Source organism: Pseudomonas japonica, assembly GCF_013522925.1.
GTDB lineage: Bacteria > Pseudomonadota > Gammaproteobacteria > Pseudomonadales > Pseudomonadaceae > Aquipseudomonas > Aquipseudomonas japonica_A.
In genome coordinates, this window is sequence record NZ_JAAMQU010000001.1 from 340,747 (window position 1) to 396,525 (window position 55,779).

Genomic DNA, 55,779 nt, shown 5'->3' on the forward strand with positions numbered 1-55,779 from the left:
TGATGCTGGAGCAGAACTATCGGTCTACCAGCCGGATCCTGCGCTGCGCCAACACCTTGATCGCCAATAACCCGCACGCTTTCGAAAAGCAGCTGTGGAGCGAGATGGGCCATGGCGACGAGATCCGGGTAATCCGCTGCAAAAACGAGGACGCCGAAGCCGAGCGGGTAGCGATGGAAATTCTCACGCTGCACCTGCGCACCGACCGCCCCTACCGGGACTTCGCCATCCTTTACCGTGGCAACTATCAGGCGAAGCTGATCGAGCTCAAGTTGCAGCACCATCAGGTGCCGTACCGGTTATCCGGCGGTACCAGTTTCTTCGCCCGCCAGGAAGTGAAGGACCTGATGTCCTATTTCCGCCTGCTGGTGAACCCGGATGACGACAACGCCTACCTGCGGGTAATCAACGTACCGCGGCGGGAGATCGGCTCCACTACGCTCGAAAAGCTGGGTAACTACGCCACGCAGCGGGGTACCTCAATGTACACCGCGAGCGCCGAGCTCGGCCTGGCTGAACATCTGGACACCCGTTACGTGGACCGCCTGCAACGCTTCAAGCGCTGGATGGACGGCGTGCGGCACCAGGTCGCCCAGGACGATCCGATCGCCGCGTTGCGCGCCATGGTGACTGATATCGACTACGACAACTGGATTCGCCAGAACAGCTCCAGCGACAAGGCGGCCGACTATCGTATCGGTAACGTGAATTTTCTGATCGAAGCGCTGAAAAACACCCTCGAAAAAGACGAGGACGGCGACATGACGATCGAGGATGCCATCGGCAAGCTGGTGCTGCGCGATATGCTCGAACGCCAGCAGGAAGAAGAAGACGGTGCCGACGGCGTGCAGATGATGACCCTGCACGCCTCCAAGGGGCTGGAGTTTCCCTATGTCTTTATCATGGGCATGGAAGAGGAAATCCTCCCGCACCGTTCCAGCATCGAAGCTGACACCATCGAAGAGGAACGCCGCCTGGCCTACGTGGGTATCACCCGCGCCCGGCAAACGCTGGCCTTCACCTTCGCAGCCAAACGCAAGCAATATGGAGAGGTTATCGACTGCTCACCCAGCCGCTTCCTCGACGAACTTCCCGCCGACGACCTGGCCTGGGAAGGTTTGCAAGACACCCCCGTGGAGGTAAAAGCCGCCCGGGGCAACCATGCATTGGCGGACATCCGCGCCATGCTCAAGCGCTGATCCAAGGAGCCCCCGTGGAAGCCCTGCATAACAAGATCCGTGAAGAAGGGATCGTTCTGTCCGACCAGGTACTGAAGGTGGACGCCTTCCTCAATCACCAGATCGACCCTGCCCTGATGCAAGCCATCGGCGAGGAATTCGCCCGCCGCTTCGGCGGCCTGGGTATCAACAAGATCGTCACCATCGAAGCCTCCGGCATTGCCCCGGCGGTAATGACCGGGTTGATCCTGGGGGTGCCGGTGATATTCGCCCGCAAGCATGCTTCGCTGACCCTTACCGAACACTTGCTTACCGCCCCGGTGTATTCCTTCACCAAGCAGACGGAAAGCACGGTTGCCATTTCGCCGCGGCACTTGGCCAAGGATGATCAGGTATTGATCATCGACGACTTCCTCGCCAACGGGCGAGCGTCCCAGGCGTTGATCTCGATCATTCACCAGGCCGGCGCCCATGTGGCCGGGCTGGGCATCGTGATCGAAAAGTCCTTCCAGACCGGCCGTGCCCAGCTGGAAGAGCAAGGTTACCGGGTAGAGTCGCTGGCGCGGGTTGCATCCCTGGCTGGCGGCAAGGTGACGTTCATACCTGAATGACGCATCGGCCGGGAGCGCGTTTTTCAGCGCCTCCCGGCACTGCCTTGTCACTCCAGGTCGCGGTTACTCCAGGTCGCGCGCAAGCGTGGCGGCCATGGGGGTTGGCATGGAGGTTGGCGAGGGCGGCCGAGTGGCCTGTAACCCCGCCAACAGCAGCCGCTGTTCCAACTGCTCACGCAGCCCTCCGGGTTCGTCCAGGCTCATGCGCGCCAGGTGTTCGGGATACAGCGAAGCGCTGGGCGCGTCCAGGGCAGCACGGCCCAGGTCCAGCAGTTCGGTGAGGTGGAATTTGCTTTTGAGCCAGTTCAGCGCCCGCAACAGGTCCTTTTCCGCTTCAGAGAAATCGCTGCCCAAGGGGTATTCCGGGAACAGGTGAGCATGCCGGGCGCGGATGTCCTCCAGCCGCTGCGGGGTGTTGTCCGTGAAGCGCGGGTCTATCCGGAAATCTCTAGGCAGTTTGCCCGCCAACTGTGCCTGGTCGAGAAGCGCCGGCTGAAAGCGCGAGTCAGCAATGTTCAGCAACGCCTCGATCACCTGAGCGTCACTTTTGCCGCGCAAATCCGCGATGCCGTACTCGGTGATCACGATATCGCGCAAGTGCCGCGGGATGGTGCAGTGGTTCTGCTCCCACACGATGTTCGAGCTCACCACGCCACCGCTTTCACGCCAGCTGCGCAGGAGCAGGATGGACCGCGCGCGTTCAAGTTCATGCCCTTGCACCACGAAGTCGAACTGCCCTCCCACACCGCTGAGCACACGGCCGTCTTGCAACTGGTCGGACGCAGCCGCACCGAACAGATTGACGCTCAATGCCGTGTTGATGAACCGGGCGTGTCGGCGCTGCTGACGCTTGAGGTCTTCATCGCCATACAGCTTGTTCACGTAGCTGATGGCAGTCATGGCAAAACGGGCCCGGGCCTGTAATGGCATTTCCCGAAGCCGGGCATAGAACGCCGAGGGGCCCAGGAAGAAGCCACCGTGCAGCACCGCGCCCTCTTCATCCAGTTCTGGGCCGGGGCCATTGGGGCCGCCCGTCACGCGCCGACGCAGTACGCCGGCATCGGCGAGCACCAGCAAGCCATTGACGAACATTTCGCTGCAGCCATAAAGCCCTTCGGCAAAGGGCGCCAGCCCGCCTTCCCTCTGGATCAGCTCATCCCATTGTTGCAGCTGGGCTTCCTGCACCAGCGAGCGATACCCCGTGTTATCCGCCTGGCGGGCAAGCAACGCTGCGGTGATCGCATCCCCTAGCGCGCCGATGCCTATCTGCAACGTACCGCCATCGCGTACCAACGTACTGGCATGCAAACCGATGAAGTGCTCGCGTACGCCAACCGGCTGATTGGGCGTGGAGAACAGCGGCGTTTGCTCGGGGGTATCGATCAGCAGGTCGAACTGTTCGCGCGGGAGCTCCGCCTCGCCGGGCATGTAGGGCAGTTGAGCATGTACCTGGCCCAGCATCAGGATGGTTTCACCGCCCCAGCGGCGGTGCTCCAGCATGGGCAGCAGGTCGAGCGTGATATCGGGATTGCAGCTGAGGCTGAGCAAGCCAGGCCGTTGTGGGTCTTCAGCCACCAGCTGGGCCACAAGGTTGATGCCTTGGGCGTTGATGTCTCTGGCCGCATGGCTGTAGTTGCTGCTTACATAGCCCTGCTGGGCCTGATGGCTACCCCCGAGCGCCCCGGACTGCATGAAAAACTGTTCGACCCGCACGTTTGCTGGCAAGGCGTCGGCCGCAAGGTCCGCTACAAAATCCAGCTCAGGATAATCGCCGTAAACCCGTTCGATGAAGGGTTCCAGAAAACGACGCTGCAACCCGTCGCCCAGTGGCGGACGGCTCAGGCACAGGGCGGTATAAATCGTGAGCTGCCGCTCAGGAAGGGTTTTGATCCGGGCGTACAGGGCGTTGGCAAACCGGTTCGGCTTGCCCAGCCCAAGGGGAAGGCCAAGCCGGATATGCGCGGGCAAGCGCTCCAACACTACCTCTACCGCGCGTTCCAGGCTTAGCACATCAGTCATCACAACCTCCGTTTCGGATGCTCTGTGACTATGACCGCGCCGCGGTTGAATGTTTCTGTAGGCGACAGCCCGCGAATGGGTTTCGCCCCTTTTCGCGAGCTCTGCCCGCCCACAGGGGAACTGCGAGGGCGTAGGAGATGGGCGAAGCTCGGGAATAAGGCCGCTCAGAACAGCTTTGGCTGGCTCAGAAATTCGCCGGCGTGGCCGCGCTGATCAGCCGAGCGGGAGCGTCGTAGGGGTTGCGGAAGCGGTGTGGGCGGGTGCTTTCAAAATAGTAACTGTCGCCCGCTTCCAGCACGAACGTTTCCAGGCCCACGACAAGCTCCAGGCGGCCTTCGATGAGGATGCCGGTTTCCTCGCCGTCATGCGTGAGCATTTCTTCGCCGGTATCCGCGCCCGGCGGATAGATTTCGGTGAGAAAGGCAATCGCGCGGCTGCTGTGGCCACGACCGACCAGCTTCATGGTGACTTCGCCGTCAGAGATATCGATCAGCTCGTTAGCCTTGTAGACGATCTGGGCCGTGCTTTCCGGGGCGAGCTCCTCGGAAAAGAACTCCACCATGGACATGGGTATCCCGCTCAGCACTTTACGCAGCGAACTGATCGACGGGCTTACGCTGTTTTTCTCGATCATCGAGATGGTGCTGTTGGTCACCCCCGCGCGTTTGGCTAGCTCACGTTGAGACAGGCCCTTGAGCTTGCGAATGGCTTGCAATCGTTCACCGACGTCCAATGACGGAACCCTCCTCGGGGCATCTGCTGGCAATAATGAACGGTATGATCGCAACAGCGTTCAGTATTTACAACACCCGCACCCGTCGAAGGGTTATTTGGCAGCCATCTGCGCCTTACTCGCTGTACACGAGCGGCACCCGCTTGAGGTTGCAGAACAGCTGGTACGGAATGGCTTGTGCCCAGCTGGCCACTTCACTGGCAAGTACCTGGCGCCCCCACAACTCAACCGGGCTGCCAAGGGTGGCTTCGGGTACGTCGGTGAGGTCCACGCACAGCATGTCCATGGATACCCGCCCCAGCAGGCGACTGCGTTTGCCGGCCACCATCACCGGCGTGCCAGTAGGTGCATGACGTGGGTAGCCATCGGCGTACCCCATGGCAACCACACCTACGCGCATCGGGCGGTCGGTCACGAAGCTCTGCCCGTAGCCGATCGGCTCGCCTTCGGGCAATTCGCGTACGCAGATCACCCGGGATTCAAGCGTCATCACCGGCTGCAGGCGGTCGGCGTTGGGGTGTGGCTGTTCGAAGGGTGTTGCGCCATACAGCATGATCCCTGGGCGCACCCAATCGCTGGGCACCTGTGGCCAGCCCAATACAGCGGGTGAATTGCGCAGGCTCACTTCGGCCGCCAGGCCTTCACTGGCCTGCTTGAACTGCTCTACTTGCTCGGCGCTGCGAGGGTTGTCCAACTCATCGGCGCTGGAGAAATGGCTCATCAACACCACTTTGGCGACCTTGCCGCTTGCCAGCAGGCGCTGATAGGCCCAGGCATAGTCGGCCGGAGGTACACCCACCCGATGCATCCCGGAATCCATCTTCAGCCACACCGTGATTGGCGTTGGCAACGCGGCCTGCTCTATCGCCTCCACCTGCCACAACGAGTGAGCCACGCACCAGAGAGAGTGCTCGGCGATCAACGGCAATTCAGCTGCTTCGAAAAAACCTTCCAACAACAGGATAGGCGCCTGGATACCTGCCTCGCGCAGCTGCAACGCCTCCTCGATACAGGCCACCGCGAAACCATCGGCCACCTCGGCGAGCGCTTGCGCGCAACGCACCGCGCCGTGCCCATACGCATCGGCCTTGATAACTGCCAAGGCGCGAGCGTCAGTGAGCTCGCGCGCAAGACGGTAGTTTTCACGCAGGGCTTGCAGGTCGATAAGGGCACGGGCGGGGCGCATGAAAGGGCTCTTCGAGGTTGAGGTTCAGGCAGAAAAAACCCGGCTGATCCGAAGACCCGCCGGGCGAGGAATCGTTACTTCAGGGCAGCAGTCACCGACAGCTCAACGAGAATTTCCGGCTCGCACAACTTGGCCTCCACCGTCGCCCTGGCTGGGGCGAAGCCTCTGGGGAGCCAGGTGTCCCACACGGCATTCATGCCTTCGAAATGAGCGTCGATGTCTTTCAGGTAAATAGTCACCGAGAGCAGCTGCTCCTTACTGGAGCCTGCCAGGTCGAGCAGGCGCTCGATATTTGCCAGGGTTTCCCGGGTTTGTTGCTCGATGCCGGCCGTCATGTCGTCGCCGACCTGGCCAGCCAGATACACCACCCCATTATGGGTAACGATCTGGCTCATGCGTTCATTGGTGAGCTGGCGCTGGATTACCATGCCTGGCGTTCTCCTGGTGACTGCCGTAGCGGGAAATGTCGAGGCCCTGGGCACTGATTTGCGGCTTCTTGCGCGCCATCAGGTCTGCGAGCAGGCGACCCGAGCCGCAGGCCATGGTCCAGCCAAGCGTACCGTGGCCGGTATTGAGGAACAGGTTGCGCATCGGCGTCGCCCCCACGATAGGCGTGCCATCCGGGGTGGTCGGGCGCAAGCCTGTCCAGAACGTGGCCTGCGCAAGGTCGCCGCCGCGAGGATAGAGATCATTGACGATCATCTCCAGCGTTTCGCGCCGGCGTGGGTTGAGCGACAGATCGAAGCCGGCAATCTCGGCCATGCCCCCTACCCGAATGCGATTATCGAAACGGGTGATCGCCACTTTGTAGGTTTCGTCGAGGATGGTCGACGTAGGTGCCATCGCCGCATCGGTAATCGGCACGGTGAGCGAGTAGCCCTTCAACGGATACACCGGTGCCTTGATCCCCAGAGGCTTCAGCAGCGCGGGCGAGTAGCTGCCCAGGGCAAGCACGTAGCGGTCGGCGGTTTCCAGCTTGCCGTCGATGATCACACCGTTCACGCGGTCCCCTGCGAAATCCAGCCGCTCGATGGTTTGCCCGAACCTGAACTCCACGCCCAGCGCCTTGGCCATTTCTGCCAGGCGCGTGGTGAACATCTGGCAATCGCCGGTTTGATCGTTAGGCAGGCGCAGCGCGCCTACGAGCAGGTCGCCGGTGGCCGCAAGCGCAGGCTCCACGCGGGCGATACCAGCGCGATCAAGCACTTCGTAAGGCACACCGGACTGTTTCAGAACCGCAATGTCCTTGGCCGCGTTATCGAGCTGCTCCTGGGTACGGAACACCTGCGTAGTGCCCAGTGTGCGGCCTTCGTAGGTAATGCCGGTTTCGGAACGCAACTCATCGAGGCAATCGCGGCTGTACTCTGACAGCCGTACCATCCGCTCCTTGTTGATGGCATAGCGGCTGGCTGTGCAGTTACGCAGCATTTGCGCCATCCACAGGTATTGGTCCAGGCTGCCGGTAGCCTTGATCGCCAACGGAGCATGGCGCTGAGCCAGCCATGTGAGCGCCTTGAGCGGAATACCCGGTGCGGCCCAGGGCGAAGCATAACCAGGAGACACCTGGCCCGCGTTGGCGAAACTGGTTTCCATTGCCACTGCGGGCTGGCGGTCGACTACCACAACCTCAAAGCCCTGCCGCGCGAGGTAATACGCGGTAGTGGTGCCGATCACCCCACTGCCCAATACCAGTACTCGCATGTTCAACCCCTTCTCGCGGCCGGCCGCGGTTCGAATGTGTTCTAGACGAAATTGACGGCAGTATATGGACTGGAAACCAGTGCTATTCACTGTATGTAGCGCTATATTTGGCGAGAATTCTCGGCAAGATTGGCTTTTCCGGAGGGGCATCGCCTATGCGCACCCATCATCAGACCAAGCGCGAGCTTGATAGGATTGACCGCAATATTCTCCGCCTGTTGCAGGCCGACGGGCGTCTGTCCTTCACCGAGCTGGGGGAAAAGGTAGGGCTGTCCACCACGCCCTGTACCGAACGGGTTCGCCGGCTGGAGCGCGAAGGCATCATCATGGGCTATTACGCTCGGCTCAATCCGCAACACCTCAAAGGTAGCCTGCTGGTGTTCGTGGAAATCAGCCTGGACTACAAATCCGGAGATACCTTCGAGGAGTTCAGGCGCGCGGTGCTCAAACTGCCACACGTACTGGAATGCCATCTGGTATCTGGGGATTTCGACTACCTCGTGAAGGCACGTATTTCCGAAATGGCCTCCTACCGCAAGCTGCTGGGGGACATTCTGTTGAAGCTCCCGCACGTGCGTGAATCCAAAAGTTACATCGTGATGGAAGAGGTCAAAGAAAGCCTCACGTTGCCAATACCGGACTGACCCGTGCACGAATACACCCACGGGTGTTAAATTTCGCTAACAGCCACACCTCCAGGATGCGCTTATGGATGCCACTGTCCGGCATGCCTCACACCTCGATCAACCGGCTTCCTATTACGAAGCGACCCGCCTTGTATTGCCGGAATATCCTTACCTGCAAGGTGAGTTAAAGGTCGATGTGTGCATCGTGGGCGGCGGCTTCAGTGGCCTCAATACAGCCATCGAACTGGCCGAAAGGGGCATGAGCGTGGCACTGCTCGAGGCGCGAACCATTGGCTGGGGAGCCTCAGGGCGAAACGGAGGGCAGTTGATCCGTGGAGTGGGCCACGACGTTGAGCAATTCGAGCCCCTGCTAGGGCATGCCGGCGTGCGCCAGCTCAAGCGGATGGGCCTGGAGGCGGTGGAGATCGTTCGGCAGCGCGTCGAAAAATACAACCTGGCATGCGACCTTACCTGGGGTTATTGCGATCTGGCCAACAAGCCTGCCCAGTTCGAAGCATTCGCGGCGGAAATCGCCGAGCTGCGCGGCTTGGGGTACCGCCACGCCATGGAATTGATCACGGCGCAGCAGTTGCCCGGCGTGGTGGGTTCCGCGCGCTATCATGGCGGCCTGGTCGATATGGGCTCTGGCCACCTGCACCCCTTGAATCTGGCGCTTGGGGAAGCTGCCGTAGCGCAACACCTGGGCGCTCATGTGTTCGAACGTTCGGCAGTGACCCGTATCGACTACGGCCCGGAAATTAGCGTGCACACCGCGCACGGCTCGGTGCGCGCCGAGACACTGGTGCTGGCTTGCAATGCTTACCTGGGTGACCTGAACCCTGAGCTAGGCGGCAAGGTGCTGCCAGCGGGCAGTTACATCATTGCCACCGAGCCGCTGCCTGAGGCACTGGCGCGTGAGCTACTGCCGCGCAATATGGCGGCATGCGATCAGCGAGTCACTGTGGATTATTTCCGCCTTTCCGCGGACCGCCGGCTGCTGTTCGGCGGGGCCTGCCATTATTCCGGGCGCGATCCACAGGACATTGCCGCCTACATGCGCCCCAAGATGTTGAAGGTTTTCCCGCAGCTGAGCGGCGTGCGCATCGATTACCAATGGGGCGGCATGATCGGGATCGGCGCCAACCGGTTGCCCCAGATCGGCCGCCTCGCCAGCCACCCCAATGTGTACTACGCCCAGGCCTATGCCGGGCATGGTTTGAACGCTACCCACCTGGCAGGGCGGCTGCTGGCAGAGGCCATCACCGGCAGGGTGGGGGGCGGGTTCGACCTGTTCGCCAAGGTGCCGCACATGACCTTCCCCGGCGGGAAACATCTGCGCTCGCCCCTGCTGGCCCTCGGCATGCTATGGCACCGGCTCAAGGAACTCGTCTGAGCCGGCGGCCTACTCTCGCCAGAAAGGCTTCAACCCCTCCTCCCTCTGCTGCTGGGCAGTCAGGCCCACATCCGCCAGTTCGCTGGCAGAGAGCGCCAGCAGTTGGCGGCGCGTGACCCACCGATGGCATATCAGCGCCCAGCGGCTCATTCCGGCAGGCCCGCTTTTACAGGTGCCCACGCTGCTTGCCGGCGGGTCGAGTTCCTGTTGTTTGAGATAAAGCCGTACATCTGTGAAGCCGTTCATGTCTGAAGCCTCCCGTGCATCCCGGACGAAAGAATGCCACTGGCGGCCAGCGCATTACAGATTCAAAAGTCACCCTTCTTTTCCATACAGATGGCGCCTTTCCTTTGCTGAATGCTATATTTTTGCCAAATCTGTACTGCATCAGCGCGCACGACTACCGCAGAGTATCCCATGACCCTCTACATGAACCTTGCCCGGCTGCTGGAAGACCGAATCGAACAAGGCCTGTATCGGCCCGGTGATCGGTTGCCCTCGGTCCGTGCGCTCAGTACAGAACACGGTGTGAGCTTAAGCACCGTACAGCAGGCCTATCGGCTGCTCGAAGACAATGGCCTGGCGGCGCCGCGCCCGAAATCGGGGTACTTCGTATCGAACAAGACGCTGCCCGCCTTGCCGGAAGTGGGCCGCCCGGCGCAGCGCCCCGTGGACATTTCCCAATGGGACCAGGTGGTGGAACTGGTACGCACCCCACCCCGCAAGGACATTGTGCAGCTAGGGCGCGGCATGCCTGACGTGACCAGCCCCACCCTCAAGCCACTGCTGCGCGGCCTGGCTCAGCTCAGCCGACGCCAGGACATGCCCGGGCTGTATTACGACACGGTGTATGGCACCGAAGCACTGCGCGAGCAAATCGCCCGCCTGCTGGTAGATTCGGGATGCCGCCTGACCGCAGCGGACCTGGTGGTGACTACCGGTTGCCATGAAGCACTGTCCAGCAGCGTGCGCGCCATCTGCCAGCCGGGGGATATCGTCGCGGTAGATTCGCCCAGCTTCTTCGGCGCCATGCAAACCCTCAAGGGGTTGGGCATGAAGGCGCTGGAAATCCCCACCGACCCTGTTACCGGGATCAGCCTGGAGGCGTTGGAACTGGCACTGGAACAGTGGCCGATCAAGGTCATTCAGCTCACGCCCAACTGTAACAACCCGTTCGGCTACATCATGCCGGAGGCGCGCAAGCGGCAGCTGTTGACACTGGCGCAGCGCTTCGACGTGGCCATTATCGAGGACGATGTGTATGGCGACCTTGCATATACCTATCCCCGCCCGCGCACCATCAAGTCGTTTGACGTGGATGGCCGTGTGTTGCTGTGCAGTTCGTTCTCCAAAACGATCGCACCCGGCCTGAGGGTTGGCTGGGTCGCGCCAGGGCGCTACCTTGAGCGAGTGCTGCACATGAAGTACATCGGCACCGGCAGCACGGCTACCCAGCCACAACTGGCGATTGCCGATTTCATCGAGGGCGGTCATTACGAGCCCCACCTGCGCCGCATGCGTGCGCAATACCAGCGCGGCCGTGACCAGATGACCGACTGGGTACGCCGTTACTTCCCCGCCGGTACTCGCGCCAGCCGGCCCCAGGGCGGCTTCATGCTGTGGATCGAATTGCCGGAAGGCTTCGACACGCTGCGGCTGAATCAAGCCCTGCTCGGGCAAGGGGTACAGATTGCGGTAGGCAGCATCTTCTCGGCCTCCGGCAAGTTTCGTAACTGCCTGCGCATGAACTTCGCTCCCCGCCCTACCCCAGCCCTCGAAGCTGCTGTAAGGCAGGTGGGTGAAACTGCAAGCGCCCTGTTGGCCAGGATGCAAGCGGTTCAAGCGTAACTTTCCAAACGCAACGGTTGTCACATGGGCTCTATCGATCGCAGCGAGACCGCTATGTCCCTCACTGCCCGTCTGCTGGCGGTTGTGCTCTTGAACCTGGTACTTGCGGGTTGCGCGGGCCAGGCGCCGCCGCCCGTGCCCAGTGAAAGGATCCCGGCGGAGCAATCTGCATTCGGCCGCTCTGTGCTTGAACAGGCCCACGGCCACCCTGGGCGATCCGGTTTTCGCCTGTTGCCTGACAGTGGCGAAGCGTTTCGCGCCCGCGCGGAGTTGATCCGCAACGCGCGAACCAGCCTGGACATTCAGTATTACATCGTGCACGACGGGCTGAGCACCCGTACATTGATGCGTGAGCTGCTGGACGCCGCCGATCGAGGGGTGCGGGTGCGTATCCTGCTCGATGACACGGCCAGCGATGATCTAGAGGGCCTGCTGGAAACGGTAGCCAGCCATCCTGACATCGAGGTGCGCCTGTTCAACCCCACTCACCTGGGGCGCGGCACCGGCGTTACTCGAGGGTTCGGCCGCCTGCTGGACCTGTCCCAGCAGCACCGGCGCATGCACAACAAGGTCTGGATCGCCGACGACAGCGCGGCCATCGTGGGCGGACGCAACCTGGGCGACGAATACTTCGACGCCAAGCCCAACCTGAATTTCACTGACATCGACCTGCTGGGGTTCGGCCCGGTAGCCCGAGACCTGGGTTACAGCTTCGACCAGTACTGGAACCATCGGCTCAGCCGGCCGCTTGGAGAGCTTTCCGACGTGCCTGCCGCGCGTCAGGTGCTACCGGGCTTTCGGGAACGGCTGGATGCGTCATTGCGCAAGGCGAGCGTAAAGCAAAAGGCCCTGTATGACCGCTTGATGAGCTACCGCGACGCTCCACGGCTCAGCACGTGGCGCCAGGAGCTGATCTGGGCCCCCAGCACCGTGATGTGGGACGCGCCAGCCAAGATCCTCTCCAGCGGCGAGCCCGACCCTCACCTGTTGCTCACCACCCAGTTGGCCCCTGAGTTATTGAATGTCCACCAGGAGCTATTGCTGATTTCAGCGTACTTCGTGCCTCGAGAACCCGGCTTGCTGTACCTCACCAACCGCGCGGACGAAGGGGTGGCTGTCTCGCTGCTCACCAATTCATTGGAAGCGACCGACGTGCCAGCGGTGCACGGCGGTTACGCGCCCTACCGCAAGGCACTGCTCGAGCATGGCGTCAGGCTTTTCGAGCTCCGGCGGCAACCGGGGGACGACGCAGGGTTCTCTTACCGGCTGCATGGCAGCTCAGCCTCCAGCTTGCACAGCAAGGCGATGGTGCTGGATAAGCGCAAGGTATTCATCGGTTCGTTCAACTTCGATCCGCGTTCGGTATTGTGGAATACCGAAGTGGGCGTATTGGTCGATAGCGAGGAACTTGCAGGGTACACCCGAGAGCTCGCATTGCAGGGCATGTCACCGGCCTTGAGCTACCAGGTAGAGCTCAATGACAACGAGCTTGAGTGGGTAACCGAGGACGACCATCGCGTGCATGTACTAAAACGCGAACCCGGCGACTGGTGGCGACGGCTCAACGCGTGGGTAAGCCAGCGCATCGGGCTGGAAAAGCTTCTTTGACATGACCGCGGCCAGCGCGGATTTTGTGGGAGTAGGCGCAAGCCTGCGAACTTGCCGGGCTACGCCTGGGCCCTACACCGCCTTTTCAGCCGCAAGCACGGGCTGACGACAGGCCAGCAATACCAGGCCGGCCGCACCGGTGGCCATCATCAAGGGCAGCGCATGGCCGGTAAGCCATTGGTTACCCGCACCAGCGATCAGGGGCCCGATCAGGCAGCCGACCCCCCATAACTGCGCCACATGGGCGTTGGCACGCACCAGTTCGTCGTGACGGAACTGCTCGCCGATGAACACCAGCGACAATGTAAACAAGCCCCCGGCGCTGGCACCGAACAGCACCCACAACCCCCACACCAGCGGGTGGTGTATGGCCAAGGGGATCAACGCACTACTGGCTGCGAGCAGGCCCGCGCAACCAAGGAACAGGCCGCGCCGGGGCAGGTAGTCAGCCAACGCGCCGATCGGCAATTGTAAAACCGCATCGCCCAGTACCACGGCGCTGACCATGTACAAGGCGATGCGGGCGTCATATCCCTGTTGCAGGCAGTACACCGGCAACAGGGACAGGATCAAGGCTTCAAAGCCGGCGAACAAGGCAATAGCGTAGGCAATTACCGGCATGCGTCGGCAAAATATCCACAGGTCCGCCAGGGTGACCGTCGCCGCCTCGGTGACCGGCGCGCCGCCACGGCCGAGCAACAAGAACGGGGACACCAGCAGCAGCGCTGTTGCCAGCCAGAAGCCATGATCCTGTTCGGTACCAATCGCGCCGAGAAGCAGCGGACCGGCCAATTGACTGAGGGCATAGCAGCAGCCATATAACGCGACCAGTCGGCCACGCCACTGCTCCACCACCAGCTGGTTGATCCAGCTTTCGCCCAAAACAAAAACGATGGTGAGCACACTGCCGATCACCAGGCGCAGCAGTATCCACAAGGGGTAGCTGGGCCAGAGCGCCAACAGCCCGATGGAAACAGCGCCCGCGCCCAGGCATAACTGCATGGCGCGAGCGGTGCCGAAGCGAGCAGCGAGGCGGCTGGATACCCGAGCCCCCAGCAGCACGCCCAGCGCCGGCATAGCGGACATGATCCCGATCGCAAAGTTGCCATAGCCCCAGCTCTCCAGCCGCAGCGACACCAGAGGCATGCTCATGCCCAACGCCAGGCCAACGCTCAGCACCGACGACAACACGGCAAAATACGTTCCCCACGGCATCGAGGCGCTCCTGCGAGAAAGGCGAGGCGCCCCCGGCCATTCCAGGCCAGGGGCTGGGCGGGATTACAACTTGATCCAGGTAGCTTTCAGTTCGGTGTACTTGTCGAAGGCGTGCAACGACTTGTCACGGCCGTTGCCCGACTGCTTGAACCCACCGAACGGTGCGGTCATGTCGCCGCCATCGTACTGGTTCACCCATACGCTACCGGCACGCAGGGCGCGAGCGGTGTTATGGGCCTTGGACAGGTCGGCTGTCCACACGCCTGCGGCCAGGCCGTAGGGGGTGTCGTTGGCGATAGCCACGGCTTCTTCGGCGGTATCGAAAGTGATCACCGACAGCACTGGCCCGAAGATTTCTTCCTTGGCGATACGCATGGCATTGCTCACGCCGTCGAAGATCGTGGGCTCCACGTAGGTGCCACCGGTTTCCTCGAGGATGCGTTTGCCGCCTGCGACCAGCGTTGCACCATCGCTATGGCCGGCATCAATGTACGACAGCACGGTGTTCATCTGCTGAGTATCGACCAGCGCGCCCACGGTGGTTTGTGGGTCCAGGGGGTTGCCTGGCTTCCAGCCCTTGAGCGCCTCTACCACCATCGGCAGGAAGCGATCCTTGATGGAGCGCTCTACCAACAGGCGCGAGCCGGCGGTGCACACTTCACCTTGGTTGAAGGCGATAGCACTGGCGGCCGATTCAGCGGCGGCTTGCAGATCCGGTGCGTCGGCGAAGACGATGTTCGGGCTTTTGCCGCCGGCTTCGAGCCAGATGCGCTTCATGTTGGACTCGCCTGCATACACCATCAGTTGCTTGGCGATACGGGTAGAGCCCGTGAACACCACGGTATCTACATCCATGTGCAAGGCCAAGGCCTTGCCGACGGTATGGCCATAGCCAGGCAGTACGTTCAGCACGCCAGCGGGGATACCCGCCTCGATGGCCAGTTGCGCGATACGGATGGCAGTGAGCGGGGATTTTTCCGAAGGCTTGAGCACCACCGAGTTACCGGTAGACAGCGCAGGGCCCAGCTTCCAGCACGCCATCATCAAGGGGAAGTTCCACGGAACGATCGCGCCCACTACGCCCACGGGCTCACGGGTTACCAGGCCCAGTTGGTCATGAGGGGTGGCGGCCACTTCGTCGTAGATCTTGTCAATGGCTTCGCCGCTCCAGCTCAGCGCATTGGCTGCGCCCGGAACGTCGATGTTCAACGAGTCGCCGATAGGCTTGCCCATATCGAGGGTTTCAAGCAGTGCCAGCTCTTCAGCGTTGGCCTTGAGCAGGCCGGCAAAACGAATCATCACCGACTTGCGCTTGGCCGGCGCCAGGCGGGACCAGGCACCGGATTCGAATACCTGGCGAGCATTGGCTACCGCCAGGTTGGCGTCTGCTTCATCGCAGCTGGCTACAAGGCCCAGCAGTCGACCGTCAACCGGGCTTACGCATTCGAACGTAGCGCCCGACACCGCGTTGGTGTATTGGCCATTGATAAAGGCGCGGCCTTCGACGTTCAGGGCATCGGCCCGCTGTTGCCAGTCAGCCAGGGTCAGGTTGGACATAACGAACTCCTCTTATAGATTTATAGGGCGGGGAGCTCGCGTCGAAACAGCGACCAGACCCAAGCTCGGCCAAAGGCGTTCACCCTAAACCACTGCCGCAAAGCTTTCAATATATTTGACAGCGCGCAGCAATCGGCAGTCTCATGTGCGTTTTATTGAACAACCAAGGAGATCGTCATGAGCGTCGAGCAAATCGTGGATTTCGCCATCGGGACGCCAGATCCCGTCCGCTACCGGCCAGCCGCGGAAAAAATCATTGCAGGCGAACCGGACCAGGCGGTCTTCAACCACTACAGCAGTCCATGTGAGCAATTCTCGGCGGGCGTATGGGAAGGAGCGGTTGGCCAGTGGACCGTCAGCTACAGCGAGCATGAGTACTGCGAAATCGTTCAAGGGGTGTCGGTGCTTCGCGATGAGGCCGGCAATGCCCGCACCGTGCGTGCCGGCGACCGGTTCGTGATCCCCGCAGGCTTCAAGGGCACCTGGGAAGTGCTGGAGCCCTGCCGGAAGATCTACGTGGTGTTTGAAGCACATAAGTAACGCAGCCCTGGGTCAGCTACTGGCGATGATCCCCGTGCCTCGACCGAGGCACCCATCAAAAGGAATTGACCCATGACCAATGAAGAAATCGTTCAGATGCTGCAAGGCCTTATCGGCACCACTTATGCCCCAAGCGTGAAGGCCCACATCAGCGATGTGACTGGCCGCGCCGTGGTGATCGGCCCTAACGAGCTGCATAGCAAAATCTTCGACCCGGAGCGCGTGCACATCCAGGCTGATACCAATGGCATCATCACCGGGTTCGCTTTCAACTGATCTGAAACCGCACCCTGGGCGAAAAAAAACCCGCTTCGAAGGAAGCGGGTTTTTTTCGTCAGCCTGGATCAATTACTTGATCTTGGCTTCCTTGTAGATCACGTGCTTGCGAACCACCGGATCAAATTTCTTGATCTCGATCTTGTCGGGGGTGGTACGTTTGTTCTTGTCGGTGGTGTAGAAGTGGCCAGTACCGGCGCTCGACACCAAACGGATCAATTCACGCATGATTTTCTCCCTTAGACCTTGATGCCATCGCGGCGAATATCGGCCAGAACGGCGTCAATGCCACGCTTGTCGATGATACGCATGCCTTTGGCGGATACGCGCAGACGCACGAAACGCTTTTCGGACTCGACCCAGAAGCGATGGTGCTGCAGGTTCGGCAGGAAACGACGACGGGTTTTGTTGTTTGCGTGGGAAATGTTGTTCCCGGTTACCGGACCCTTACCGGTAACTTGACAGACTCTCGACATGCCTCAGCCCTCTAAACCACATGCCCAACCCGGCATGGGTTGGCCGCTTTATCTCTCAGTCAAAATTGGCGCGAAGGCTCGAAACCCTTCAAACACCGTGTTTCGCAGGGGCAGACGGCACGGCCGCAAAGGCTCGGCTCGATGAGCTAAACGCTCTACCCCTAGAAAAGAGCGCTGCTTTATACCAGAAAGCGTAGCCCACAACAACAGGGGCAACCCCCGCCCGGCGCTTCTCGGCCGCGCAATGCGTGGGTTGCAATGGTTGCAGCGGTGCTGCCATTCGTCGAAGAAGAGTGAAAATTTGAATGGCGAAAACGAAACGAGATCTCTAGGGTAGGAAATCCAGACTGCACCGGCAGATGGCCCACTCCAGAAAGCCAAGGAATCGACCATGCGTCTTGCCTACACCCCGCTACTGCTCGCGGTACTTGGCGCCTGTGCCACCGCCCAGGCCAAACCGCTTTCCGTTTGCACCGAGGCCAGCCCAGAGGGCTTCGACGTGGTGCAGTATAACTCGCTCACCACCACCAACGCTTCTGCGGACGTGTTGATGAACCGCCTGGTGGACTTCGACGCCAAGGCCGGCAAGGTTGTACCGAGCCTGGCACAGCAGTGGTCGGTCAGCGAAGATGGCCTGACCTACACGTTCAACCTGCGCCAGGGCGTGCGCTTCCACGGTACGGAGTATTTCAAGCCTACCCGCGAGCTGACGGCGGAGGACGTTGTGTTCAGCTTCAAGCGCATGCTCGACCCTGCCAACCCATGGCACAAGGTTGCGCAAAGCGGGTTCCCCCATGCGCAATCCATGCAGTTGCCCAGCCTCGTGAAACAGATCGACGCACCTGACGCCGCTACGGTGCGCTTCGTGCTCGATCATCCTGATGCAACCTTCCTGGCCACGCTCAGCATGGGTTTCGCCTCGATCTATTCGGCCGAGTATGCCGACCAGCTGATGAAAGCCGGCACGCCTGAGAAGCTCAACAGCCAACCCATCGGCACTGGGCCGTTCATTTTTGTGCGGTACCAGAAGGACGCCCAGGTGCGCTACAAAGCAAACGCTGACTACTTCGGCGGCAAGCCTGCGGTAGACCCGCTGATCTATGCGATCAGCCCCGATCCGAATGTGCGCATGCAACGGCTGCGCGCGGGCGAATGTCAGGTGGCGCTGTCACCCAAGCCACAGGACATCGCAAGCGTGAGGGCCGACAGCAAACTCCAGGTGCTGGATACCGCAGCATTCATGACCGCGTTCGTGGCCATCAATAGCCAGCATCCGCCGCTGGACAAGCCTGCCGTGCGCCAGGCTATCAATCTGGCCTTCGACAAGGCCAGCTACCTCAAGGCTGTTTTCGAGGACACCGCGCAGCCTGCCAATGGCATTTACCCCACCAATACCTGGGGCTATGCCGCCGATGCGCACCTCTACGACCACAACCCCGACAAAGCGCGCAAATTGCTGGCCGACGCCGGGTTCAAGGACGGCTTCAGCACCACCATCTGGACTCGCCCCAGTGGCAGCCTGCTCAATCCCGCACCGGCGGCAGGCGCCCAACTGCTGCAGGCTGACCTTGCCCAGGTTGGCATCAAGGCAGACATTCGCACCATCGAATGGGGCGAGTTGATCCGCCGCGCCAAGGCCGGGGAACATGATCTGTTGTTCATGGGCTGGGCGGGCGACAACGGCGACCCGGATAACTTCCTTACCCCGCAGTTTTCCTGTGCGGCGGTGCAATCGGGAACCAACTTTGCCCGTTATTGCGACCCAACCCTGGATGGCCTGATCACCAAGGGTAAGGCCGGTCGCTCCCAGCAGGAGCGCAGCGAGCTGTATCACCAGGCGCAGGCCCTGATACAGAAGCAGGCGCTATGGCTGCCGTTGGCCCATCCAGAGGTAACGGTGCTGGCCAGTAAAAACCTGAAGGGCTATGAGCCAAGCCCCTTCGGCCGCCAGGATTTCAGCCACGCAAGCCTGGACTGAACAAGCGTGGCCGCCTTATACGGGCGGCCTGCGCTTGAAGCTTTACATCAAACCCAGCTCGGCCATGGACAGTGGCTCTCCTTCGCCAACGATGAAGTGGTCGAGCACCTTGACGTCGATGTAGGCCAGCGCCTCTTTTATGCGCCGCGTGAGATGGCGATCCGCCTGGCTGGGCTCGGATACCCCAGAGGGATGGTTGTGACACAGGATAAGCGCGGCGGCGTTGTGAGCGAGTGCGCGCTTGACCACCTGCCGGGGGTACACACTGGCGCTGTCGATCGACCCTTGAAACAGGGCTTCGAAACCCAGCACCCGGTGGCGGGAGTCCAGGTACAAGCAGGCGAATACCTCGTGGGGTTCGTGCCGCAGCATGGCCTTCAGGTAATCGCGAACGGCCGTGGAGTTCTCCAGGGCAGAATCCCGTTTAAGCTGCTCGGCCAAGTGGCGACGCGCGATTTCCAACACGGCCTGCAGCTGCGCGTACTTTGCCTCACCCAGGCCCAGATGCCCGCTGAAGGTCGGCAGGTCGGCCTGCAGCAGCCCCCGCAACCCGCCCATTTCATCCAGCAGCCGCCGCGCCAGGTCTACCGCGCTGAAGCCCTTCACGCCGGTACGCAGGAAAATTGCCAGCAGCTCGGCGTCTGATAGCACCTGGGCGCCACGGCTGAGCAGTTTTTCCCGGGGGCGTTCAGCCACGGGCCAGTCTCGAATAGCCATCATTGCCTCCTTGTCGGCCTTGGGCGCCGCTGTTCCGTAGCAGGCGCTGTGCTATCTTAGCCCAACTTTTTTAGCGCAAAGCCCAGCGATGCCAGGCCTGCGCTCAAGGATCATTTCTGATCGTAACCACAAGCGGATAAAGGCAGGCTCAATGCAGCGGCTGTATCGAAAACGCATCGTTCTAGGCGTGGGCGGTGGCATAGCCGCTTACAAAAGCGCCGAACTGGTCCGCCGGCTGCTTGAGCAGGGCGCCGAAGTGCGCGTGGTAATGACACGGGGCGGCAGCGAGTTCATCACACCGCTGACCATGCAGGCGCTTTCCGGGCACCCGGTGCACCTCGACTTGCTCGACCCTGCCGCAGAAGCCGCCATGGGGCATATCGAACTGGCGCGCTGGGCAGATCTGGTGCTGATCGCACCCGCCACGGCGGACCTCATCGCTCGCCTGGCCCAAGGGCTGGCCAACGACCTGCTGACCACCTTGGTGCTGGCAACCGACGCAACAGTCGCGCTGGCCCCGGCAATGAACCAGGCCATGTGGCGAGACCCTGCTACCCAAGCCAACCTGCAAACCGTGCAAGCCCGAGGCCTGAAAGTGTTCGGGCCCGCCTCGGGAAGCCAGGCATGCGGTGACATCGGCCTGGGCCGCATGCTGGAGCCCACCGATCTGGCTCACTTGGCCGCCGATTGCTTCCGTCGGGAGGCCCTGACCGGCAAGCACGTACTCATCACCGCCGGGCCTACGCAGGAAAACATCGACCCGGTGCGCTACATCACCAACCACAGCTCCGGCAAAATGGGCTTTGCCCTTGCCGAAGCCGCAGCGGAAGCGGGCGCAAAAGTGACGCTTGTCAGCGGCCCGGTTCATTTGCCAACCCCGGATCGGGTCAGTCGCATCGATGTGGTAAGCGCGCGTGACATGCTTGCCGCCTGCGAAGCCGCCATGCCCTGCGATATTCTCATCGCGTCGGCGGCGGTTGCCGATTACCGCCCTGAAGTAGTCGCCGCGCAAAAGCTGAAGAAAGACCCGTCCACCGCCGACGGCCTTCTGCTGCGCATGGTCCGCAACCCGGACATTCTTGCCACGTTATCTGGCCGGGCGGATCGCCCCTTCAGCGTGGGCTTCGCCGCCGAAACCGAAAACCTTCTCGACTATGCCGCCCGCAAGCTGCGCGACAAGAACCTCGACCTGATCGTGGCCAATGACGTCGCCAACCCGAGCATCGGCTTCAACAGCGAAGAGAACGCCTGCAGCGTCATTGACCGACAGCTCAATGAAACGCTGCTTCCACAGACCAGCAAAGGCAAGATCGCGCGCCAACTGATCGCGCTGATCGCCAACCGCATCAACCAGGTTCAATAACATCATGCACGCCCTGCAAGCCCGTATTCTCGATCCACGCCTGGGTAGCGATTTCCCGCTGCCAGACTACGCCACACCCGGTTCCGCCGGCCTCGATCTGCGGGCCATGCTCCCAGCGGATATCACCCTGGCCCCGGGGCAGACGGTGCTGATCCCGACAGGGCTGTCCATTTTCATTGCCGACCCGGGCCTTGCGGCGCTGGTATTGCCGCGCTCCGGCCTGGGCCATAAGCATGGGATCGTATTGGGTAACCTGGTGGGCCTGATCGACTCCGATTACCAGGGCGAGCTGATGGTCTCTTGCTGGAACCGGGGCAACACGGCGTTCGAGATCAAGGTGGGCGAGCGAATCGCTCAACTGGTGCTGGTACCGGTCGTACAGGCCCGGTTCGAGGTGGTCGAGGCATTTGACCAGAGCCAGCGTGGCGCGGGTGGGTTCGGGCACTCCGGGAGCCACTGAACCGCTTCATCGCAGGCATCGTCGACAGCGGACACAAGGAGCGGTTGTGAAAGGTATCACTGAGCAAGTCCCAAAAACGCCTGCCGACGAGGATGGCGCCACTGACCTTCAATTGCTGCGGCCTGGCCTGGTGGTTGCGGCGATAGGGCTGCTGGTCGCGGCCCTGCTGCTGTGGATCGGCCAGCCGGGGCCATCCCAGCAAGCCTGGCGCTGGCAGCTCGCGCAATCCGCAGCGTCTGCCCAGGCGGCTACCCTGCGGCAGGCTTTTGTACAGATTGCTGCCGACACCCAGGCTGCGGCCGGGGACCCTGCCCTTGTAGCCGCCCTGCAAAGCGGTGACGCGGCACGCCTGCGAAATGCCGAGGCCGGCCTTCGTTACCGCGATGGGGTTATCGACGCCTTTGTTACCTCCTTGGGCCAGGGCGAACCGGATGAAACGCGTACGGCGCCCTTCACCTTCGCCGCGCTCGACCTCCTGCGCCGTAGCGAGGCCGGCTCGCCTCCCCCTCTGGAAGCCCAGCGCGCAGGGCAGCGGTGGCTCGTCTACAGTGCGGCCCCCGTAAAAGCATCGGGCACCCAGCAGGTTGTGGGTACCGTGCTGCTGGCAATCGATATGCAGCGTGCATTGCGGGGCCTGCCTGCCCTGCCGCCAGAAGCTGGCGAACTGGTGCTCCAGCAGCGTTTCGGTGACGGGCCAGTGCAGGTTCTCTATCAAAGCGGGACGCCAGGCTCGGCCCGGCCCTATAGCCTGGACCTGGGCAACCCACACTGGAGCCTGCGCTTCACACCAGGCACGGCCTACGATGCCCCGGTGCAATGGATATCCCTTCTGATGGCGGTAGCGGCGCTACTGATCGCAGCTGGCGCGTTCTGGGTCGCGATGGTGATGGTGGTTCGCGGGTTGCGCGGTCGCCTGCGTGACGATGCTCGACAATTGAATCAACTGCTGGACGAACTCTCGGGCGGAAAAGTCGTCAAAGCGTTCAGTTTGAGCCTCGCAGAGCTGAACGGGTTGGCCCAGGCCCTGGCCCGCTTCTCCTTGCGCGATCGCCGAACCGATCCCGGCGCCGTGGTGGCGCCTGACCTCAACGGCATTACGACTCGCAGCGCCCCGGCCGCCCAAACCCACCGCTCCGCCGAGCCGGAGGGTGCTCGGCTGCCGTTTCAAGAGACTGACGTACTTGGTGTCGGGATCCTCGACACCGACCAGGACTTTCTGCGAATGGAGCATCCCCCCGCTATGAACAGCATTGCACAAGTCGCACCCAATGTTCCCGCCAGCATTTTCCGCGCCTATGACATTCGCGGCATCGTGCCAGAAACACTGACTGCGCAAACCGCTTATTGGATCGGCCGCGCCATTGGCTCGCAAAGCCTGGCTCAGGGCGAGCCTCATGTGTCGGTAGGCCGCGACGGCCGCCTGTCCGGCCCGGAGCTGGTAGCGCAGCTGATTCAAGGTATCGCTGACAGCGGTTGTCATGTAAGCGACGTGGGCATGGTCCCAACGGGCGCTCTTTATTTCGCGGCAAATGTGCTTCAAGGCAAATCCGGTGTGATGCTGACCGGTAGCCACAACCCGGCGAACTACAATGGCTTCAAGATCATCATCGCTGGCGACACCCTGGCCAACGAGCAGATCCAGAAGCTGTACGAGCGTATCCGTGACAACGACCTGGCCAGCGGCCAGGGGACCGTCGAAAAGGTCGATATCCTCAGCCAGTACGACGCCTACATCCAGAAAGACATCGCGGTGCCACGCAAACTGAAGGTGGTAGTGGACTGCGGCAACGGCGTAGGCGGCGTGATCGCCCCTCAGCTGATCGAGAAGCTCAACTGCGAAGTCATTCCGCTGTTCTGCGATGTGGACGGCAACTTCCCGAACCACCATCCGGATCCGGGCAAGCTGGAAAACCTCGAAGACCTGATCGCCAAGGTCAAGGAAACCGGCGCGGACCTGGGCCTGGCATTCGACGGCGACGCCGACCGTGTAGGCGTGGTGACCAACGCCGGGAACGTTGTATATCCCGACCGCTTGCTGATGCTCTTTGCTCAGGACGTGCTGTCCCGCAACCCCGGCGCGGACATCATCTATGACGTGAAATGCAGCCGTCGCCTCAAGGCCCAGATCGAGGGCAACAAGGGCCGCCCGGTGATGTACAAGACTGGCCACTCGCTGATCAAGAAAAAGATGAAGGAAACCGGTGCACTGCTCGCTGGTGAAATGAGCGGCCACGTATTCTTCAAGGAACGCTGGTTCGGCTTTGACGACGGCATCTATGCGGCCGCGCGCCTGCTGGAAATCCTCAGCCAGAAGTCGCAAAACGCTGAAGACGTGTTTGCTGCCTTCCCGAACGATGTTTCCACCCCGGAAATCAACATCAATGTGACTGAAGAGAGCAAATTCAGCATCATTGATGCATTGCAGCAAAACGCGGAATGGGGCGATGCGAGCCTGAACACCATCGACGGTGTTCGTGTGGACTACCCCAACGGCTGGGGCCTGGTACGTGCTTCCAACACCACGCCGGTGCTGGTACTGCGCTTCGAGGCGGAGAACGAGGCCGAGCTCGAGCGCATCAAGGCCGTGTTCCGTGAGCAGCTGACCCGTATTTCACCCGACTTGAAGATACCGTTCTAACCCGGCCAGGAGCCTTGCATGACCCTCGAACGCGATGCCGCCACCAACGTTGCCAAGGTACTGTCCGAAGCCTTGCCGTATATCCGACGTTTCGTCGGTAAAACGTTGGTAATCAAGTACGGCGGCAACGCTATGGAAAGCGAGGAGTTGAAAACCGGCTTCGCCCGCGATGTCGTTCTGATGAAAGCGGTAGGCATCAACCCGGTGGTCGTGCATGGCGGCGGGCCTCAGATCGCTGACCTGCTCAAGCGGTTGAACATCGAGAGCCACTTCATCGATGGCATGCGTGTCACAGACGCGCAGACCATGGATGTGGTGGAGATGGTGCTCGGTGGCCAGGTGAACAAAAGCATCGTTAACCTGATCAACCGCCACGGCGGCAGTGCCATTGGCCTGACCGGCAAGGATGCCGAACTGATCCGCGCCCGCAAGCTGACCGTTACGCGGCAGACGCCGGGCATGGACAAGCCTGAAATCATTGATATCGGGCTGGTGGGCGAAGTGAGCGGGGTAAACACCGAGCTGCTGAACATGCTGGTGAAGGGCGATTTCATTCCGGTGATCGCCCCTATCGGCGTGGGTGCCGATGGTGAGTCCTACAACATCAACGCCGACCTGGTGGCAGGCAAGGTGGCCGAAGCGCTGAAGGCTGAAAAGCTGATGCTGCTCACCAACATTGCAGGCTTGATGGACAAGCAAGGCAACGTGCTTACAGGCCTTACCACTGAACAAGTGAACGAGCTGATTGCCGACGGCACTATCTACGGCGGCATGCTCCCGAAAATTCGCTGCGCGCTGGAAGCCGTGCAAGGCGGCGTGAACAGCTCGCACATCATCGACGGCCGAGTACCCAACGCCGTACTGCTGGAGATCTTCACCGACAGCGGCGTGGGCACCTTGATCTGCAACCGCAAGCGGCACTGATCGATCACAGGAATAGGCGGAGCCTGCGATCAGGCTCCAGCCTGCCAGCCTTCAAGGCGTCAACAATTGTTCCAGCCGAGCACGGTCCGCGTTGAACGCGCGGTCCGTGTCCTCGCGCATCTGCTGATAGCGCTGCAGTTGCGCGTTCAAGTCCGCCCGGCGCTGGCGCAAGGCTTCAAGCTGATCCAGCACCCCAGCCGATACCGCCTGGCCATTGCGCTCCTGATTGGCAGCCTCGCCCTGTAGCGAGGCCTGTTGACCTTGCAAGGTCTGCAGATCCCCTCGGGTCAGCGAAATCCTTCCGTCGATCTCGCCGAGCTGGCGTTGGCGCGCTCGTTCCAGGTCGTCTACCCCGGTGTACCGCGCACGCAGTTTTGCGTCAGCCTCGGCCCGGGCGCGCCTGGCGCTGGCCGCCTGCGTCTCTTGCGCGCTGGGTGCCGGAGGGATGGTTTGAAGTACACGCCCCTGCGCGTTGAGGATCTGATAACCCTTGGAAATAAACTCAGGCGGCACGCCTTGCCGATCCAGCACTACCACGCCCCGATCATCGGTATAGCGATACAGCTGCACCGGAGGTGGCGGCGCAGCCAGCGCTGCAAAGGGGAATAGCAGCGCCAGCCCCCACCCAAGGCCGTGTCGCATGGTCAGATTCCGTATTGCGCGCGGTAAGCTTCCACCGCAGGCAAATGCTGCTTGAGCTGGGTATCTTCGGCGAGGTATTCGAGCACCTGATCCAGGGACACGATGCTCACGACCGGAATACCGTAGTCGCGCTCCACTTCCTGAATGGCAGACAGCTCGCCCTTGCCACGCTCCTGGCGGTTGAGGGCAATCAGCACAGCAGCGGCGCGAGCCTGCTCGGCCTGGATGATGGTCATCACCTCGCGAATGGCGGTGCCTGCGGTGATCACGTCGTCAATGATCAGCACGTCGCCCTTGAGCGGAGCGCCAACGAGGCTTCCGCCCTCGCCATGATCCTTGGCTTCCTTGCGGTTGAAGCACCAGGGCACATCGCGCCCGTGCTTGTCCGCCAATGCCACGGCGGTTGCCGAGGCCAGCGGGATGCCCTTGTACGCCGGGCCGAACAGCACATCGAAGTTCAGGCCGCTGTCGACGATCGCCGAGGCATAACATTGGCCGAGACGCGCCAGTGCCGAGCCTGTATTGAACAGGCCGGCATTGAAGAAGTAAGGACTGGTGCGCCCGGACTTCAGGGTAAACTCACCGAAGCGCAGCACGCCCCGCTCGATGGCAAAACGAATGAAGTCACGCTGGTAGGCTTGCATGTAAAAGTCCTGAATACCACGGATTTAGCTAAATAACTTGACCTCGGGTATCATACACGCACGAGATTTTTGGGGCCATTTATGCGGATCATCAGTGTGAACGTCAATGGGATTCAGGCAGCTGTGGAGCGAGGCTTGCTCAGCTGGCTGCAGGCCCAGAACGCCGACGTGATCTGCTTGCAGGATACCCGCGCCTCGGCGTTCGAACTGGACGATTCCGCTTATCAGCTCGATGGTTATTTCCTGTACGCGGCCGACGCGGAAGTGCCGGCCCAGGGTGGCGTCGCGCTTTATTCGCGGTTGCAGCCCAAGGCGATCATCAGCGGCCTGGGGATTGAAACGTCCGATCGTTTCGGTCGCTACCTGCAAGCGGATTTCGACAAAGTCAGTATTGCTACCCTGCTGTTCCCTTCCGGGCGCGGTGGCGATGAAGAGCTGAATCAGAAATTCAAGTTGATGGACGACTTCGCGCGTTATCTTGATAAACAACGCCGCAAGCGTCGCGAGTACATCTACTGCGGCTCGCTTTACGTCGCCCAGCAGAAGCTCGACATCAAGAACTGGCGCGACAGCCAGCAGTCTCCTGGCTTCCTGGCGCCGGAGCGCGCCTGGATGGACGAAATCGTCGGCAACATGGGCTATGTGGATGCCCTGCGCGAAGTGAGCCGTGAAGGCGACCAGTACAGCTGGTGGCCAGACAGCGAACAGGCGGAGATGCTGAACCTGGGCTGGCGTTTCGACTACCAGCTGCTTACGCCGGGGCTTCGTCGCTTCGTGCGCAGCGCTCGGTTACCGCGCCAGCCGCGGTTCTCGCAGCATGCGCCGTTCATCGTGGACTACGACTGGACGCTGACGATCTGAGCCGCGCCTGTTGATGTAACAGCGGGCCGTTGGAAGCGGGCAAAGCTCGCGAATTGGTTATTTTTCCATTCGCGAGCTTCGCCCGCTTCCTACAGGGTTAGATACAAATGATCAATCCGCCAAAGCGGTCTGCTGAATTTCGAACAGGTCCACCATGCCTTTGCGCGCGAGGGCGAGCATGGCATTGAGGTCTTCAGGCTGGAACGGCGCGCCTTCGGCGGTGCCCTGCACTTCAATGAAGCCGCCGGTGCTGGTCATGACCACGTTGAGGTCGGTTTCCGCTGCGGAGTCTTCCAGGTAATCGAGGTCCAGCACGGGCTCGCCCTGGTACATCCCTACCGATACCGCCGCGATCATCTGCTTGAGCGGATCGCCCGCCTTTAGCCCGCCACGCTTCTTGATGACCTTCAGCGCATCGATCAAGGCCACCATGGCGCCCGTGATAGAGGCTGTACGCGTACCGCCGTCAGCCTGGATCACGTCGCAGTCTACGTACAGCGTGATGTCGCCAAGCTTGGACATGTCCAGTGCCGCGCGCAGTGAGCGGCCGATCAGGCGCTGGATTTCCAGCGTACGGCCACCCTGCTTGCCGCGGCTGGCCTCGCGCTGGTTACGCTCGCCAGTAGCGCGGGGCAGCATGCCGTATTCGGCCGTAAGCCAACCCTGGCCTTGGCCTTTGAGGAAGCGCGGCACGCCACTTTCGACGCTGACGGTGCAGATCACCCGAGTGTCGCCGAATTCGACCAGCACCGAACCTTCGGCATGCCGGGTGTAGTTGCGAGTGATGCGGATCGAGCGAAGCTGATCGGCGGCGCGACCACTGGGACGTTTCATCTGGGTTACCTGTACGGATTGAAAAACTGCCCGACAGTATAAAGCCGAGCCGGCGTGACAGGTATTTAAAACACCTCAGCCGACGCGCGGACGAACATCGCCCCACCACGGCGCATTGGGGGCAAGCCTCGCTTGAGTTACACTCTTGCGCCTTTATCGCCCCCTGCGGCTCGGCCTTTCTCGCCGCCATCACGAGGTTCCCTCCCATGGTCCATAGCATGACCGCCTTCGCCCGGGCTGAACGCGCCGGGGCCCATGGCACCCTTTCCTGGGAGCTGCGCTCGGTCAACCATCGCTACCTTGAGCCTCACCTGCGCTTGCCGGATGCCTTCCGTGAATTGGAAGGGGCTGTGCGCGAGGCACTGCGCGGCGGGCTGTCGCGCGGCAAGGTGGAATGCACCCTACGCTGGAACGAAGAAGCGGGCAGCCAGGCGCCGAAGCTGGACCTGGCGCGCGCCGCAGAGCTGATCGAGGCCGCCCAGGCTGTTGCCGCCCTGATCCAGCAGCCCGCCGCGATCGACCCGTTGCAAGTGCTGGCGTTGCCCGGCGTGATGGTCAGCGAAAGCGTGGACACCCAGGCGATGCAGGCCGGCGCGCTGGCGCTGTTCAACGAGGCGCTGGCGGAGATGAAAGCAGGCCGCGCCCGGGAAGGTGCCGAACTTGCGAAGCTGATCAATGATCGGCTCGATGCCATGGCTGAAGATATCGCCGCGCTGCGCGAACAGGTGCCACAGATGCTGGCCGCCCACCGGCAGAAAATCCTCGACCGCTTCGCCGAAGTGCGCGCCGAGCTCGACCCCGTACGCCTGGAGCAGGAGCTGGTACTGCTGGCCCAGAAAAGCGACGTGGCGGAAGAGCTGGACCGCCTCGCCACCCATGTGCGGGAAGTGCGCCGCGTGCTGGCCAGCCCGGGCGCGGCCGGCCGGCGCCTGGATTTCCTCATGCAAGAGCTCAACCGCGAAGCCAACACCCTGGGCTCCAAAGCCTTCGATCCCCGCAGCACTCAAGCCGCGGTGAACCTGAAGGTGCTGATCGAACAAATGCGCGAACAAGTACAGAACATTGAGTAAGGCTATTTTGATGAAACCGACACCCGGCACCCTTTATATCGTTTCCGCGCCGTCCGGCGCCGGCAAGACCAGCCTGGTCAAGGCGCTGATCGACGCCGAAGCCGACATTCGCGTGTCGGTTTCCCACACCACCCGCGCCATGCGCCCCGGCGAAGCGGACGGCGTGAACTACCACTTCGTTGATCGGCCCACTTTCCAGGCGATGATCGAGCATGGGGATTTCCTCGAGCAGGCCGAGGTGTTCGGCAACCTGTACGGCACGTCCAAAAGCCGGTTGCAACAAACGCTGGAAGCCGGCCAGGATCTGATTCTGGAAATCGACTGGCAGGGCGGTGAGCAGGTTCGCAAGCTGATCCCGGGCACACGTTCGATCTTCATCCTGCCGCCATCGTTGCAAGCCCTGCGTCAGCGGCTGACCAATCGCGGCCAGGACAGCGACGACATCATCGACGGCCGCATGCGTGAAGCGGTGAACGAGATGCGCCACTACGTTGAGTACGACTACCTGGTGATCAACGATGATTTCGCCACGGCGCTTGGCGACCTGCGCGCGATTTTCCGCGCCAATCGGCTGAGCCAGGGCTTGCAACAGGGCCGCCATGCCGCACTGCTGCAAGGCCTGCTAGGCTGAAGCGGCGACCGTGGCAGACCAACGGCAAGAGAAATGTTGGCTGACGGAGCGGTTCCTCTTCCATTAAGGCTGGTGATTTTTTAAACTGCCTAGTCCGCTACCCCGCTCCGGCGGGCGCTCACTGTTTATGCAAGAGGAAGACCATGGCCCGCGTGACCGTTGAAGACTGCCTGGAACATGTCGATAACCGCTTCGAGCTGGTCATGCTCGCCACCAAGCGCTCCCGTCAGCTGGCAACCGGCGGCAAGGAGCCCAAGGTGGGTTGGGAAAACGACAAGCCTACCGTGGTAGCCCTGCGCGAGATCGCCGCTGGCCTGGTCGATTACGATGTAATCGCTGAGGCAGAGATCGTCGATGAAGAGCCGCTGTTCACTGCGTTCGAGGACGAGGCCAACGAGGCCGTCTAACCCCATGCCCTGTCGACCCACCGCGGCCAAGGCGCCATTCTGGCGGGAGGTTCCTCCTTGCCAGGCATAGACGTTCTTGCCGAGCGCTTGTCGACCTATCTCGGCAAGGACCAGGTCAATCTGGTCCGCCGGGCATATTATTACGCCGAACAGGCTCACGACGGTCAGCGCCGCCGTAGCGGTGAGCCCTATGTTACCCACCCGCTCGCGGTGGCGAACATTCTTGCCGATATGCACATGGACCATCAGAGCCTGATGGCCGCCATGCTTCATGACGTGATCGAAGACACCGGTATCGCCAAGGAAGCGCTCTGCGCACAGTTTGGCGAAACCGTGGCCGAACTGGTCGATGGTGTCAGCAAGCTGACCCAGATGAACTTCGAGACCAAAGCCGAGGCTCAGGCAGAAAACTTCCAGAAAATGGCCATGGCCATGGCGCGCGACATTCGCGTCATTCTGGTGAAGCTGGCTGACCGGCTGCACAACATGCGCACCCTCGAAGTGTTGTCTGGCGAGAAGCGCCGGCGCATCGCCAAGGAAACCCTGGAAATCTACGCACCCATCGCCAACCGGCTGGGCATGCACAACGTGCGCGTGGAATTCGAAGACCTTGGCTTCCAGGCCATGCACCCGATGCGCTCGGAGCGTATCCATCAGGCGGTGAAGCGTGCTCGCGGCAATCGAAAGGAACTGGTCGCCAAGATCGAACAGTCCCTGGCCAATTGCCTGGCGGTAGACGGCATCGAAGGCGATGTGAGCGGCCGTCAGAAGCACCTCTACGGCATCTACAAGAAGATGCGCGGCAAGCGGCGCGCCTTCAACGAGATCATGGACGTGTACGCGTTCCGCATCGTGGTAGACAAGGTAGACACCTGTTATCGCGTGCTGGGCGCCGTTCACAACCTCTACAAACCGCTGCCGGGCCGCTTCAAGGACTATATCGCCATCCCCAAGGCCAACGGTTATCAGTCCCTGCACACCACGCTGTTCGGCATGCACGGCGTGCCTATCGAAATCCAGATTCGCACCCGTGAAATGGAAGAGATGGCCAACAACGGCATCGCCGCCCATTGGCTGTACAAATCCAATGACGACGACGTGCCGAAAAGCACCCATGCGCGGGCGCGTCAGTGGGTCAAGGGTGTACTGGAGCTGCAACAGCGGGCCGGCAACTCGCTGGAATTCATCGAAAGCGTGAAAATCGACCTCTTCCCGGACGAGGTCTACGTGTTCACGCCCAAGGGCAAGATCATGGAGCTGCCCAAAGGCTCCACGGCGGTGGACTTCGCCTATGCGGTGCATACCGATGTGGGCAACAGCTGCATTGCCTGCCGTATCAACCGCCGCCTGGCACCGCTTTCAGAGCCTTTGCAGAGTGGCTCCACGGTCGAAATCGTCAGCGCGCCCGGCGCCCGGCCCAACCCGGCGTGGCTGAACTTCGTGGTCACCGGCAAGGCGCGCACGCACATTCGCCACGCGCTCAAGCTGCAGCGCCGGTCCGAATCGGTGAGCTTGGGCGAGCGGCTGCTGAACAAAGTGCTGAACAGCTTCGATGCATCGCTCGATGGCATCCCGGCCGAGCGTATCCAGCACCTGCTTGCGGAGTACCGCCTGGAAGTCATCGAAGACCTGCTCGAGGACATCGGGCTGGGCAACCGCATGGCTTATGTGGTGGCACGTCGGCTGCTGGCCTCCGACGGCGAGGCCTCGCCAAATCACGAAAGCCCACTGGCCATTCGCGGTACCGAAGGGCTGGTGCTCAGCTATGCCAAATGCTGCACGCCGATTCCTGGCGACCCTATCGTGGGTCACCTGTCTGCGGGCAAAGGCATGGTGGTGCATCTGGAGAACTGCCGAAACATCAGCGAAGTGCGGCACAACCCTGAAAAATGCATCCAGCTGGCGTGGGCCAAGGACGTGAGCGGCGAGTTCAATGTTGAATTGAGGGTCGAGCTCGAGCACCAGCGAGGCCTGATCGCCTTGCTCGCCAGCAGCGTCAATGCCGCCGATGGCAACATCGAGAAAATCAGCATGGACGAGCGCGACGGTCGCACCAGCGTGGTCCACCTGATGGTAAGCGTGCATGACCGCGTGCATCTCGCTCGGGTCATCCGCAAGCTGCGCGCGCTCAATGGCGTGATCCGAATCACCCGCATGCGAGCCTAGGCCATCGCCGGGCTCGATGCGCAACGGCTACTACAACAAGGAGTTTGCAATGACCAAGAGCGTCATCCATAGCGACAAGGCCCCCGCCGCCATCGGCACCTATTCCCAGGCCATCAAGGCCGGCAATACCGTCTACATGTCGGGGCAGATCCCTCTCGATCCTGCCACCATGGAGCTGGTGGAGGGCTTCGAAGCACAGACCGTGCAAGTGTTCGAGAACCTTAAATCCGTTGCCGAGGCGGCGGGAGGTTCGTTCAAGGACATCGTGAAACTGAACATCTTCCTCACCGACCTGAGCAACTTCGCCACGGTCAACGAAGTGATGGGCCGCTACTTCCAGCAGCCTTACCCAGCCCGTGCCGCGATTGGCGTTGCCGCGCTGCCAAAAGGCTCCCAGGTAGAAATGGACGCCATCCTGGTTCTCGAATGAGGCCGTGACGGCGCAGCCCCCACGGGCGCGCCGTCCTCACACTCCAAGGACTCTCCATGCGCACCCTGTTTCTGGCGATCCCCGCCCTGGCCATGCTGCTGGGCGGTTGCGCCAGCCATCCCGCCGACGCTGGCGGCACCTGGATCAACGAGGACGCCATCGAAGCCGCCGTCAAGGGTGGCAACCTGCGCCAGGCTTTACTCGGCATGGGCCCCACGCTCGAATGGCAGATCGATTCGGCCGCCGGCAAGGCAACCTCCAGCAATGGTTTTGAAGTGGCCGAAGGCAACCTGACGCCCACTGACAAGGCCGAGTGGCGAGTGGACTTCTACGGCAACGGTGCGGAATCGCTCGCCCTGGATGGCGACGAACTGCTGCAAGCCTCCAGCGACAGCGCCGCCGAGCAGACCTTCAAGCGGGTAGATCCTGCAAAGCCCCTACTCCCGCCAGGGGGCGCCTTCGAGCACCGCCTGTATGAAGCCTATATGGGCGGCGAGTGGACGGTCAGCGAAGGTGAAGGATTGGGTGCCAAGGTACACTTCCTGCCCGACGGCCATGTCGACGGCCTGCCAGGCATGGACCGTTACGCCTTGTGCCTGGGTGGTGACTGCGCGGCCATGAGCGGCGCCTTCGATAGCATCTGGCTGCAGAGCGGCCCTCAGGGCGCGGCTTATATCCTGCAGCGGGGCAAGAACCAGCTCGAGATCTACCAGGCCACAAACCAGGCCGCAGCGGATGAGATGCCCAGCCTGCGCCCTGGCCCGATTGCCTGGCGCCTTACGCGCTAGGCCCTGTCGCCTGCTGAAGCAGCGCCGCGTAGCCTTTCTGATAGTCTGGATAACGCGGCGCCCACCCGGTACTTCTGGCGAGTGCATTGCTGCAACGTTTGCTACCCGTGCGACGCATGGGGGCCGCTTCGGTCGCGACTTCAACCTGCAACTGCTTTCGTAGCCAGGCAAGCACTTCATGCAGCGGCGCCGGGTTGTCGTCCACGCCCAGGTAGCAGCCCGCGATTTCTTTTCCCGCCCAGTCTGCCTGCAACAGATGTGCGATAAGCCCGGCGGCATCCTCGGCATGTATCCGGTTGCCATATTGCGGGGGGTGTTCGGTCGCGTATTGGCCCTGCCTGGCCTGATTGATCAATCGCTCCCTGCCTGGGCCATAAATACCGGTCAGCCGAACCACGGTAGCCGGTACACGGCTGGCCCCGGCAAGGCTTTCTGCTTCCAGCATGATCTGGCCGGCGTAACCGGTAGGGCAGGTATCCGAGGCTTCATCGACCCACTCCCCCTCTGCCTGCCCATACACACTGCTGCTGGACACAAACACGAGCCTTCTTGGCGACTGAGCGGCCTGCTTGACCCAGCTCATCACGTTGGCAAGCCCGTCCAGATAAGCCCGGCGATACCCGGCTTCGTCGTGCTGGTCCGCTGCCACGGCATAAACGACGTAGTCCGGGGCGAGCGTTTCCCAGCCTGAGGGGCAAGGCGCCAGGCTGAAATCCGCCTGAAGGCCGGGCAGCCCCGAAGGCAGCTTGGCCAGGTTGCGGCGTATGCCCGTGGCGTGCCAGCCGCTGCCTTGAAGCTGCAAGGCAAGCCTGCTGCCGATGTCTCCGCAACCGGCTATCACCACTCTGGGTATGCTCATGAACACCTCTATCTCGGCTTCGCTTGATGCGCCCGTGTGAAAAATCCGACGCAATCGCTTCTGCTATTAAGAATTACTTGCAATAATGGCGCACCATTTGTCCCGGCGCCCATCAGCCTGCATGGACCGCCACCTCCATTATTCAGGTTCGGCCAGCATGAATTCCACACAGTTCTCTGTTTCGCTCCCCTCGCTTCGCAGCATGTCACGCGCCTGGTGCGCTTTCGCCCTGCTGCTCGTCAGCCTGGCTGCGCCGGTCGCTTTCGCGGACACCACTGCCAGCCCGGCCGCGCCGGTCACTACGGCGGCGCCTGCTCCCGTCGAGGCGGCCTCGCCCAGCCAAGCGCTGGTTGCCGAGGACGCTCCGAATATCGAAGACCCTGCCCTGAATCTGGGCCACGACCTGTCGCCATGGGGCATGTATCAAAACGCCGATATGGTGGTGAAAGCCGTCATGATCGGGCTCGCCATTGCCTCTATCATCACGTGGACGCTGTGGATCGCCAAGGGCCTGGAAGTGCTGAACGCCAAACGCCGCCTGCGCCGCGAAATCGAAGTGCTCAAGCGCGCCGCCACATTGAAGGCGGCGGGCGATGCGACCAACCAGCCCGGAACATTGGCTCACCTGCTGGTGCAGGACGCGATGGAAGAATTGCAGCTTTCGGCCAATGCGCGTGACAAGGACGGCATCAAGGAGCGCGTGAGCTTCCGCCTTGAGCGCCTGGTTGCCGCCTGCGGCCGCAAAATGAGCAGCGGCACCGGCGTATTGGCAACCATCGGCTCCACGGCTCCGTTCGTGGGCCTGTTCGGTACCGTCTGGGGCATCATGAACAGCTTCATCGGTATCGCCAAAACCCAGACCACCAACCTGGCGGTCGTCGCACCTGGCATCGCCGAAGCGTTGCTGGCGACTGCACTGGGCCTGGTAGCGGCTATCCCTGCGGTGGTGATCTATAACGTGTTCGCACGTTCCATCACCGGCTACAAGGCACAAGTTGCCGACGCCAGCGCGCAGGTATTGCTGCTGGTCAGCCGGGACCTGGACCATCACCCGGTCGAGCGTGCCACCCAACCGCACTCCATGGTCAAAGCGGGTTAATCATGGGCCTGCATCTTAAGGAAGGCGCCGACGAGCTCGCCGAAAACCACGAGATCAACGTTACGCCGTTCATCGACGTGATGTTGGTTCTGCTCATCATCTTCATGGTCGCCGCGCCGCTGGCGACCGTTGATATCAAGGTCGACCTCCCCGCCTCCACGGCCAAGCCAGCGCCTCGGCCGGAAAAGCCGGTATTCCTCAGCGTGAAGGCCGACAAGCAATTGTACCTGGGTGACGACGCGGTGGACCGTGCCACGCTAGGCCAGGTACTGGATGCCCGCACTCACGGCAAGAAAGACACAACGATTTTCTTCCAGGCCGACAAAGGCGTGGACTATGGCGACCTGATGGAGGTGATGGACGCCCTGCGTGGCGCCGGCTACCTGAAGGTCGGCCTGGTAGGCCTCGAGACGGCAGGCAAGCAATGATCGCAGCGAGTCGCCCCCTGCCAGATGTAGCGCGGTACGGAGGTAGCCTGGCATTGGTGCTGGCTATCCACGCGGTGGCGATCGTGGTCGCCCTCAACTGGAAAAGCACCGTCACGCCCCCTCCACCGCCCCCGGCCATGATGATGGAGCTGGCCCCGCTTCCCGAGCCACAGCCCCTGCCGCCACCAGTGCCCGTGGTACAGCCACCGCAGCCAGTGGAAGAGCCACCGCTGCCCAAGGTAGTGGAAGCGCCAAAGCCGGTGATCGAGCTGCCCAAGCCCAAGCCAAAGCCCAAACCGCAACCACCCAAGCCGCAGCCCAAGCCAGAGCCGCCCAAGGAAACCCCGGTCGAGCAACCGGCGCAGCCAGCGCCTGCGGCACCCGCCAAGGCACCGGCCCCAACACCACCGCCACCGCCCGCGCCGCCGGCCAACGCCGCGCCCAGCTGGGAGAGCGAGGTATTAGGCCGGTTAGGGCGGTTCAAGGAATACCCGCCGGCCGCACGTAGCCGGGGCACCGTTGGCCAAGTGATGGTGGAGTTCACAATGGACGGCCAAGGTCGCGTGCTGGATGCGAGTATCTTCACCAGCTCGGGAAGCAGCTTGCTCGACCGGGCGGCGTTGCGAGCCGTGAATCGTGCGCAACCCTTGCCAATACCACCGGCGGACAAGTTGAGTAACGGAACGGTCAAGCTTAAAGCCCCTTTCAACTTCAGCCTTACTCACTGAGGTTCTGATACAAGGTCGCGTATTCGATAACGTGCGTCTATCGACTGCAGCCGCTATGCTGGGGCCGCAACTTCATGGACGCCCGTTATGACCCTTACAGAATTACGCTACATCGTGACCCTCGCCCAGGAGCAGCATTTCGGCCACGCCGCCGAACGCTGCCATGTGAGCCAGCCCACATTGTCGGTGGGGGTGAAAAAACTCGAAGACGAACTCGGCGTACTGATCTTCGAGCGCAGTAAAAGCGCTGTGCGCCTCACCCCGGTCGGGGAAAGCATCGTTGCCCAGGCGCAGAAGGTGCTCGAGCAGGCGCAGGGCATCCGTGAACTGGCACAGGCAGGCAAAAACCAGCTCACCGCGCCCCTCAAGGTAGGCGCCATCTACACCGTTGGGCCTTATCTGTTCCCGCACCTCATTCCCCAGCTGCACCGGGTTGCCCCGCAGATGCCGCTGTACATCGAAGAGAACTTCACGCACCTGCTTCGCGACAAGCTGCGCAACGGCGAGCTCGACGCAGTGATCGTTGCGCTTCCGTTCAACGAAGCCGATGTGCTGACGCTGCCGTTGTACGACGAGCCCTTCCAGGTATTGATGCCCAGCGACCATCCGTGGACCCGCAAGGAAACCATCGACTCCGCCTTGCTCAACGACAAGAGCCTGCTGCTGCTTGGCGAGGGGCATTGCTTCCGCGATCAGGTGCTGGAAGCTTGCCCTACGCTGGGCAAAGGCGCTGACGCGGCGCGGCATACCACGGTGGAGTCCAGCTCCCTGGAGACCATTCGCCACATGGTTGCCTCCGGGCTCGGAGTATCGGTACTACCGCTGTCCGCCGTGCATAGCCATCACTACGCCCCCGGCGTCATCGAGGTGCGTCCCATGACACCGCCCGCACCCTTCCGCACGGTGGCCATTGCCTGGCGCGCCAGCTTCCCACGGCCCAAGGCCATCGAGATCCTCGCCGACTCGATCCGCCTGTGCTCGGTGGTCAAGGCACCTGCGGCGAACACAAAAGCTGCGGTATGACCGAACTTGCCGGCGTGCCGGTCACGGCACTCAAGGGGGTGGGCGAAGCCATGGCGGAAAAGCTCGCCAGGGTGGGGCTCGAAACCGTACAGGATGTGCTGTTCCACCTGCCCCTGCGTTATCAGGACCGCACGCGTGTGATCCCGATCGGTAGCCTGCGCCCTGGTCAGGACGCGGTGATCGAAGGCGTGGTGCGCGGCGCGGACGTGATGATGGGCAAGCGCCGCAGCCTGCTGGTGCGCCTGGGCGACGACACGGGCGTGGTCAGCCTGCGCTTCTACCATTTCAGCAATGCCCAAAAGGAAACACTCAAGCGGGGCACGCCGGTGCGGTGTTACGGCGAGGCTCGCCCTGGCGCCTCGGGGTTGGAAATCTACCATCCCGAATACCGAGCCCTTACCGGCGACGAGCCGGCCCCCGTCGAGCAAACCCTCACCCCCATCTACCCGCTGACCGAGGGCCTGACCCAGCAACGGCTTCGTCAGCTGTGCGTGCAAAGCCTGGCGATGCTAGGCCCCAACAGCCTGCCCGACTGGCTTCCCGAGGAGCTGGCGCGCGAGTACCGGCTGGGGGCTTTGGGCGACGCCATTCGCTATTTGCACCAGCCGCCCGCCGATGCCGATGTCGAAGAGCTCGCCCTGGGCCATCACTGGGCGCAGGAGCGCCTGATATTCGAGGAGCTGCTCACCCATCAGCTTTCACAACAACGGCTGCGTGAAAGCCTGCGCGCTCAGCAGGCTCCGCCGCTTCCCGAACCGCGCACCTTGCCGGCCCGTTACCTGGCAAACCTGGGCTTCAGCCCTACCGGCGCACAGCAGCGGGTGGGAAAGGAAATCAGCTATGACCTGTCCCAGAACGCGCCGATGTTGCGCCTGGTGCAAGGCGATGTAGGCGCAGGTAAAACAGTGGTAGCGGCCCTTGCCGCGCTGCAAGCGATAGAGGCCGGCTACCAGGTCGCGCTCATGGCGCCTACCGAGATTCTGGCCGAGCAGCACTACATCAACTTTCAGCGCTGGTTCGAGCCGCTGGGGATCGAAGTCGCCTGGTTGGCTGGCAAGCTCAAGGGCAAGACCCGTCAGGCCGCGCTGGAGCGAATTGCCGGTGGCGCGCCTATGGTTGTGGGTACCCATGCATTGTTCCAGCCTGAGGTTCGCTTTCACCGCCTTGCCTTGGCGATTATCGACGAACAGCACCGCTTCGGCGTACAGCAGCGCCTGGCGCTGCGGCAAAAAGGTGTCGATGGGCGCCTGTGCCCGCATCAGCTGATCATGACCGCCACCCCCATTCCCCGCACGTTGGCCATGAGCGCGTACGCCGACCTGGACACTTCGGTGCTGGACGAACTGCCACCCGGGCGCACGCCGGTAAACACCGTGTTGGTGGCAGACAGCCGCCGCATCGAGGTGATCGAACGTGTTCGCGCCGCCTGCGCCGAGGGGCGGCAGGCGTATTGGGTATGCACCCTGATCGAGGAATCCGAAGAGCTGACCTGCCAGGCGGCGGAAACGACCTTCGAGGAACTTACCAGCGCCCTGGGTGAGTTGCGTGTAGGCCTGGTGCACGGCCGAATGAAACCTACAGAAAAGGCCGAGGTGATGGCCCGGTTCAAACAGGGCGAACTGCAGCTGCTGGTCGCCACTACGGTAATCGAAGTTGGGGTGGATGTGCCCAATGCCAGCCTGATGATCATCGAGAACCCGGAGCGCCTTGGCCTGGCCCAGCTGCATCAATTGCGTGGGCGGGTTGGCCGTGGCAGTACCGCCAGCCATTGCGTGCTGCTCTACCACCCGCCCCTGTCCTTCATCGGCCGCGAGCGGCTGGGGATCATGCGTGAAACCAACGACGGCTTCGTGATCGCGGAGAAGGACCTGGAACTACGGGGGCCTGGTGAAATGCTGGGTACCCGGCAAACCGGCCTGCTACAGTTCAAGGTGGCTGACCTGATGCGGGACGCCCATTTGCTGCCGGCGGTACGGGATGCCGCGCAGCAACTCATCGCCCGCTGGCCGAACCATGTGACTCCACTGTTGGAGCGCTGGCTGCGCCATGGGCAGCAATATGGCCAAGTGTGAGGTCATATGCCCTTAATCTGCCCGCATTATTCCCGAAGCTGGGTATACTGGCGCTTTGTAAACGTTCGGATACAGCCATGACTGAAGTTGCCCTGGAAGTAGCAACACCGCACGCCCCCGATGCCATCCAGCAGCTGTTGCGCGCTCACAGCATCGATTACCGGGAAGTGATCGAATCGCCTCTGCTGAACCCTGCTCGGCAGGTACAGGCTGTATTGCTCGGCGACGCGGTTGGCCTGCTTCTGGTGCTGCTGCGCAAGGACCAGCTTCTGGACCTTACGCGTCTGGCGGAAATTTATGGTCGCACCCTGACCGCCGTTCCCTTGGAAAAACTCAAGCGTTTGCTTGACCCGTCAGACCTTGGCGAGCTGCCGGGCATACCGCTTGCGGTCAGTGCACCTTGCGTCTATGACGAACGGCTGCTGGACATCGAGTATGTACTGGTCGCTTCCGGTCAGCCCGGGATTCTGCTCGAAATTTCCACGGACCAGAATCAGTTCCGCAAGGCGCTGGCCAATGCCAGCTCTGCCCGCTTTGGCGAAGACGCCGCCAAACCCGTGGCCCAGCCACTCTCCGGTTCGCTGAGCGTGATTTCCAAGGGTGTGCAGGCATTCACCGCGCGCCGCATTCAACAGCGTCTTGAAGACACTATCGAGATTCCGCCGCTGGCCACTACGGCGCAGAAAATCATCAAGCTGCGGGTTGATCCGGATGCCAGCACCGACGACGTGACCGGGGTGGTCGAAACCGATCCAGCCCTCGCGGCGCAGGTGGTGAGCTGGGCGGCTTCACCTTATTACGGCTCCGTGGGCAAGATCCGCTCTGTTGAAGATGCGATCGTGCGGGTGCTGGGGTTCGATCTGGTGATCAACCTGGCCCTGGGCCTGGCATTGGGCAAAACCCTCACCCTGCCCAAGGACAAGCCCCAGCACGCTACGCCCTATTGGCAGCAGTCGCTCTATACCGCGGCAGTAGTCGAAGGCCTTACCCGCGCCATGCCGCGTGCACAGCGGCCCGAGGCCGGGCTTACCTACCTGGGCGGCCTGTTGCACAACTTCGGCTACCTGCTGCTGGCGCACGTCTTCCCGCCGCATTTCTCGCTGGTGTGCCGCCACCTTGAGGTGAACCCCCACCTGCCTCACGCCTATGTCGAGCAACACTTGCTCGGGATAAGCCGTGAGCAGGTAGGTGCCTGGCTGATGAAGCACTGGGATATGCCAGATGAGCTGGTCACTGCGCTGCAGTACCAGAACGACGCCACCTATGATGGCGAGCACTCGGCTTATGCCAACCTTGTGTGCCTGGCGGTGCGCTTGCTGCGTGCCCGCGGCAAGGGCTTCGAGGTGGAGGAAGAGATCCCGGACGCCTTGCTGGAGCGGCTTGATATCACCCGCGAGAAAGCCAATGAGGTGGTTACCAAAGTGCTGGATGCCGAGCAGCTGCTACGTGAGCTCGCCCAGCAATTCGGTCAGGGCTAGGGTCCGGCAGCCGGGTTTCAGGTTCTGAAAGCAGGCCGCAACGCGCGGCCTGTCGATAAGCGTGCTGGCAGCTATGCCGGCTTAGCCGATGCTCTCGCGCAGCCCTTTGCCCGGCTTGAAAGCGACCGTGTTGCTGGCTCGGATTTTCACGGGTTCGCCCGTTTGCGGATTCTTGCCTGTGCGGGCGCCGCGGTGGCGTTTTTCGAAAGTCCCGAAGCCAACGAGGGTCACATTGCCCTTGTTCACAGCCTGGGTAATTTGCTCAAGTAATACGTTGAGGACGTGATTAGCCTGGTCCCGGGTGAGATCAGCCTTGTCGGCGATAGCCTGGGCGAGTTCAGGTTTGCGCATGAGTGATGCCTCTTTGCAGTTTTTTGTTTTTATGTCCGGCTGGGTAGGCCCGTGCCGAATGCGCACGTGGACCCCTATCCACGGCTGACTGGTCGAGAATGGCACGCCCAGCGCACCCGCGCCAGTGGTGCGAAGGGCTTTATTATGGGACTTCGAGCTGATTCCGACGGATCGGATGGCTTATCGGCCATCCACCGTCAGGGTTAACTGCGTTTCAAACGATCTCGATCATTTCGAAGTCGGTTTTGCCTACGCCGCAGTCCGGGCATAGCCAATCTTCAGGGACGTCTTCCCAGCGCGTACCAGGGGCCAGCCCCTCTTCCGGGCAACCGGCGACTTCGTCGTAAATGAAACCACACACCACACACTGCCACTTCTTCATTGAATGCCCTCATCGTTATGCTATTGCCCGGCATGCCAGGGCGCCCGGCCGTTCGTGCTAAGCTTCATGGCCTGCCAACCGCCATGCCTCGAAACCGTGCTACCTATTGCTCCGCTTTGCCCTCTCGCCTGGTCAAACGCCATCGAACCCGCCAATGCGCTGCTCGAAGACTGGCTGTTCGACGCCGGCTCGCTCACGCGCCGCCTTACCCGGCTTTCCGCTGACAGCTTCACGGTGGTTCCTGCCAGCGAAGGCTGGGCCGTGCTGCGGGAAGATGAATGTCTCGCCCTTGGCCTGCCACCCAATGCCATGGGCTGGGTACGGGAAGTCTACCTCAGCGGCCACGGTAGGCCATGGGTGTATGCACGCAGCGTGGCCGGGCAACAGGCGCTCAAGCAAGACGGTTTCCCTCTGCCGGCGCTGGGTTCGCGCTCACTCGGCGAGTTACTGTTCGTGAATGGCGGCTTTACCCGAGGCGCCATCGAAGCAGGCCGTTATCCGGCCGCCTGGTTGCCCATCGACGTCACCGGAGTGGCACCATGGGCCCGGCGGTCACGCTTCGACCGCGGCGCGCTGGGCATTCTCGTCACCGAAGTATTCCTGCCTGAATTCTGGGCCGCATTGCCCGGCTCCACGGAGGCTCCCTGATGTACCTGGCCCTGCTTCGTTCGCTGAACCGTGTTCATCCACGCGCCTGGGACTTCATCCAGCTCAGCCGAATGGACAAGCCCATCGGAATCTACCTGCTGCTATGGCCAACCTTGTGGGCGCTATGGATCGCCGGCCAGGGCAGCCCTTCGGCGAGCAATGTAGTCGTTTTCGTGGTGGGCGTGATTCTGATGCGAGCGGCTGGCTGCGTGATCAACGATTTTGCTGATCGCAAGGTCGATGGCCACGTCAGGCGTACGGAGCAGCGGCCTCTGGTGAGCGGCAAGGTCAGGGGGCGCGAAGCGATAGTGTTCTTTGCGGTGTTGCTGAGCCTCAGTTTTGCGCTGGTGCTCTGTACCAATGCCGCCACCGTGTGGTTGTCGGTGGGGGGGCTGGTGCTTGCGGCAAGCTACCCGTTCATGAAGCGCTACACCTACTACCCCCAGGTTGTACTGGGGGCCGCGTTTTCCTGGGGCATGCCCATGGCATTCACGGCTGAAACAGGCCATGTGCCTGCGGCCGCCTGGGGGCTTTATCTGGCAAACCTGTTGTGGACCGTCGGCTATGACACCTACTACGCCATGACGGACAGGGAAGATGACCTGCGGATAGGCGTCAAATCCACGGCCATCCTGTTCGGCAATTCGGATCGGTTGATCATCGGCATCCTTCAAGGGCTGGCTATCGTATGCCTGCTGCTTACCGGGGATCGCTTCGGGCTGGGCAGCTGGTTCCATGCCGGGCTCGCGGTTGCCGTCGGATGTTTTGTCTGGGAAGCCTGGCACACCCGCAAACGGGAGCGGATGGCCTGCTTCGAAGCCTTTCTACATAATCACTGGGCAGGTTTGGCTATCTTCGTCGGCATCGTGCTGGACTACGCCTTGCGCTAGCCCTGGTGGCCTTCAGCGGGGCATCTGAAGCACGCTAAAGCTTCAGCGCGGCACCCATAACTTGCTACCCTTCCACTGACTGTCATGTGACTGCAATATTTCCGTTATCTAATGCAGCGCACTATCCAGGACAGGCTCGAGGGTAAACCATGGTTGGCAAAAGCATTCTCATCGTCGACGACGAAGCTCCTATTCGCGAGATGATCGCCGTCGCGCTTGAAATGGCCGGCTATGACTGCCTCGAGGCCGAGAACAGCCAGCAGGCGCACGCAGTGATCGTGGACCGCAAGCCAGACCTCATCCTGCTGGACTGGATGCTTCCAGGTACCTCGGGGATCGAACTGGCGCGTCGGCTCAAGCGGGACGAACTGACCGCCGCTACGCCCATCATCATGCTCACCGCCAAGGGTGAGGAAGACAACAAGATCCAGGGCCTGGAAGTAGGAGCGGATGACTACATCACCAAGCCTTTCTCGCCACGTGAACTGGTAGCGCGCCTCAAGGCCGTGCTGCGCCGGGCGGGCGCCACTGACAGTGAAACGCCCATTGAAGTTGGTGGCCTGCTGCTCGACCCTATCGGACATCGAGTGACCATCGACGGCAAGCCAGCGGACATGGGGCCGACCGAATACCGCCTGTTGCAGTTCTTCATGACTCACCAGGAGCGCGCCTACACCCGCGGCCAGCTGCTTGATCAGGTGTGGGGCGGGAACGTGTATGTCGAAGAGCGTACGGTGGACGTGCATATCCGCCGGCTGCGCAAAGCCTTGGGCGAGGCCTACGAGAATCTGGTACAGACCGTGCGCGGAACGGGGTATCGGTTTTCCACCAAGGGCTGAGCCGCTCGGCATGCGAAAGGATTGATCGCTAATTGAACCGAAACTGGCACGGCGTTCTTCTGCGCCATTTGCTGCTGTTGATTGGCGCCTGCCTGATCCTGGGGCTGCTGACCGGCCACTACGGCCTGTGCCTGGCCGTAGGCCTGGGCGGCTATCTGGCCAACACCCTGCGCCACCTGCTGCGTCTTCAGCACTGGTTGCGCCATCAGCAGCCCGATGAACCTCCCCCCGAAAGCGACGGGTTATGGGGCGATGTGTTCGACAATATCTATAACCTCCAGCGCAAGGATAGCCGCGCGCGGGCACGGCTTCAGGGTGTGATAGACCGCGTTCAGGAGTCCACCGCAGCCTTGCGCGACGCCGTTATCATGTTGGACAGTGACGGCAACCTCGAATGGTGGAACCCGGCGGCCGATACATTGTTGGGCCTCAAAACCCCACAGGACGGCGGCCAGCCAATCACCAACCTGGTACGCCATCCACGGTTCAAGGAATACTTCGAGGCGGAGCAGTACGCCGAGCCGCTGGAGATGCCGTCGCCGCTGAACGACCGGCTGCGCCTGCAGTTCATGGTTACCCGCTACGGCAACAACGAACATCTGATGGTTGTGCGCGACGTGACCCGCATTCATCAGCTGGAGCAGATGCGCAAGGACTTCATCGCCAATGTCTCCCACGAACTGCGCACGCCGCTGACAGTGATCACCGGCTACCTGGAAACCTTGCTGGACAATGCCGGACACCTGAACCCGAGGTGGTTACGGGCGCTGCAGCAGATGCAGCAGCAAGGCAGCCGCATGCAGACACTGCTCAATGACCTGTTGCTGCTGGCCAAGCTCGAAGCCACGGACTACCCCTCCGATAGCTACCCGGTGGATGTGCGCGCCATGCTGCAAAGCATTGTCAACGATGCCACCGCCCTCTCCGGCGAACGCCATCATCAGGTGACGCTGGAAGCGCCTTCGGACCTGTGGATGAAGGGCAGTGAGCCAGAGTTGCGTAGTGCGTTCTCGAACCTTGTGTTCAATGGCGTGAAATACACCCCTGATAACGGCCGTGTGCATGTACGCTGGTGGCAGGACGAAACCGGACTGCACCTGAGCGTGCAGGATTCAGGTATCGGTATCGAGCCCAAGCATATCTCGCGGCTTACCGAACGGTTCTATCGCGTAGACTCCAGCCGCAGCTCGAGCACCGGTGGCACTGGCCTGGGCCTGGCTATCGTCAAACATGTACTGCTTCGCCACAAGGGTAGCCTGGACATCACAAGCATTCCGGGCAAGGGCAGTACGTTCACGTGCCACTTTGCGCAGGCACTGCGGGTGCCGTCCACGGCAGCCGACAGCACCTTTGCATAACCAGCTGGAAGAACCCTGCTACGGTTTGCTACTGGCCAATCGTGTTTCTACTCGCTAAATTGCTTCATTCGCGCCCCTGGATGGCGCTACCCCCTAACCAGCACGGATTTCACACGTCTCCCAATGGACCCTTCCCCTGCGTTATCGCTGTCTACCCTCTTTGCCGACTTTGGCATGATCCTCTTCGCGCTATTCCTGGTTCTGCTCAACGGTTTCTTCGTTGCCGCCGAGTTCGCCATGGTGAAATTGCGCTCCACACGCGTCGAATCCATCGCGGAAAGAGAAGGCTGGCGCGGCAAGATCCTGCGCACGGTGCATAGCCAGCTCGACGCCTACCTTTCGGCCTGTCAGTTGGGTATCACCCTCGCCTCGCTTGGCCTCGGCTGGGTGGGCGAGCCGGCGTTCGCGCACTTGCTCGAGCCCCTGCTGGCGGCGGTAGGCGTGCAATCGGCGGAAGTTATCAAGGGGGCGTCGTTCTTTACCGCGTTCTTCGTGATCTCGTACCTGCACATTGTGGTCGGTGAGCTCGCGCCCAAGTCCTGGGCCATTCGCAAGCCCGAATTGCTTTCGCTGTGGACAGCCGTCCCGCTGTATCTGTTCTATTGGGCCATGTACCCGGCTATCTGGCTATTGAACGCCAGCGCCAACGGCATTCTGAGGATTGCCGGCCAGGGTGAGCCCGGGCCCCATCACGAACACCACTACAGCCGCGAGGAGCTCAAGCTAATCCTTCACTCCAGCCGTGGCCAGGATCCGAGCGACCAAGGCATGCGCGTTCTGGCCTCCGCCGTCGAGATGGGCGAGCTGGAAGTAGTGGACTGGGCCAATTCCCGGGAAGACCTCATCGTGCTCGAACACGGGGCACCCCTGAAGGAAATCCTGGCAACGTTCAGGCGGCACAAATACAGCCGTTACCCTGTGTACGACAGTGAACGCGGCGAGTTCGTGGGCCTGTTGCACATCAAGGACCTGCTGCTGGAACTGGCGGCGCTGGATCACGTGCCCGCCTCGTTCAACCTCACCGAACTCACAAGGCCGCTGGAGCGTGTATCGCGGCACATGCCCCTGGCCGAGCTGCTGGAGCAGTTCCGTACCGGCGCCGCGCATTTTGCGTTGGTAGAGGAAGCGGACGGCAAAGTGATCGGTTACCTCACCATGGAGGACGTACTGGAAGTTCTGGTGGGCGATATCCAGGACGAGCACCGCAAGGCAGAGCGTGGTGTGCTGGCGTACCAGCCTGGCAAGCTGCTGGTGCGTGGCGATACGCCGCTGTTCAAGGTCGAGCGGCTGCTGGGCGTGGACCTGGACCACATCGAGGCGGAAACCCTGGCAGGGCTGGTGTATGACAGCCTGAAGCGGGTACCGGAGGATGAGGAAGTGATCGAGGTGGAAGGGCTGCGCATCATCATCAAGAAAATGAAGGGCCCCAAGATCGTGCTCGCCAAGGTGTTGAAGCTGACTTAACGGTTGCCCACCGCGAAATTCGGCAGGCTTTGCAATGGCCTGTCGAACTCGTACGGGATGGACTCCAGGCCCAGGCCGGTATTGCGCTGCACCACGAAATGCAAGTGCGGCCCGGTACTGTTGCCGGTATTTCCAGAGCGTGCCAGCGGCGAGCCTACGGCGACCTTGTCACCCTCGCGCACCACTACCGACCCTTGCATCAGGTGCAGGTAAACGCTCATGGTGCCGTCATCGTGCAACACCCGCACGAAATTGCCCGATGCCTCGGCGCCTCCCGCGCCCTGGCTGTTCTCTACCTTGATCACAGTACCCGCGCGGGCCGCCACGATGGGCGTGCCCTCCGGCATGGCGATGTCGATGGCGTAGCGCCCGCGTGGGCCTGTGTGGCTGAAGCGCCCGTTGGCGCCCTGGCTGATCCGGAAGGGGCCACCCAGCCATGGGAAGGGGTACCGGTACGCCCGGGGGCTGGTCGAAGGGTCACCCAAGGCGTAACGGAATTCCGGGCGCCCCGTGATCGGCTTGCCCACCTTGGCTGGTAAAACGGTTGCGAGGACCAGCGAGGACCGTGGCGGCACCGTCCGGGCAATACTGCGGGGCAAGGTGCCTGCGGCGTTGCCAATAGCGCCAAGGCGTAGCTCGACCTGCACCGGGGCGTACAGGTCGTTGCGGGCCTCATAGGTGACCTTGCCGTCGACGCGGCGAGTATCAAGGCGAACCTGCGCGGCCAGCGATTCCACCATGCGGTCCTGGAATACCAGCCGCTTGGCGCCCGGGGTAACGCGATCCGTGTAATTGACCACGCCATTGGCGTCGGTGAACTTGTAGATCGCCGAGGCGTGAACCTGGCCAACGGCACCCAGTAGCGGCACGCAGAGCAGCCAACCCAGTGCCGCTTTTCGCATGGGTCAGGCGCCTGGTACGAAGTGCTTCTGTACGGTGCCGCGGGCAATCAGCCGCGAGACGTAATCCAGCTTTTGCGCATCCTGGTCCACGAAGCGGAACGTAAGCTGCAGCCATTCGCTGTCTGGCTTGGGCTCCATGGCGACAACGGCGTGCAGGTACCCGTTGAGCCGGGCCACTTCGTTATCACCCTGCTCCAGATCGAGCACCGCTTGCTCCAACACCTGGGGCAACGTATCGGTACGCTTGACCACCACCAAGGCCTCCTTGAGGCTGAGGGCCTTGATCACGCAGGCCATGTTCCCGCCATTGGCCAAGCGTAGCTGGCCCTGCCCGCGCCCGCCCACGGACGCCGCCGCCGGGCGTGCCGCCGGGGTTGGTGCCGTTGCGGGCGCTGGCCGGGCTGCTGCAGCGGCGGCCGGTGCCGCTGCAGGAGCGCCTTCCGGCCGGTTGCTGGTAAGCGCCGCCAGCGAATCGTTGGCAAACGCCGAAGCATTCGGACGCGACCCGGGGCCGCTCATCAGGGCGTCCAGCTTGCCGGCCCGGTGAAGGGCTTTCTTTACCTTGGTGAGCAACTGCTCATTGGTGAACGGCTTGCCGACATAATCGGAAACACCTGCCTGGATCGCCTGGATAACGTTCTCTTTATCACCCCGGCTGGTCACCATGATGAAAGGAACTGTCTTGGTGCTCTCTTGCTCCCGGCACCAGGTGAGTAATTCCAGGCCGGTCATCTCGGGCATTTCCCAGTCGCAAAGGATCAGATCGAAGGGGTCCTTGGCCAACATCGCCTGAGCCTTGCGGCCGTTGACGGCATCCTCGATCTGCATGCCGGGAAAGGCATTGCGCAAACATTTTTTTACCAGATCGCGGATGAAAGGCGCGTCATCCACTACCAGAACACTGACCTTGGCCATTAAGGACTCCTGAAATTCATCCGGACAGCATAGCGTGCGCCACCGTGGCCACACCTACCCGGACCTCGCACCCGCCAGGCGGACGCCAAAAAATCTGCTGCCAGTATGAACGAAAACGCCCGGCAGAAGCCGGGCGTCGATACTCGGGCAAACCTACTTATCGTCAGCCCGTGGAGAAACATTAGCGCGTTCGGCGTTACGGCGAACCTCTTCTTTCATGCGTTCGAGCCCAAGGTGACGAACATCGGTGCCCTGAACCAGGTAGATCACCAGCTCGGCGATATTACGCGCATGGTCACCAATCCGTTCCAGCGAGCGCAGCGCCCAGATCACATTGAGCACCCGGGAGATGGAGCGCGGGTCTTCCATCATGTAGGTGACCAGCTCGCGCAGGGCAGTTTTGTATTCCCGGTCGATGGTCTTGTCGTACTGCGCCACGGACAGCGCCAGGTCTGCATCGAAGCGGGCGAACGCATCCAGCGCGTCACGCACCATTTTCAACACCTGGTCGCCAATGTGGCGCACTTCCACGTAGCCACGAGGCGACTCGCCTTCCTCGCACAGCTGAATAGCCCGCCTGGCGATCTTGGTGGACTCATCCCCGATGCGCTCCAGGTCGATCACCGACTTGGAAATACTGATGATCAGGCGTAGATCCGAGGCTGCAGGTTGGCGGCGGGCCAGAATGCGCAGGCATTCCTCGTCGATGTTGCGCTCCATCTGGTTGATTTCATCATCCAGGTCACGTACTTGCTGAGCGAGGCCGGAGTCGGCTTCGATGAGCGCGCTGACGGCATCGTTGACCTGCTTTTCCACAAGCCCACCCATGGCCAGCAAGTGGCTGCGCACTTCTTCCAACTCGGCATTGAACTGCTGTGAAATGTGATGATTCAGGCTCATTTTATCAATCATGGGTCAGGCTCCTGGATACCGGTGGTGGTTGGCGACAGCGTGGGTGCGTACGGGTGCGGCGGCTCGATCAGCCATAGCGACCGGTGATGTAGTCTTCGGTCTGCCTCTTCTTGGGGTTGGTAAACATGCGATCGGTGTCGCCGAACTCGACCAGCCTGCCCATGTGCATGAATGCGGTGTAATCCGATACGCGGGCAGCCTGTTGCATGTTGTGGGTCACGATCACAATGGTGAACCGGGTTTTGAGTTCGTAGATGAGTTCCTCCACCTTGAGCGTGGAAATCGGGTCGAGCGCCGAGCACGGTTCGTCGAGCAACAGCACCGCCGGTTCTACCGCAATGGTGCGCGCGATCACCAGGCGCTGCTGTTGGCCACCTGACAAGCCCAGCGCCGACTCATGCAGGCGGTCCTTCACCTCATCCCACAGTGCCGCGCCCCGCAGGGCCCACTCCACCGCATCGTCGAGCACGCGCTTCTTCTTCACGCCCTGGATACGCAGGCCATACACCACGTTCTCGTAGATGGTCTTGGGGAAGGGGTTGGGCTTCTGGAACACCATCCCCACCCGCCGACGAAGTTCGGCGACATCCAGGCCCCGGCGATAGATATCATCGCCGTACACCTTGACCGCGCCTTCCACCCGGCAATCATCCACCAGGTCGTTCATGCGATTGAACGTGCGCAACAGCGTTGACTTGCCGCAACCCGAAGGCCCGATGAAGGAAGTCACACGCCGCTGAGGAATGCTCAAGGCCACATCGAACAGGGCCTGCTGACGCCCGTAATACAGGTTGAGCCCGGCGACGTCGATGGCGACCTCTTCAGGCACCACGGTGAGGCCCGGCTTCTTGCGGCCCAGGGCGCCCATGTCTAGGCCCCGGCCGGGTGTGTGTTGCTGCATGCAGGCTCCATACGCTAGTGAACAGGACATCAGCGGGCTGGCCGCGCTTGAATCAGGTGTCGAGCGATCGGTATTTTTCTCGCAGATGGTTGCGGATCGCCACGGCCGACAGGTTCAGCAATGCAATCACCAGTACCAGCAACAAGGCGGTGGCGTATACCAGGGGCCGCGCGGCTTCGATGTTCGGGCTCTGGAACCCCACGTCATAGATGTGGAAGCCCAGGTGCATGATCTTCTGATCCAGGTGCAAGTAGGGATAGTTGCCGTCTACCGGCAAGGCAGGCGCCAGCTTTACTACACCTACCAGCATCAACGGCGCCACTTCCCCTGCGGCCCGCGCGATCGCCAGTATCAACCCCGTCATGATCGCGGGGCTGGCCATGGGAAGCACAATTTTCCAAAGGGTTTCGGCCTTTGTGGCGCCCAGCGCCAGCGAACCCTCCCGCAGGGAGCGAGGTATGCGCGCCAGGCCTTCTTCAGTGGCGACGATCACTACCGGCACCGCCAGCAACGCCAGCGTCAAGGAGGCCCACAGCAGCCCCGGCGTGCCCAGCGTGGGCGCCGGCAATGCCTCGCGGAACAACAACTGGTCCAGCGAGCCACCGAGCACATATACGAAAAAGCCCAGCCCGAACACGCCATAGACAATCGCCGGCACACCGGCGAGGTTGTTCACAGCAATCCGGATCAAGCGGGTCATCCACCCCTGGCGCGCGTACTCGCGCAGATAAACCGCGGCGAGTACCCCGAAAGGCGTAACTACAACAGCCATCAGCAGGGTCATCATCACCGTCCCGAAAATGGCCGGGAAAACGCCACCCTCGGTATTGGCCTCGCGGGGGCCAGTGCTGAGGAATTCCCACAGTTTGTCGACATACACCCGGGCTTTTTCCAAGGGGCCCATAGCGTTGGGGCGCCAGGCATGGAGCACATTGCCCAGATTGATCTCGAGTTCATGCCCCTGGGCATCGGCCATGGTGATGCTGTCCCGAGCGACGGCGCGTCGAAGCTCATCAAGGCGCGCTTCCAGGCCTTGGTAGCGGGCCGTCAGTGCACTGCGTTCCGCTGCCAGGTCTGCCTGGCTGGCTGCGTCCAGGCGCCCGTCCAATTCCAGCTTGCGCGCCTCAAGCCGTAGCTGCTCCAGCGCATGGTTGATCCCGCCGACGTCGCCTTGCTCTATATGTTCCAACTGCTCGCTTATAGCAGCCGCCCTGGCAAGGCGCGATTGCAGTTGGCTCCACGCCTCTGGCCCCTCGGCCACCACGCGGCCGCCTTCCTTCACGTTTAGCAGGTGGCCGTAGAAATTCCCCCACTCCCGCCGTTCCAGCACCACCGCCTCGGCGGGATAGGTACGCTGGGTCAGCCACTGCCCCACCACCCAATTGAAATCGCTGGCACCCAGGTCCCGGTTGCCCGACTTGAGCAGCACGCGGGTGATCAGGGTTGCACCACCCTCGGCCAGAGGCAATCCAGCCTCGCGCAGGCGCGGTAGAGGCGCCTGTTCCTCTTGTACGATTTCCCCCATCACGCTGACGGGGGGCTGGCCGGGTACTTCGTAGGTAGCCTGCACGATATCGGCAGGCCAGAAGTGGCCCAGCCCCCGGACCGCAATCAAGGCCAGCAAGCCGATGGTCATGATGACTGCCACAGAAACCGCCCCAGCGCTGAGCCACACGCCTGGCGCGCCGCTGCGTAGCCAGCCTATCGGGGTAACTGTGTGTACCGTCGTGTTCGCGCTCATAGGGAGGAGTACTGCCTGCGCAACCGCTGGCGGATCAGCTCCGCCAGCGTGTTCATGACGAAGGTGAACAGCAACAGCACCAGGGCCGCAAGGAACAACACACGATAGTGGCTGCTGCCTACTTCGGATTCCGGCATCTCGATCGCTACGTTGGCTGCCAGCGTGCGCATGCCTTCGAACAAGTTCATGTCCATGATGGGCGTGTTGCCGGTGGCCATGAGCACAATCATGGTTTCACCTACCGCACGCCCCATGCCGATCATCAGCGCGGAAAATATCCCGGGGCTGGCGGTCAGCAGCACCACCCGCACCAGGGTTTGCCAAGGCGTGGCGCCCAGTGCCAGCGAGCCGAAACTGAGGCTGCGCGGTACGCTGAACACGGCGTCTTCGGCAATGGAATAAATGTTGGGGATGACCGCAAAGCCCATGGCGATACCTACCACCAAGGCATTGCGCTGGTCGAAGTCGATGCCAAGGTCCAGGCTCAGCCACTGCCGCATATCGCCATTGAACAAGCACTGCTCAAGCCAGGGGCTGAGGTACAGCGAGCTGCCTCCCAGCAGCAATATCACCGGTATCAGCAAGGCGCTTTCCCACCCTTCGGGCACCTTGAGCCTGACGTCGGCCGGCAGCCGGCTCCATAGCAGCCCGAACAGGAGTATCCCCAGCGGGGTAATCAGGAGCAGGCTGAAGACGCCAGGCAGGTGACTTTCCAAAAACGGTGCCAGGAACAGGCCGGCGAAAAAGCCCAGGATGACGGTGGGCAGGGCCTCCATCAGTTCGATCACCGGCTTGACCTTGCGGCGCATCGCCGGTGCCATGAAGTAGGCGGTATAAATGGCAGCGGCCACCGCCAGCGGCGCCGCCAGCAGCATCGCGTAGAACGCAGCCTTGAAGGTGCCGAAAGCGAGGGGCGCCAGGCTCAGCTTGGGCTCGAAATCCGAGTTCGATGCGGTGGATTGCCATACATAGTCGGGGCTGTCGTAATGCTCGTACCACACCTTGTCCCACAGCGCGCTCCAGGACACCTCCGGGTGCGGATTATCGAGCGTGAACCTGAAGAGTTGGCCGTTCGTTTCGAGCATCAGGCGGTTCGCGCGGGGAGAAAGCGCCAGCACGCCACTGGCAGGCGCCACCTGGCGCACAAGGAGCGTACGGTGCGATGTGCTATGGAAAACCCCCAGTCGGCCTGTTTCATCGAGCGCTACGAAACCCTTGCGCCGCTGCTCGGTACGAATACGACTGATCGGGGCGTTGCCCAGTTGAAAGTCGCGAATATGGCTCAGGCGGGCCTCCCCGTCTGCGCCCCGGGTCATGAACCACTGCCCCAGGCCGCCAGTCGAGCTGCCGATAAGCAGCGATACGCCCCCTACCAGCTGAGCACTGGCGGTTATCCTGGCTTCGGCACTTTCCAGAAGCTTGTAGCGGCCATTGAGCGTGCGGCTTTGCAAATCGAAGACATCGGCATAGGCGCGACCGTTGATCACGTACAACCAACGCTGAGCGGGGTCGAGGTAAATCGCCTGAACCGATTCGGTCAGCTGCGGCAATGGGATGCGCGCTTGTATCGGTGTGCCGCCGGGCTGCTCGCTCAGTGACAAAACCGCCAAGGTAGTGCCATCGGTGCCGGCGAGCATCGCGCCAGTATCGCTTGTGCTCAGGCTGATATGCCGCACAGGCGATGCATGCTCATCCAATGTAATGGGCACGGGCCCATAGGGGTATTCCACCGCAGGGGTAATGGTTTTTTGATCCTCGGGCCAGGCTGTCTGGTACAGGTGCCGGAACACGAGCGCCTGACCGTTGGAAAGGCCTACCGCTACCAACCCCTTGCCGGGCTGATCCTGGGCGACTGCGGTGATGCGGGTACCCACCGGCAAGGGCAGCGCCACCTTCCCAAGCACGGCGCCATCCACCGCACTGAAAAACACCGCCGCGCCTTCTTCTGAAAGCCGCATTGCCACGCGGTTCTGCTCTTCCAATGTCAGCAGAACGGGCCGCCCGGCCGTGGACAGCCATGCAGGCGTCAGCGGATCCTTCACGGTCAGTGTGGCGCCTTTGAACAAGGGCGCAACGACATAAGCCAGATAGAAGAAGATCAGGGTAATGGCGGCCAGCACGCCCAGGCCACCGATCCAGACGTAACCACGGGTAAAACGATCGACGAACGCACGCAGCCGGCGATGGCGTTGCATGGCTGGCGTATTGAAATCGATGCGCGCCGGAGGCGTGCCAGGGTTTGCCTTGCTTACAGCCGGATCATTCATCCGCACACCCTAGCGGCGATATATGACAGAAACGTGACATCACGGTGACAGCATTGCCACAGCCTGATCGTGCTTTGCACGGCAATAATGACCACCGCTACCTCAATGTGTGGGTTAGTGGGCACCATCGCCCAAGCCAACGCTTGCCAACGCTTGCGCTGCGACAGTCGCAGGCAAGGGGATATAACCGTCCCGTGCCACCAGCTGCTGGCCACTCTGGGACAATATCAACTTCAGGAACTCCCCTTCCAGCGGTGGTAACCCTCGGTTGGGTGGCTTGTTCACGTACACGTACAAGTAACGCGCCAGCGGGTAGCTTCCGTTGATGGCATTGGCTTCAGTGTCCTCTACAAAGGGGCCACCGTCTGCCAAGGCCAATGGCACGGTACGCACACTCGCGGTTTTATAGCCGAACCCCGAATAGCCGATGCCGTTGAGCGAACTACTGATCGCTTGCACCACCGATGCCGACCCCGGCTGTTCATTGACACCTGGTTTGAAATCGCCCTTGCACAGGGCCCGCTCCTTGAAATACCCGTACGTACCGGAAACCGAGTTACGCCCGAACAGCTGCAGAGGCTGGTTCATGAGGGTGCCGGTTTCGCCGAGATCACCCCAACGGCGCGCATCGCCACGCGCGCCGCATAGGCGAGTGGACGAGAAGATGGCATCCAACTGGGCCAGCGTAAGGCCCTTGATCGGGTTGTCCTTGTGCACGAACACGGCCAACGCGTCGATAGCCACCGCAACCGCGGTTGGTTTGTAGCCGTATTTCTGTTCGAAGGCCTGTAGCTCCACGTCTTTCATCCGGCGGCTCATCGGGCCGAGGTTGGCGGTACCTTCGGTGAGCGCAGGCGGCGCGGTCGAAGAACCCGCCGCCTGAATCTGCACATTCACGCTGGGGTAAGTGCGCCTGAACGCTTCTGCCCACAGGGCCATGAGGTTTGCCAACGTATCAGAGCCTACGCTGGTGAGGTTTCCGGAGACGCCCGCAGCCTTGTC

The 55,779-nt window shown here is 61.7% G+C and carries 55 protein-coding genes (2 of these 55 cut by a window edge); 31 read left to right on the forward strand and 24 right to left on the reverse strand.

All coding sequences use genetic code 11. The annotated features are described in order from the left end of the window. Together rep and G7016_RS01610 are read left to right on the forward strand one after the other, a co-directional pair. Positions 1-1,199: the 3' portion of a DNA helicase Rep gene (rep, locus tag G7016_RS01605; RefSeq protein ID WP_181111081.1), read on the forward strand. It extends 811 nt beyond the left edge of the window; 1,199 of the gene's 2,010 nt are visible here — the last part of the coding sequence; its start codon lies off the left edge, out of view; its stop codon occupies positions 1,197-1,199. A gap of 14 nt (positions 1,200-1,213) precedes the next feature. After that, positions 1,214-1,789 (forward strand): xanthine phosphoribosyltransferase, encoded by a 576-nt coding sequence (locus G7016_RS01610; RefSeq protein WP_181111082.1) that lies wholly within the window; start codon positions 1,214-1,216, stop codon positions 1,787-1,789. A 63-nt stretch (positions 1,790-1,852) separates the two neighbouring features. On the opposite strand, the gene G7016_RS01615 is transcribed toward G7016_RS01610, so the two are convergent. From G7016_RS01615 to dadA, 5 genes are all read right to left on the reverse strand, one after another. Continuing rightward, positions 1,853-3,808, reverse strand: coding sequence for an acetyl-CoA hydrolase/transferase family protein (locus tag G7016_RS01615; RefSeq protein ID WP_181111083.1), 1,956 nt, complete (start codon positions 3,806-3,808; stop codon positions 1,853-1,855). 184 nt (positions 3,809-3,992) lie between these two features. Beyond that, positions 3,993-4,541 (reverse strand): cupin domain-containing protein, encoded by a 549-nt coding sequence (locus G7016_RS01620; protein ID WP_181111084.1) that lies wholly within the window; start codon positions 4,539-4,541, stop codon positions 3,993-3,995. Positions 4,542-4,656: 115 nt separating this feature from the next. After that, positions 4,657-5,727 (reverse strand): alanine racemase, encoded by a 1,071-nt coding sequence (alr, locus tag G7016_RS01625; RefSeq protein ID WP_181111085.1) that lies wholly within the window; start codon positions 5,725-5,727, stop codon positions 4,657-4,659. A 74-nt stretch (positions 5,728-5,801) separates the two neighbouring features. Then, positions 5,802-6,155 (reverse strand): RidA family protein, encoded by a 354-nt coding sequence (locus G7016_RS01630; RefSeq protein WP_181111086.1) that lies wholly within the window; start codon positions 6,153-6,155, stop codon positions 5,802-5,804. Continuing rightward, the gene (gene dadA / locus G7016_RS01635) at positions 6,127-7,428 is read right to left on the reverse strand and encodes a D-amino acid dehydrogenase (protein ID WP_181111087.1); all 1,302 of its coding nucleotides are present in this window, start codon (positions 7,426-7,428) and stop codon (positions 6,127-6,129) included. The genes G7016_RS01630 and dadA overlap by 29 nt, the downstream gene beginning before the upstream one ends. Positions 7,429-7,583: 155 nt before the next feature. Here dadA and G7016_RS01640 point away from each other — a divergent pair, with 155 nt between their 5' ends. Further along, a complete protein-coding gene (locus G7016_RS01640; RefSeq protein ID WP_181111088.1) occupies positions 7,584-8,072 on the forward strand; it encodes an Lrp/AsnC ligand binding domain-containing protein in 489 nt (162 codons plus the stop codon). 64 nt (positions 8,073-8,136) lie between these two features. Next, on the forward strand, positions 8,137-9,447 hold the full coding sequence (locus tag G7016_RS01645) for an NAD(P)/FAD-dependent oxidoreductase (RefSeq protein ID WP_181111089.1): 1,311 nt from the start codon (positions 8,137-8,139) through the stop codon (positions 9,445-9,447). 9 nt (positions 9,448-9,456) lie between these two features. On the opposite strand, the gene G7016_RS01650 is transcribed toward G7016_RS01645, so the two are convergent. Beyond that, on the reverse strand, positions 9,457-9,693 hold the full coding sequence (locus G7016_RS01650) for a DUF1127 domain-containing protein (protein ID WP_181111090.1): 237 nt from the start codon (positions 9,691-9,693) through the stop codon (positions 9,457-9,459). Positions 9,694-9,864: 171 nt separating this feature from the next. Here G7016_RS01650 and G7016_RS01655 point away from each other — a divergent pair, with 171 nt between their 5' ends. Both G7016_RS01655 and G7016_RS01660 read left to right on the forward strand, forming a co-directional pair. After that, positions 9,865-11,295: an aminotransferase-like domain-containing protein gene (locus G7016_RS01655; RefSeq protein WP_181111091.1), complete on the forward strand. Its 1,431-nt coding sequence runs from the start codon at positions 9,865-9,867 to the stop codon at positions 11,293-11,295. A 54-nt stretch (positions 11,296-11,349) separates the two neighbouring features. Further along, positions 11,350-12,903, forward strand: coding sequence for a phospholipase D family protein (locus tag G7016_RS01660; protein WP_181111092.1), 1,554 nt, complete (start codon positions 11,350-11,352; stop codon positions 12,901-12,903). A 72-nt stretch (positions 12,904-12,975) separates the two neighbouring features. On the opposite strand, the gene G7016_RS01665 is transcribed toward G7016_RS01660, so the two are convergent. Next, a complete protein-coding gene (locus G7016_RS01665) occupies positions 12,976-14,118 on the reverse strand; it encodes an MFS transporter (RefSeq protein ID WP_181111093.1) in 1,143 nt (380 codons plus the stop codon). Positions 14,119-14,181: 63 nt separating this feature from the next. Next, entirely contained in the window at positions 14,182-15,675 is a 1,494-nt protein-coding gene (locus G7016_RS01670) for an aldehyde dehydrogenase (RefSeq protein WP_181111094.1), read from the reverse strand. A 177-nt stretch (positions 15,676-15,852) separates the two neighbouring features. On the opposite strand from G7016_RS01670, the gene G7016_RS01675 reads away from it, so the two are divergent. Together G7016_RS01675 and G7016_RS01680 are read left to right on the forward strand one after the other, a co-directional pair. Beyond that, a complete protein-coding gene (locus G7016_RS01675) occupies positions 15,853-16,215 on the forward strand; it encodes a cupin domain-containing protein (protein ID WP_181111095.1) in 363 nt (120 codons plus the stop codon). Between the two features lie 72 nt (positions 16,216-16,287). Then, positions 16,288-16,491, forward strand: a complete 204-nt coding sequence (locus tag G7016_RS01680) for a hypothetical protein (protein ID WP_181111096.1) — start codon at positions 16,288-16,290, stop codon at positions 16,489-16,491. A gap of 72 nt (positions 16,492-16,563) precedes the next feature. On the opposite strand, the gene rpmG is transcribed toward G7016_RS01680, so the two are convergent. Both rpmG and rpmB read right to left on the reverse strand, forming a co-directional pair. After that, on the reverse strand, positions 16,564-16,719 hold the full coding sequence (rpmG, locus tag G7016_RS01685) for a 50S ribosomal protein L33 (RefSeq protein WP_003457707.1): 156 nt from the start codon (positions 16,717-16,719) through the stop codon (positions 16,564-16,566). Between the two features lie 11 nt (positions 16,720-16,730). Then, positions 16,731-16,967 carry a 50S ribosomal protein L28 gene (gene rpmB, locus G7016_RS01690; protein WP_040260312.1) on the reverse strand — a complete coding sequence of 79 codons (237 nt, stop codon included), beginning with the start codon at positions 16,965-16,967 and terminating at the stop codon, positions 16,731-16,733. A 391-nt stretch (positions 16,968-17,358) separates the two neighbouring features. Between rpmB and G7016_RS01695 the strand changes: the two genes are divergently transcribed. Next, positions 17,359-18,945: an ABC transporter substrate-binding protein gene (locus tag G7016_RS01695; protein WP_181111097.1), complete on the forward strand. Its 1,587-nt coding sequence runs from the start codon at positions 17,359-17,361 to the stop codon at positions 18,943-18,945. 42 nt (positions 18,946-18,987) lie between these two features. Here G7016_RS01695 and radC read toward each other — a convergent pair whose 3' ends face one another. Then, positions 18,988-19,662 (reverse strand): RadC family protein, encoded by a 675-nt coding sequence (gene radC, locus G7016_RS01700; protein ID WP_181111098.1) that lies wholly within the window; start codon positions 19,660-19,662, stop codon positions 18,988-18,990. Positions 19,663-19,813: 151 nt separating this feature from the next. Between radC and coaBC the strand changes: the two genes are divergently transcribed. The 4 genes from coaBC (at position 19,814) to argB (ending at position 25,047) form a co-directional block, all read left to right on the forward strand. Then, positions 19,814-21,025, forward strand: coding sequence for a bifunctional phosphopantothenoylcysteine decarboxylase/phosphopantothenate--cysteine ligase CoaBC (gene coaBC / locus G7016_RS01705; protein ID WP_181111099.1), 1,212 nt, complete (start codon positions 19,814-19,816; stop codon positions 21,023-21,025). Positions 21,026-21,029: 4 nt separating this feature from the next. Next, positions 21,030-21,485: a dUTP diphosphatase gene (gene dut / locus G7016_RS01710; RefSeq protein WP_181111100.1), complete on the forward strand. Its 456-nt coding sequence runs from the start codon at positions 21,030-21,032 to the stop codon at positions 21,483-21,485. Positions 21,486-22,725: 1,240 nt separating this feature from the next. Further along, the gene (locus G7016_RS24860) at positions 22,726-24,123 is read left to right on the forward strand and encodes a phosphomannomutase/phosphoglucomutase (RefSeq protein ID WP_219854482.1); all 1,398 of its coding nucleotides are present in this window, start codon (positions 22,726-22,728) and stop codon (positions 24,121-24,123) included. Between the two features lie 18 nt (positions 24,124-24,141). Next, complete coding sequence (argB, locus tag G7016_RS01720; RefSeq protein WP_181111101.1) at positions 24,142-25,047, forward strand: acetylglutamate kinase; 906 nt, start codon at positions 24,142-24,144, stop codon at positions 25,045-25,047. Between the two features lie 51 nt (positions 25,048-25,098). Here the strand turns inward: argB and G7016_RS01725 are convergent, their stop codons facing one another. Next, positions 25,099-25,689, reverse strand: a complete 591-nt coding sequence (locus G7016_RS01725) for a DUF4124 domain-containing protein (protein ID WP_181111102.1) — start codon at positions 25,687-25,689, stop codon at positions 25,099-25,101. 2 nt (positions 25,690-25,691) lie between these two features. Beyond that, positions 25,692-26,333, reverse strand: coding sequence for an orotate phosphoribosyltransferase (gene pyrE / locus G7016_RS01730; protein ID WP_181111103.1), 642 nt, complete (start codon positions 26,331-26,333; stop codon positions 25,692-25,694). A gap of 81 nt (positions 26,334-26,414) precedes the next feature. On the opposite strand from pyrE, the gene G7016_RS01735 reads away from it, so the two are divergent. Beyond that, positions 26,415-27,194: an exodeoxyribonuclease III gene (locus G7016_RS01735; RefSeq protein WP_181111104.1), complete on the forward strand. Its 780-nt coding sequence runs from the start codon at positions 26,415-26,417 to the stop codon at positions 27,192-27,194. A gap of 111 nt (positions 27,195-27,305) precedes the next feature. Here the strand turns inward: G7016_RS01735 and rph are convergent, their stop codons facing one another. Next, positions 27,306-28,028, reverse strand: a complete 723-nt coding sequence (gene rph, locus G7016_RS01740; protein ID WP_181111105.1) for a ribonuclease PH — start codon at positions 28,026-28,028, stop codon at positions 27,306-27,308. 206 nt (positions 28,029-28,234) lie between these two features. Between rph and G7016_RS01745 the strand changes: the two genes are divergently transcribed. From G7016_RS01745 to G7016_RS01770, 6 genes are all read left to right on the forward strand, one after another. Next, complete coding sequence (locus tag G7016_RS01745) at positions 28,235-29,098, forward strand: YicC/YloC family endoribonuclease (RefSeq protein WP_181111106.1); 864 nt, start codon at positions 28,235-28,237, stop codon at positions 29,096-29,098. A 10-nt stretch (positions 29,099-29,108) separates the two neighbouring features. Further along, entirely contained in the window at positions 29,109-29,729 is a 621-nt protein-coding gene (gene gmk / locus G7016_RS01750; RefSeq protein ID WP_181111107.1) for a guanylate kinase, read from the forward strand. Between the two features lie 143 nt (positions 29,730-29,872). After that, positions 29,873-30,136, forward strand: coding sequence for a DNA-directed RNA polymerase subunit omega (gene rpoZ / locus G7016_RS01755; RefSeq protein WP_040260325.1), 264 nt, complete (start codon positions 29,873-29,875; stop codon positions 30,134-30,136). Between the two features lie 57 nt (positions 30,137-30,193). Then, complete coding sequence (gene spoT, locus G7016_RS01760; RefSeq protein ID WP_181111108.1) at positions 30,194-32,302, forward strand: bifunctional GTP diphosphokinase/guanosine-3',5'-bis pyrophosphate 3'-pyrophosphohydrolase; 2,109 nt, start codon at positions 30,194-30,196, stop codon at positions 32,300-32,302. 49 nt (positions 32,303-32,351) lie between these two features. Further along, positions 32,352-32,732 carry a RidA family protein gene (locus G7016_RS01765; protein ID WP_181111109.1) on the forward strand — a complete coding sequence of 127 codons (381 nt, stop codon included), beginning with the start codon at positions 32,352-32,354 and terminating at the stop codon, positions 32,730-32,732. 56 nt (positions 32,733-32,788) lie between these two features. Continuing rightward, positions 32,789-33,520, forward strand: a complete 732-nt coding sequence (locus tag G7016_RS01770; protein ID WP_181111110.1) for a hypothetical protein — start codon at positions 32,789-32,791, stop codon at positions 33,518-33,520. Here G7016_RS01770 and G7016_RS01775 read toward each other — a convergent pair. After that, positions 33,510-34,379, reverse strand: a complete 870-nt coding sequence (locus G7016_RS01775) for an NAD-dependent epimerase/dehydratase family protein (protein WP_181111111.1) — start codon at positions 34,377-34,379, stop codon at positions 33,510-33,512. The two genes, G7016_RS01770 and G7016_RS01775, sit on opposite strands and share 11 nt — an antisense overlap. A 157-nt stretch (positions 34,380-34,536) precedes the next feature. Between G7016_RS01775 and exbB the strand changes: the two genes are divergently transcribed. The 6 genes from exbB (at position 34,537) to G7016_RS01805 (ending at position 41,207) form a co-directional block, all read left to right on the forward strand. Then, a complete protein-coding gene (gene exbB, locus G7016_RS01780) occupies positions 34,537-35,478 on the forward strand; it encodes a tonB-system energizer ExbB (RefSeq protein ID WP_181111112.1) in 942 nt (313 codons plus the stop codon). A gap of 2 nt (positions 35,479-35,480) precedes the next feature. After that, entirely contained in the window at positions 35,481-35,906 is a 426-nt protein-coding gene (gene exbD, locus G7016_RS01785) for a TonB system transport protein ExbD (RefSeq protein ID WP_181111113.1), read from the forward strand. Then, positions 35,903-36,634 (forward strand): energy transducer TonB family protein, encoded by a 732-nt coding sequence (locus G7016_RS01790; RefSeq protein WP_181111114.1) that lies wholly within the window; start codon positions 35,903-35,905, stop codon positions 36,632-36,634. The genes exbD and G7016_RS01790 overlap by 4 nt, the downstream gene beginning before the upstream one ends. Before the next feature lie 87 nt (positions 36,635-36,721). Then, positions 36,722-37,657, forward strand: coding sequence for a hydrogen peroxide-inducible genes activator (locus G7016_RS01795; RefSeq protein WP_181111115.1), 936 nt, complete (start codon positions 36,722-36,724; stop codon positions 37,655-37,657). After that, entirely contained in the window at positions 37,654-39,729 is a 2,076-nt protein-coding gene (recG, locus tag G7016_RS01800; protein WP_181111116.1) for an ATP-dependent DNA helicase RecG, read from the forward strand. Before G7016_RS01795 ends, recG begins: the two co-directional genes overlap by 4 nt. A 77-nt stretch (positions 39,730-39,806) precedes the next feature. Next, complete coding sequence (locus G7016_RS01805; RefSeq protein WP_181111117.1) at positions 39,807-41,207, forward strand: aminoacyl-tRNA deacylase and HDOD domain-containing protein; 1,401 nt, start codon at positions 39,807-39,809, stop codon at positions 41,205-41,207. Positions 41,208-41,288: 81 nt separating this feature from the next. On the opposite strand, the gene G7016_RS01810 is transcribed toward G7016_RS01805, so the two are convergent. Both G7016_RS01810 and G7016_RS01815 read right to left on the reverse strand, forming a co-directional pair. Continuing rightward, on the reverse strand, positions 41,289-41,558 hold the full coding sequence (locus G7016_RS01810; protein ID WP_181111118.1) for an HU family DNA-binding protein: 270 nt from the start codon (positions 41,556-41,558) through the stop codon (positions 41,289-41,291). A gap of 214 nt (positions 41,559-41,772) precedes the next feature. Further along, positions 41,773-41,940 (reverse strand): rubredoxin, encoded by a 168-nt coding sequence (locus tag G7016_RS01815; protein ID WP_181111119.1) that lies wholly within the window; start codon positions 41,938-41,940, stop codon positions 41,773-41,775. Positions 41,941-42,006: 66 nt separating this feature from the next. On the opposite strand from G7016_RS01815, the gene G7016_RS01820 reads away from it, so the two are divergent. The 5 genes from G7016_RS01820 to G7016_RS01840 all read left to right on the forward strand — a co-directional run bounded on the left by G7016_RS01820 (position 42,007) and on the right by G7016_RS01840 (position 47,139). Then, positions 42,007-42,588, forward strand: coding sequence for a chorismate--pyruvate lyase family protein (locus tag G7016_RS01820; RefSeq protein WP_181111120.1), 582 nt, complete (start codon positions 42,007-42,009; stop codon positions 42,586-42,588). Further along, positions 42,588-43,478 (forward strand): 4-hydroxybenzoate octaprenyltransferase, encoded by an 891-nt coding sequence (gene ubiA / locus G7016_RS01825; RefSeq protein WP_181111121.1) that lies wholly within the window; start codon positions 42,588-42,590, stop codon positions 43,476-43,478. The genes G7016_RS01820 and ubiA overlap by 1 nt, the downstream gene beginning before the upstream one ends. 149 nt (positions 43,479-43,627) lie before the next feature. Further along, entirely contained in the window at positions 43,628-44,317 is a 690-nt protein-coding gene (gene phoB, locus G7016_RS01830; protein WP_181111122.1) for a phosphate regulon transcriptional regulator PhoB, read from the forward strand. A 32-nt stretch (positions 44,318-44,349) separates the two neighbouring features. Continuing rightward, a complete protein-coding gene (gene phoR, locus G7016_RS01835) occupies positions 44,350-45,675 on the forward strand; it encodes a phosphate regulon sensor histidine kinase PhoR (RefSeq protein ID WP_181111123.1) in 1,326 nt (441 codons plus the stop codon). A 123-nt stretch (positions 45,676-45,798) separates the two neighbouring features. Continuing rightward, complete coding sequence (locus tag G7016_RS01840; RefSeq protein WP_181111124.1) at positions 45,799-47,139, forward strand: hemolysin family protein; 1,341 nt, start codon at positions 45,799-45,801, stop codon at positions 47,137-47,139. Here G7016_RS01840 and G7016_RS01845 read toward each other — a convergent pair. From G7016_RS01845 to G7016_RS01875, 7 genes are all read right to left on the reverse strand, one after another. Continuing rightward, on the reverse strand, positions 47,136-48,041 hold the full coding sequence (locus G7016_RS01845; RefSeq protein ID WP_181111125.1) for a peptidoglycan DD-metalloendopeptidase family protein: 906 nt from the start codon (positions 48,039-48,041) through the stop codon (positions 47,136-47,138). The two genes, G7016_RS01840 and G7016_RS01845, sit on opposite strands and share 4 nt — an antisense overlap. Positions 48,042-48,044: 3 nt before the next feature. Continuing rightward, on the reverse strand, positions 48,045-48,956 hold the full coding sequence (locus G7016_RS01850; protein ID WP_181111126.1) for a response regulator: 912 nt from the start codon (positions 48,954-48,956) through the stop codon (positions 48,045-48,047). A 153-nt stretch (positions 48,957-49,109) separates the two neighbouring features. Next, positions 49,110-49,868, reverse strand: a complete 759-nt coding sequence (gene phoU, locus G7016_RS01855; RefSeq protein ID WP_181111127.1) for a phosphate signaling complex protein PhoU — start codon at positions 49,866-49,868, stop codon at positions 49,110-49,112. Positions 49,869-49,935: 67 nt separating this feature from the next. Next, positions 49,936-50,769 (reverse strand): phosphate ABC transporter ATP-binding protein PstB, encoded by an 834-nt coding sequence (pstB, locus tag G7016_RS01860; protein WP_181111128.1) that lies wholly within the window; start codon positions 50,767-50,769, stop codon positions 49,936-49,938. Positions 50,770-50,821: 52 nt separating this feature from the next. Continuing rightward, positions 50,822-52,510 carry a phosphate ABC transporter permease PstA gene (pstA, locus tag G7016_RS01865; protein WP_181111129.1) on the reverse strand — a complete coding sequence of 563 codons (1,689 nt, stop codon included), beginning with the start codon at positions 52,508-52,510 and terminating at the stop codon, positions 50,822-50,824. Beyond that, complete coding sequence (locus G7016_RS01870; protein WP_181111130.1) at positions 52,507-54,777, reverse strand: ABC transporter permease subunit; 2,271 nt, start codon at positions 54,775-54,777, stop codon at positions 52,507-52,509. The genes pstA and G7016_RS01870 overlap by 4 nt, the downstream gene beginning before the upstream one ends. Before the next feature lie 114 nt (positions 54,778-54,891). Then, positions 54,892-55,779: the 3' portion of a PstS family phosphate ABC transporter substrate-binding protein gene (locus G7016_RS01875; protein ID WP_181111289.1), read on the reverse strand. It continues 114 nt past the right edge of the window; only the last 888 of its 1,002 coding nucleotides appear in the window; the start codon falls outside the window, past its right edge; it ends in the stop codon at positions 54,892-54,894.

What these genes read in the sequence shown, in the direction of transcription:
- G7016_RS01615 (WP_181111083.1), bottom strand. Translation starts at nt 3,808, where the DNA reads ATGACTGATGTGCTAAGCCTGGAACGCGCGGTAGAGGTAGTGTTGGAG.
- alr (WP_181111085.1), bottom strand. Translation starts at nt 5,727, where the DNA reads ATGCGCCCCGCCCGTGCCCTTATCGACCTGCAAGCCCTGCGTGAAAAC.
- G7016_RS01630 (WP_181111086.1), bottom strand. Translation starts at nt 6,155, where the DNA reads ATGGTAATCCAGCGCCAGCTCACCAATGAACGCATGAGCCAGATCGTT.
- dadA (WP_181111087.1), bottom strand. Translation starts at nt 7,428, where the DNA reads ATGCGAGTACTGGTATTGGGCAGTGGGGTGATCGGCACCACTACCGCG.
- G7016_RS01640 (WP_181111088.1), top strand. Translation starts at nt 7,584, where the DNA reads ATGCGCACCCATCATCAGACCAAGCGCGAGCTTGATAGGATTGACCGC.
- G7016_RS01645 (WP_181111089.1), top strand. Translation starts at nt 8,137, where the DNA reads ATGGATGCCACTGTCCGGCATGCCTCACACCTCGATCAACCGGCTTCC.
- G7016_RS01650 (WP_181111090.1), bottom strand. Translation starts at nt 9,693, where the DNA reads ATGAACGGCTTCACAGATGTACGGCTTTATCTCAAACAACAGGAACTC.
- G7016_RS01655 (WP_181111091.1), top strand. Translation starts at nt 9,865, where the DNA reads ATGACCCTCTACATGAACCTTGCCCGGCTGCTGGAAGACCGAATCGAA.
- G7016_RS01660 (WP_181111092.1), top strand. Translation starts at nt 11,350, where the DNA reads ATGTCCCTCACTGCCCGTCTGCTGGCGGTTGTGCTCTTGAACCTGGTA.
- G7016_RS01665 (WP_181111093.1), bottom strand. Translation starts at nt 14,118, where the DNA reads ATGCCGTGGGGAACGTATTTTGCCGTGTTGTCGTCGGTGCTGAGCGTT.
- G7016_RS01670 (WP_181111094.1), bottom strand. Translation starts at nt 15,675, where the DNA reads ATGTCCAACCTGACCCTGGCTGACTGGCAACAGCGGGCCGATGCCCTG.
- G7016_RS01675 (WP_181111095.1), top strand. Translation starts at nt 15,853, where the DNA reads ATGAGCGTCGAGCAAATCGTGGATTTCGCCATCGGGACGCCAGATCCC.
- G7016_RS01680 (WP_181111096.1), top strand. Translation starts at nt 16,288, where the DNA reads ATGACCAATGAAGAAATCGTTCAGATGCTGCAAGGCCTTATCGGCACC.
- rpmG (WP_003457707.1), bottom strand. Translation starts at nt 16,719, where the DNA reads ATGCGTGAATTGATCCGTTTGGTGTCGAGCGCCGGTACTGGCCACTTC.
- rpmB (WP_040260312.1), bottom strand. Translation starts at nt 16,967, where the DNA reads ATGTCGAGAGTCTGTCAAGTTACCGGTAAGGGTCCGGTAACCGGGAAC.
- G7016_RS01695 (WP_181111097.1), top strand. Translation starts at nt 17,359, where the DNA reads ATGCGTCTTGCCTACACCCCGCTACTGCTCGCGGTACTTGGCGCCTGT.
- radC (WP_181111098.1), bottom strand. Translation starts at nt 19,662, where the DNA reads ATGGCTATTCGAGACTGGCCCGTGGCTGAACGCCCCCGGGAAAAACTG.
- coaBC (WP_181111099.1), top strand. Translation starts at nt 19,814, where the DNA reads ATGCAGCGGCTGTATCGAAAACGCATCGTTCTAGGCGTGGGCGGTGGC.
- dut (WP_181111100.1), top strand. Translation starts at nt 21,030, where the DNA reads ATGCACGCCCTGCAAGCCCGTATTCTCGATCCACGCCTGGGTAGCGAT.
- G7016_RS24860 (WP_219854482.1), top strand. Translation starts at nt 22,726, where the DNA reads ATGAACAGCATTGCACAAGTCGCACCCAATGTTCCCGCCAGCATTTTC.
- argB (WP_181111101.1), top strand. Translation starts at nt 24,142, where the DNA reads ATGACCCTCGAACGCGATGCCGCCACCAACGTTGCCAAGGTACTGTCC.
- G7016_RS01725 (WP_181111102.1), bottom strand. Translation starts at nt 25,689, where the DNA reads ATGCGACACGGCCTTGGGTGGGGGCTGGCGCTGCTATTCCCCTTTGCA.
- pyrE (WP_181111103.1), bottom strand. Translation starts at nt 26,333, where the DNA reads ATGCAAGCCTACCAGCGTGACTTCATTCGTTTTGCCATCGAGCGGGGC.
- G7016_RS01735 (WP_181111104.1), top strand. Translation starts at nt 26,415, where the DNA reads ATGCGGATCATCAGTGTGAACGTCAATGGGATTCAGGCAGCTGTGGAG.
- rph (WP_181111105.1), bottom strand. Translation starts at nt 28,028, where the DNA reads ATGAAACGTCCCAGTGGTCGCGCCGCCGATCAGCTTCGCTCGATCCGC.
- G7016_RS01745 (WP_181111106.1), top strand. Translation starts at nt 28,235, where the DNA reads ATGGTCCATAGCATGACCGCCTTCGCCCGGGCTGAACGCGCCGGGGCC.
- gmk (WP_181111107.1), top strand. Translation starts at nt 29,109, where the DNA reads ATGAAACCGACACCCGGCACCCTTTATATCGTTTCCGCGCCGTCCGGC.
- rpoZ (WP_040260325.1), top strand. Translation starts at nt 29,873, where the DNA reads ATGGCCCGCGTGACCGTTGAAGACTGCCTGGAACATGTCGATAACCGC.
- G7016_RS01765 (WP_181111109.1), top strand. Translation starts at nt 32,352, where the DNA reads ATGACCAAGAGCGTCATCCATAGCGACAAGGCCCCCGCCGCCATCGGC.
- G7016_RS01770 (WP_181111110.1), top strand. Translation starts at nt 32,789, where the DNA reads ATGCGCACCCTGTTTCTGGCGATCCCCGCCCTGGCCATGCTGCTGGGC.
- G7016_RS01775 (WP_181111111.1), bottom strand. Translation starts at nt 34,379, where the DNA reads ATGAGCATACCCAGAGTGGTGATAGCCGGTTGCGGAGACATCGGCAGC.
- exbB (WP_181111112.1), top strand. Translation starts at nt 34,537, where the DNA reads ATGAATTCCACACAGTTCTCTGTTTCGCTCCCCTCGCTTCGCAGCATG.
- exbD (WP_181111113.1), top strand. Translation starts at nt 35,481, where the DNA reads ATGGGCCTGCATCTTAAGGAAGGCGCCGACGAGCTCGCCGAAAACCAC.
- G7016_RS01790 (WP_181111114.1), top strand. Translation starts at nt 35,903, where the DNA reads ATGATCGCAGCGAGTCGCCCCCTGCCAGATGTAGCGCGGTACGGAGGT.
- G7016_RS01795 (WP_181111115.1), top strand. Translation starts at nt 36,722, where the DNA reads ATGACCCTTACAGAATTACGCTACATCGTGACCCTCGCCCAGGAGCAG.
- recG (WP_181111116.1), top strand. Translation starts at nt 37,654, where the DNA reads ATGACCGAACTTGCCGGCGTGCCGGTCACGGCACTCAAGGGGGTGGGC.
- G7016_RS01805 (WP_181111117.1), top strand. Translation starts at nt 39,807, where the DNA reads ATGACTGAAGTTGCCCTGGAAGTAGCAACACCGCACGCCCCCGATGCC.
- G7016_RS01810 (WP_181111118.1), bottom strand. Translation starts at nt 41,558, where the DNA reads ATGCGCAAACCTGAACTCGCCCAGGCTATCGCCGACAAGGCTGATCTC.
- G7016_RS01815 (WP_181111119.1), bottom strand. Translation starts at nt 41,940, where the DNA reads ATGAAGAAGTGGCAGTGTGTGGTGTGTGGTTTCATTTACGACGAAGTC.
- G7016_RS01820 (WP_181111120.1), top strand. Translation starts at nt 42,007, where the DNA reads ATGGCCTGCCAACCGCCATGCCTCGAAACCGTGCTACCTATTGCTCCG.
- ubiA (WP_181111121.1), top strand. Translation starts at nt 42,588, where the DNA reads ATGTACCTGGCCCTGCTTCGTTCGCTGAACCGTGTTCATCCACGCGCC.
- phoB (WP_181111122.1), top strand. Translation starts at nt 43,628, where the DNA reads ATGGTTGGCAAAAGCATTCTCATCGTCGACGACGAAGCTCCTATTCGC.
- G7016_RS01840 (WP_181111124.1), top strand. Translation starts at nt 45,799, where the DNA reads ATGGACCCTTCCCCTGCGTTATCGCTGTCTACCCTCTTTGCCGACTTT.
- G7016_RS01845 (WP_181111125.1), bottom strand. Translation starts at nt 48,041, where the DNA reads ATGCGAAAAGCGGCACTGGGTTGGCTGCTCTGCGTGCCGCTACTGGGT.
- G7016_RS01850 (WP_181111126.1), bottom strand. Translation starts at nt 48,956, where the DNA reads ATGGCCAAGGTCAGTGTTCTGGTAGTGGATGACGCGCCTTTCATCCGC.
- phoU (WP_181111127.1), bottom strand. Translation starts at nt 49,868, where the DNA reads ATGATTGATAAAATGAGCCTGAATCATCACATTTCACAGCAGTTCAAT.
- pstB (WP_181111128.1), bottom strand. Translation starts at nt 50,769, where the DNA reads ATGCAGCAACACACACCCGGCCGGGGCCTAGACATGGGCGCCCTGGGC.
- pstA (WP_181111129.1), bottom strand. Translation starts at nt 52,510, where the DNA reads ATGAGCGCGAACACGACGGTACACACAGTTACCCCGATAGGCTGGCTA.
- G7016_RS01870 (WP_181111130.1), bottom strand. Translation starts at nt 54,777, where the DNA reads ATGAATGATCCGGCTGTAAGCAAGGCAAACCCTGGCACGCCTCCGGCG.